Below are 57,416 nucleotides of genomic sequence, written 5' to 3'. Positions count from 1 at the left end.
CAGACCCCAATTTTCCACCTTCAATATGCCTGTTTGATGGCTCTCGAGCAATTGGGAGATACTTCGGCTCGAGAAATTGCCGCGACTGATGAAGACCCGTTAATTCGCGCTAAGGCGGGTGCTCTTTAGCTCTTGCACTGTCGGCTCCGGGACGGGCGGGAACATCAGGTATCCATCCACCTCGAAGAATCGTCACATTTTGATGTCAATTCTCCAGATTAAATAAACCTCTGAATCACCTCTAAAGTCGCCTGCCCCGATTTACTCCAACTAAACTCACCAGCGCGGGCTAAACTGGCATGGTGAAGCTGCGATCGCGCCCCATTATCTTTGAGTACGCTCTCCATCGCTGCCGCAATTTCAGTGGTTTTGTAGGGATCGACAAGTAGGGCCGCATCCCCAGCCACTTCCGGCAGCGAGGCAAGATTGGAAGTGACCACGGGAGTCCCGCAAGCCATGGCTTCGAGGACGGGTAGCCCAAACCCTTCCCACAACGACGGCATCACTAGGGCGATCGCTTGATTGAGTAGAACCGGCAGTTTCTCTTCATCCACGTATCCGAGAAATTTCACCCGATTTCCCACCCCCAATTCTCGCGCCTGGACTTCGAGTTGGGGCGTGTAGCGTCGATCGGGCGGCCCGGCGATCCATAATTCCACATCGCGATCGTCAATTTGAGCAAATGCAGCAATTAAACGCTCTAAATTTTTATAGGGATGGTGTCGTCCGATATAGAAAAAATAGTTTCCTTGGGGTATTTCTAAATTCTGGAAGCGATCGGCATCGTAAGCGAGTAAAACTGGCGTAATTTTCTCTGCCGGAACGCTCATTAAATTAGTCAAATCATCAGCCGTTGCGGTGGAATCGCACAGAATATGTAACGCCCGTTTGAGGACGCGAGGAACGTAGTAGCGATGGTAGTTTGTCAGGGGAGAAAAACGATCGCCAAATCGCAACGGAATCAGATCGTGGACGGTAATAATCGATCGACATCGATCGACTAATGGGGCTTCGGGTAGGGGGGAAAATAGGAGATTAGCGCCTAAATTTCGATACACCTGGGGCAAGCGAAACTGCGTCCACTGCAAGCGGCGCAAATGACCCCGTATTCCTTGGTCTGGGGTGAGTCCGACGGGAATGGGGTGGCAGTGGTAGCCTGGAAGTGTTTCGGAGACGAGGAGAGTGGGATCGAGGGGTTTGAGGTGTGGCAGAATATTGAGCGCGTAGGTGCTGATGCCGGTGGGTTGGGGAATGAGGAAAGAGAGGTTGATTAACACAAGTAATAAGTAATAAGTAATAGGTAATAAGTTTTATATTTCGCGTCAAAAATAAAGTTTTAAGTTGCGATCGTCTTTAAATTTAGAGTAACCTTTTAAAAGGTTCATTTGAATAAATTAATATTTGAATTGAGATAGAAATGCGATCGATTGGTATCTTCAATCGGGAAAAGCCGCTATAATTTGCAAATTCCCAAACCCGAAAAACTCGTTACTCTTCACCTATCGATCGCCATGCTACCGGTTCAAGACGCAGAAGCTATTCTTTTCGATCTCGTTCGACCCTTCGATCGCCCGCAAGATACGGATACAGTCAACCTATTAGACGCGACGGGACGGATTTTGGCAACCCCTGTCACCAGCGGGTTGGATTTCCCCCACTGGGATAACTCGGCGATGGATGGGTATGCGGTACGCTACGAGGATGTGGGCGAGTGCAGCGACGATCGCCCTGCCAACTTAACAGTCGTTGAAGAAATTCCGGCGGGGAAACCGCCCCAAATCCCCCTCCAACCGGGACAAGCTGCTCGCATTCTCACCGGTTCGATGATGCCAGTGGGGGCGGATACCGTGGTGATGCAAGAAAATACCCGACGGGAGGGCGATCGAGTTTCAATTCTGATTCCCCCGGAAGCATCTGGGGCGTTTGTTCGCCACCGAGGAGCATTTTATCAAGCCGGGGCAGTGTTGATGGAAGCGGGAGTGCGGTTGCAAGCCCCAGATATTGCGGTGTTGGCGGCGGCACAATGTACCCAAGTTCAAGTCTATCGCCGTCCCCGCGTCGCCATTTTATCCACTGGTAGCGAGTTGGTAGAACCCGATCGCCCTTTGGAACCGGGACAGATTGTCGACTCGAATCAGTACGCCCTGGCATCGTTTCTGATGGGGTTGGGAGTGGAACCTCTACGGCTGGGAATTGTGGCGGATAGCAAGGAAGCCCTGAAAATGGCGATGTCAGAGGCGATCGCCCAAGCTGATGCGGTACTCTCCACTGGGGGCGTTTCCGTGGGGGATTACGACTACGTGGAAGAACTGCTGGCGGAGTTGGGCGGCGAAATCCACATTCGATCGGTGGCGATTAAACCGGGCAAACCCCTAACCGTCGCAACATTCGATCGTGATGGGCGATCGGTTCTCTACTTCGGCTTACCGGGTAATCCCGTCTCTGCGTTAGTGAGTTGCTGGCGGTTCGTTCAACCGGCGTTAGAGAAAATGGCGGGATTGTCGCAGGGTTGGCAACCTGCTTTTGTGGAGGCAACGACGCGAGCGCAATTACGGGCGGGGGGCATCCGGGAAACCTACCTCTGGGGACAACTGCACCCCACTGCCAACGGGTACGAATTCGACTTGGCTTCTGGCAGCCACAGTTCCGGCAATTTAATTAATCTCGCCCAAACTAATAGTTTGGCGATCGTTCCGGTGGGAGAAAAGGTAATTTCAGCGGGCGATCGGGTTCGAGTTTTGTCGGTGGTTCGTTGAATTAAAATGTTTGAGAAAATTCAAATCGATCGTTCATCTCGACAAATCCTCGTAGACAATCCGTAAAAACGCTTCCGACCAGAGAAATCCATTCCCCCAAATCTCATCTAAATCGGCGGTCGGATTCGAGGCGACCAACTCATCCGCCGACATTCCCGTATCGATCGCCTCACTCACTCGATCCCGCACGGTGACGAGCATATCCCGGTAGGCCATCAATTCTGCACGATTGGAAAGCGGGCCGTGTCCGGGAATAAGTTGGGTGCGATCTCCCACCATTGGCAAGATAGACTCCACGGCATTAATCATGCCATCAATAATACTTACCAATTTAAGTAGAAGAATCAATTCTAACTTTTGAATATTCATAAAAGTCTAAAAAATAGACCTCTGAATCTCCCCTTGTTTGCAGTCAGTTATTAGTGTCTCCATCAAGTGCCCCATCCACCTGCTCCTCAACTTCTTCTTCAATCCCTTCCTCCATTCCTTCCTCAATCTGCTGCTCCTCACTCGATCGCTTCCCCGATTCATCATCCTCTAAATTAGGTCTGGCACCGGAATTAATTTCAATTTCACATTGGGGAAGGCTCATACTAAAGTTACACGTGTACGTCGCGATCGGCATATCGGGTTCTTGACGGTTAAAAATTCTCACATTGTAACCATCCGATCGCGCTACGGTTCCCATCTGATTCACAAATGCATACCGTTGTAGGTAGTCGAGCAATGTCCATCGCTGTCGGTTGACCACCAAATCCACTCGTCTTTCTTCGGGATAAGCCAGCCAATTCTCTAATAATTTGCCGCCAAATTGTTCGCTAGCCCACCAAAGACTGGGAACGGTTAAATCTATTTGGGAAATCGTATCTTTTGTGATAATGAGACTGCTAGAAGTACAATCAGAATTTTCTTCAATCCAACAGACATCTAAAGGTTCGATCGATACAGAGATAGGAGCTTCTTCTGCACTCGACATGTCTACATCTGTTTCGTCTAATTCAAGAGATTCTTCCGGTTCTTCTCGGATTTCTGGTAATGTCTGAGCCAGAACCCTAACTCCCGCAATAAATTCTAGAAATAGAAAACACAAACTCCACAATAAATAATTCATATATATCTCACCGAGCGCTTATCACATATTGCTTATCACTTATCACTTATTACTTACGACTTACCCCCACAACCGCCGCCGAGGGGAACCTTGCAGGCGCTGGTGGGTATCCTGGAGGAGGGCCGGAATATCGAGTTGTTCGGGACAGCGCGGCAGGCACTCACCACAGTCAGTACAGCGATTACCTTTGTTTCCCGGAAACCAGTGTCCGGCATTTTCAAACATTCCGTAGCGATACCGACCGAAATCGGTCATGTCGTAGGCTACCGCCAAGTTTCGCAAGCGCAGCACTTCGGGAATATTAATCTCTTCGGGACAGGGCAAACACCCATAACATTGAGCACATCGATCGCCCTTTAGGGTCTTAGCTTGATGGGTTTCAAGGCGATCGAGAACCTGGGTTTCCTGGGGAGTTAGGGGCGCGTCGCCATCAGCCAAACCGAGCGCTGGCAAGAGTTCCTCCGGGTTGGCCGCCCCCAGGCTGAGGGTGGTGATGCGAGGGTCTGCCAGCAAGAAACGGTAGTTGAGTTCGAGGGGAGAAAACGGAGAACACAAGCTTTGCAGGGTTGCCGGAGGGGTATGGAGTTGTCCGCCTTTATCGACGGGGGAAATGATAAAAATCCCCAGATCTTTTTCACGGGCGAGTTCGAGGGCGGGGGCATTACGCTGAAAAAATAAGTAGTAATGCAGATTGACAAATTCAAATAATTCCGTGCCAATCGCATTGAGAATTAGCTCGATCGCACCGTGAGTGGAAAAGCCCAAATGCCGCACTCGGCCGTCATCTAGCGCCCGATCGATACCTTGAATATCTCCCCCTGGGGCGATCGCTCGTTCTAAATGCTCTGGAGTGTTAATACCGTGCAGTGCCAAGCCATCGAGATAGTCAATTCCGAGGCGTTCGAGGGATTCATCGATGTAGCGTTCCGTCGTCGCGCCATCAGCAGTGGGTGTAATTTTGGTGGTAATGTAGAGGCGATCGCGGTCTAGCCCCGACTGGAGAGCCATACCCAAATAGCGCTCGCTGTCGCCGTATCCCCTTGCCGTTTCCAGATGGTTCACTCCGGCAGCCACCGCCGCGCGTACCGTTTCGATGGCATTTTCAGCCGATGCGAGGTAGCGCATCGTTCCCAACGAAAAAACAGATAAATACAGATTAGTTTTCCCAAAACGACGATAGCGCATGGGGTTTACAATTTTAGATTTTAGATTTCAGATTTTAGGTTCTGCTGACATTTCAGACTGGAGGTCGAGACTTGTCGTGTTTACGGTGAATTTCGCTGGTGAATCTGTTCTTTCTTGCGTAAGAATCAGAGCCGTTCGCTGAGATTGAGGCAAGAGCTTTAGCTGTTAAAGCTTATTTGAAGCGGATGACTGGCAGCGGTTTCACTTTGCGACATGAAACCAAACGCGCGCAATTCCTTTATAGTATCGCTGAATGCTTACAATCGACCTATCGATCTTGTTTGGGTTTTTGCCGTCCTTTGCCAGCCCGTTCGATGAGTTCTTCGGGAGTCAGCTCGTCTACAAATTGGCGAAAGGCTTGTCGTTCGGCTTCGTCAGCTTCTCGATCGACGGGAATCGAGGCTTCGGCGACCACTTCTTCCATCACCCAAATAGAGCTATCGGTTCGCAAGGCGACGGCGATCGCATCGCTCGGACGCGCGTCAATTTCTTTAAACCGGTTGCCTTGCCGGACTTTCAAAATCGCATAAAACGTATTATCTTGCAAAGCATGGATGACGATTCGATCTAAAACCATCTCCCAAGCTTCCAGGAGGTTAACAATCAGATCGTGGGTCAGAGGACGAGGCGGATGCTGGTTTTCCAGAGCGCTGATAATCGAGCGAGCTTGGTCTTGACCGATATAAATCGGCAAAGCACGCCGTTCGCGAGCATCTCGCAATAATACAATTGGATTTCTGTTGGCTGCATCTAGGGCAATTCCAGCGACTTTCATCTCAATCATTGACTCAGCCTCATTGAATACTCGTGGTAAGGGGCGAACGATCTAGTTGTAGACGACTCTAGATCCCTAAATTCCAGTATGCCTCGATCTTTACGCCGATCTACAATAAATGCTTTAAGGATTTGCTAAGAAACCTGACACTGGGTTGGAGATTGCCGTTCCCAAGGAGCAGCTCTTTCGACCCCTTCGGCGATCGCGTTGGCTGCGATCGCACTCCGAATAACGATTGAGTCGCTCTTGAGGGAAAAACCGTGTTTACCGGACTAATTCAAGCACTAGGAACTTTTGAATCCTCAACAGAGGGGATATGTCACATTCGATGTCTTTCAGGATGCCCCGATATAATTTTACAGGACTTGGCGATCGGCGACAGCGTTGCGGTGGATGGAGTTTGCCTCACCGTGGTCGAATTTATCGCCAATGGCTTTGCCGCAGCGGTCTCGCCGGAAACGTTATCGCGCACCACCCTGGGGCAACAAGAACCCGGTAGCGGTCAAACCTACGTCAACCTCGAAACATCCCTGCGAGTGGGCAGCAAGCTGGGGGGCCATTTTGTCACCGGTCACGTGGATGGCATTGGATGTTTGCAAGGGTCTGAAATCGTTGGTAATTCTTGGGAGATGTGTTTCGGCGCCCCTTCAAATCTCGACGAGCGGTGGGAGCGTCAGATCGCGCCTTACATCGTGCCGAAAGGGAGTATCGCCGTCAACGGCATTAGCCTGACGATTTCCGAGTGCGATCGCCTCAGTCGTTGGTTTAAGGTGGCGGTCATTCCCCATACCTATGAGGAAACGAATCTCAAACACCTGCGTCCGGGCAGTTGGGTCAATTTGGAAGGGGATATTTTGGGCAAATACGTCGAGAAGTTTTTCCAGAATCGATTAGGGGGAGTCGAGCGTACATCCGAGGCGGAGTCGGTCACCTCGGATTTTCTGGCAGAACATGGATATTTGTAATGGATGCTTGGTGAAAAAGAGGCTAGTCCGAAAGGATGGGAAGGATGAACGGAACGAAGATTTACCCATTGTCAATTGTCAATTTTCCATTGTCCATTCACTTTCCCCCCTCCCATTAATATAGAGTCAGCAGTTTATCAACGTGAATATCGAGCTTGGAAAAGAGAAAACGTGCCAGGGACCCGGCGGTGGCAGATGTATTGGCACTGTTAAGTTACTATCGCTTCGAGTTTGGAGAGAGCACTCCCGCACGAACGATCTCCGACTGGCTGGAAACTTATCCAGCCAATTGGGTGCGTTTGGCGATTGTCGAAGCCCTCTACCAAGGTCGATATAAAGCCGTTTCCGTAACGCAGATTTTAGCGGCTTGGCAGCGGCGAGACCAACCCTATCCTCATTTCAACTATGAATTTGAGTCTTTAGTCTGCCGCCACGTCCAGATGCCCGTTAGGGCAACGGAGGTCGATCGAGATTCAGAACCCGATCGCCCGGACCCCCCTCACCCAGAGCCAATAGAAGTGGATGTCCGAGCGCAAAGCGAGGAACATCTCATCGATGAAGGCGAACTCGCCGAAGAACAACCGCCATCGGATTCTCCTGGGGCGAACGGTCACTCAGAAAACGAGACCCAACCAGCTAAAATCCCGATCGAGATCGATCGATTTTCGCCAACTGTCGATGGCTCGGGATTCTATATTCGACTCAAAACGATCGCCGAGAAAAGTCAGCCTGAAGGCGATGGCTCTGAAGAGGAAACGGATTAACCCCTCTATAATTAATGGGAGATACCAGGTAGCAGAAGAGGCAGGGGATGACAACTTCCGAGAACAAAAACAAAGCAGCGGGCAAATTTTCTGCATCTCAAGCTGCGATCGGTTTGATGTTGCTTCTGGTGGGTGCAGGTAGTGCAATTGTCGCTCAGCGAGTTCTACTGTCGAGAACGACCGACCCGGTTGCCGAACCGCTAAATTCCCCCATCTCTACGGAAGTTCTACCGTTACCGGTTGAGGTGGAAGAACCGGACGTACTGGTATCGGAAGAAGACCCAGCCAATACCAACTTTATCGTTACCGCAGTCAATCGCGTCGAACCGGCGGTGGTGCGGATCGATGCAGCCCGCACCGTCACCGATTTTGGTGGCTCTTTTCCCCCTCGATTTTTCGTGCCTCCTGGATTTGGTTCGTCTCCCCAAGAACGAGTCGAACGGGGAACGGGTTCTGGTTTTCTCATCGACCCCAACGGACAAATTCTCACCAACGCACACGTGGTCGATGGTACGGAAACGGTGGAAGTGACTCTCAAAGATGGTCGTAGTTTCGAGGGTCGAGTCCTGGGAACCGATCCCCTGACGGATGTGGCGGTGGTAAAAATTGAGGCGACGAGCCTGCCGACGGTCTCCATCGGCAATTCCAACCTGCTGCAACCGGGAGAATGGGCGATCGCCATCGGCAATCCCCTCGGTCTCGATAGTACGGTCACCGTGGGGATTATCAGTGCTACGGGGCGATCGAGTACGGATGTGGGGGTTCCCGATAAGCGGGTCGGGTTTATTCAAACTGATGCGGCCATCAACCCTGGAAACTCAGGGGGTCCGTTGCTCAATGCAACGGGAGAGGTGATCGGCATGAATACGGCAATTATTAGCGGCGCTCAGGGTTTGGGGTTTTCTATTCCCATCGAAACGGCTCAGCGCATCGCCCAACAACTGATTACCACGGGTAAGGTCGAGCATCCCTATCTGGGAATTCAAATGGTCGATCTGACTCCGGAAAATCTCGAACAAATTAATGGTAACTCCGATCTCCCGTTTAAAATTCAGGTCGATCGAGGGGTGGTTATCCTGCGGGTTATCCCCGGTTCTCCAGCGGAAGCTTCGGGTTTTCAAGCCGGAGATGTGATTCAGAGAATGGAGAACCAACCCATTTCTCGCTCTGAATCCGTTCAGCAGATCGTGCAAGCCAGTCGTATCGGTACGCCTTTGGAAGTGGAAGTGGCTCGTAACGGACAAACCGTTACTCTCATCGTCGCCCCCGGAGAGTTACCAGTCCAGTAAATCGCGGCTACCCGAAAACCACTAGCCAGACAGGAATCATCAACAACAAGCCAATGGTCGTCAGGATGATGCTGCTGGTGACTAAATCTCGATCGAGATCGTATTCTTCAGCGAAAATAAATCCCCCAAAGGCGGTTGGCATACCCGACATCAGCACCACAGCCAATCGCGCGTCTCCCGACCAACCGACCAGGGTTAAAATCTAGGGGAACGCCAACCCAATATAAACTTCGACCCAGTAACCTGGGAAAGTCATCGGGGAGAAAGCGAAATGAAAATAACCCCAATCCCATCCAGAGGACTAGGAGAGTGTAAGCATGAAAAAGGGTTTCACTCATCTACTGCAGTGGTGGGAAATACGTAAATCGCTCCGGAGATTAATGTCAGGATGACGCAAATCCAAAATGCAATTAGAGTCGGAAGATACCAAATTTCCGAGAGCGGCGCGATTAGTAAAGAAATCGCCACAATTTGACTGACCGTTTTCAGCTTACCCCAAGTATTGGCGCCTGTAATTTTCGGTTGATTGACTCGCCAACCGGAAATCGTCAACTCTCGCGCCAAAATTAAAAAGACACCCCAGGCTGGAATAAGATCGATTTCAACCAGGGCGAGCATCGTTCCTAAAATCAGCAATTTATCGACGAGGGGATCGAGAAATTTGCCCAAGTCGGTCACCATATCGAAGCGTCGGGCAACATAACCATCCAAAAAATCCGTACCGGCGACGACGAGAAAAATCACCAGACTACTCCATCGACGAACGGGAGTGGGATCGTACAAGCAGTAGAGTAAGAAAGGGATACCCACGAGTCGAGAGAGCGTAATCCAAGTTGCCAGAGTCATGAAATTGGGAAGATTTGGGGATCGAGCCTATATATTGTACTCCGACTCCTCGCTGCCCCTATCGCGAAAAAACCTGCCCAAAGGGCAGGCTGTTCGTAAACTCTCAATTTGATTTCGCGGTACAACGTCCATTTGGATTGGCCTTAGCAGGCTCCGGAGCGATCGAACACGAGGACGTGAATTGTTTTGAAGATCAGCTGGAAGTCGTAGACGATGGACCATTTCTGCTGGTAAGCAACATCCATGCTCACAATGTCTTCAAAGTCTTTGATGGTGGAACGACCGTTGGCTTGCCACTCACCAGTCAAACCGGGCTTAACTTCCAAACGCTCCCAGTGGTGGGGGGCGTAGTTTTCAACTTCGTCTTGAGTGGGGGGGCGAGTACCAACCAAGCTCATGTCTCCCATTAAGACGTTCCAGAACTGGGGTAGTTCGTCTAAGCTGGTGCGACGCAGGATACGTCCGACTCGGGTAATGCGAGGGTCGTTCTTGGCTTTGAAGATGTGACCGCTGGCTTCGTTCTCGACCAAGTGCTTCATTTTGTCGGCGTTCATCACCATCGAACGAAACTTCCAGATACGGAAGGTTTTTCCTTTGTGACCGCAGCGAACTTGGCTGTAAAGCAGCGGACCGGGATCGTCTAAGTAGGTTGCGATGGCAACTGGGATAGCAACGGCCACAGCGATAGCCAATCCAACGATGGCTCCTAAGATATCGACCAGACGCTTGACTTTGCTGTTAACGGAAGGGTGTACCCAAAATGCTTCGGGACTGATCTTGGCTACGGCTGTTGAAGAAATAATTACTGTATTCACGGTTGGGGCGTTGCTGCTTGACTATTTATCCTTACACTTCTCATCGTAGATGATATCTCGAAGACCAAACAACCTGGAGACACTAAGGTTTGCGATATTTTTACTTATCTGGAGTATTTTTAAAGTTATTGTAAAGCTGACATAAAAATCCCTTGGAGTGGCTGCCAACAAACTCCCAGAAATAGAAAATTCTGAAGAAACCGCGACTTGTCTTTCAAAGCCGGAGTCACGACTTCTATCCCTGAGTAAAAACTCAGAGTTTTTGGGAGACACCTTGCCACCTCAAATCTCAATAACTCTCTATCTAGAAAATTGTTTGTGGATGCTCTATTGGAAAAGCTAAATTAACTTGAGGATAGCTGAAGCTATTATACAGCAAAGCTTTGAGTATTTATTTTGAGTGGGATCGCCAACGAACTTTCTCCGATATTGGCGTTCGTTCGTCGAATTTTTTAACAGATCCAAAAATAATCTCTAAACTTAAGGTAGATTACCAAAAGTTTTTAGAGATATTGAAAAGACAGTCTCATTGGAGTGGACTTACTTTATCGAACACATATCAATTAAAACAGCCTTAAAAGTTAGCCCTTCTTTTTCGTTAAAGAATCCTCCTTTTTTTTCAGCTTGAACTAAGAGCAGAAGCCATGGACGATTTCTTTCGAGTTTAGCGAAAATATACGAGTAACTTTGGATTTACGTTCTCGTTTTCTCGACCTAACGATTAATTCGATAGAAACGATACCACCGATCTTTCAAATAAGCCTAGAACGACTCACTGAGGAGAGAATGTGGAACTATAATCCTGTAGGGTATCTTGCCCGTTCTCGAATGACGATTAATTTCTAGAATGAAACCCACCGTTCGTCAAACTATCTGACATGAGAACTCAAGCAATACCTCGGTTAACTTCAATAAGACTTTGACGCTAACCCAGACTCTGTATAACTTTTAGCCGCTTAGTTTCGATCGAGTGCTTTGGAATTTCTAAGCACAAATAACCAGCTTTTGAAGCTGTTCGATCTCGATAAATTCGACAAAAATTTAAAGGTGGATATATAATACCATTTTTCTGAATACTAGATACAAATAAGTTAAATATTCTCACAAAGAAGTCAAGAAATAGCAATATAGCAACAAAACATCTGTGCTTGGCTGCGGGATCTCGACAAAACCCTGACGTTTTCTAGCTCGTCATTTGTCCGGTTGTCTTCAGTGGCAAGCCCTGAGCGATCGACCTCCGAGGGTTAAGGCAACACTAAGGCTCACCAGTTTCAAACTCAAAACACAAGACGAGCGAGACCCTCTATTTTGTTATGGGATAGTACGTTCCCCCGATTCACCGTCATGGGTATCTCAACTAAAGATGGGGATGGCGATCGATGTTCGGAACGCTCAAACGGATTGCGAGGGGTTCTTGCCAGGTTTGTTCGCAATTCTGTGCGACCTTGTGGAAATACTGATGCAAACGCTCGAACTGCTCTCGGTTCGGGCGGTAAGTCTTGGCACTTTCTCGCTCGAATAAAGGAGCCGAGCGTAAAGCCCGATAAACCGGGTGTTGCTGGGACGAAACACTCAACCCTGCCTCGGGAGATGAGGGGACCAGACCCTGGGGAAGCTGACCGGTCACGATGGCAATAACGCGATCTCGACAGGCTCGGGCATTGAGACCTCGACCCTCGAGCCGGGCAAGAATTTCTCGCTCCGACAGCGTCTCGTCGGGACACACTTCGAGCAGTTCGCGGACTAAAAAATAGTCGCTATATTGCTGGGGTAACTCATCTAACACCTGAGGGTACAGGGGCAAGGTTGCCAAACCGTAAGCAACGCGACTGCATCCTGGAAGTCGATCGCTCGGATAAACATCCTGCATGACGATCGCGTTGGGCAGTTTTTGCCGCAGCCACAGAGCCAGGGCTTCCCAAGATGCCGTTCCCCCGGTGCATAGGGCCCGATCGATTCCTTCGACGACAACCCCAGTTTGGCTCAGCAGCCGGTTTAATTCTCGATTCACTTGTTGAACGTAGGGGAGTAGCACCCGCGCTTCCAAGTCCCGTCGCATCACCGTCAACTCCACCGTTCCAACATGGACGGTATGCTGCTCCTGCTCTTGCAGGCGAAATTTGAGAGATGTCGCAGCTTCCAAAAGAGAACGTCTTGGGGAGGTGCTTTGCAACCATCGCTCGAACCCAACCCGCGTTTCTCGGTCTGGTTCTCCAGGCTGGGGTAGCGGCACGCTGGCATCGAACCCAACCGCTGCGGCGATTTCTTCTCGATCGAGCAAGAGCTGACAAATGATATCTCGATCGATCGCATCTCCGCCATAGGAATAACTGTGGCGCGCGAAGCAATCGCGGTGCAAATCCTGCAAACGATCGGGGAAGTTCACCAGCACCAACTCCGTGGAATTCGCGCCGGCATTAATCGCCAAGGTCGTTCCTTGCCAGTCCGGCGACAACTCCCATCCTTTCTGAGTCCCGGCGGCCATGGGATCTCCGGGCAGGGCTGAGAGTACGGTGGCGATCGCATCTTCAACAAACATAATTTGTTCCGGACGCTGTACTAAGTTCGCCCGAATTATGGCTTCGCGAATGTTAAATCGATAGGCTTCCGAAGCTGCAACCGGTGCATTGACGATTACCCCGGCTAACTGCTCGATCGCTTGGGAAATAGAAGGATGGGGAAATGGAGAAATCGGTAGGTGGGGCGAAGCCGGAATCGGAATCGCATCGGGCCAACCACTTTCGGCGTTTCCGAACCGATTATCGGCTAAGGTGCCCCGCTCGATGGCAGCAAATAACGCCTGACATGCCCGTTGCATCGCCCCTAGGGCAATCCGTCGATCGTCCGAGAGCTGGATCTGGGGTTGCTCTCGACCCTCATCATCGTACCAAGGCAGTCCGAGATTCAACCAAGACTTAAAATGTTGGAGCAGCAATCCCGATGGGTCAGACTCGTTCCTTCGATCGAATTCAAAGGCTTGGGGACCCACGGCCGCAATTTGTTCGGACCCATGACTGTCGGCGTTGTCTTCCCCCATGAAGTAAACCGCAGCCGGCAAACGAAAAAAGCGGGTTTTCGATCGATGACCATCCAGTTGCACCCAATAGATCGGATAGAGCGCGCCGGTGAGGCGATTGAGGAGCACGGCACAAAGACCCGTGGTTCCGAAGTCGATGCCCAGATACCAAGTTTTTGGGGGTAGCTCGTCTTCCGATGGCGATTCGGGTGGAGGTTCGACGGTTACTGTGTCGCCCTCAGTATTGTCGTTGTTGGTTTGGACGTCTTCGGCTGCTTCTTCAGGGGATTCACCAAGAAGAAAAGCCGGGAAAATGGCATCGAGATCTTCATCGGACAGTTCTCCCGGACGGAGGGCAATTTCCGGTTCGACCTCACCATCGGCCTCTTCGACATCTTCCGAGGCAATGTTGGCTCGAACATCTTCCAACCGATGTAAATCCGATTCTAACTGCTCCATCATTGTGGAGTCGAGTTGAAGATTTTGTTCTTGTTCGAGTAGGGGTTCGTTGCTGTCGCCAGAGAGTAAGTTTTCTTCGGGAGAGGCAAGTAGGTAATCATCTTCTGTCAGAGGCGGTTCGGGATTGGCTTGTAGGGCTTCCCAAGTCTCGAGGTTAGTATTTTCTTCCGTACTGCGCGTTTCTAAGGCAATCTCGGGAATTAAATCCGTGAGGGCGCGAATCGTTTCTACCCCATCAGAGGTCTTGGGTTCTTGGGGAAAGACTTCGGGTAAGGTGGGTGCGATATCCGTTGATGACGGCTCCTCCTCGGACAGATTTGAGATTGAAATCTCTGAAATCTCTGACTCCTTGACTTCCGATGGGGTCGTTGGTGGGTGACCCTCGAGTATTTCTAAGACCGGGGGAGCGGGCGCATCGGACGAATCTGGGCTCGCCAAAACCCTGAGTGGCTCTGGATTGCCGGCATCGAGTTCTTCTTTCGGTTCGATTTCTCCAGAGGCGCTTTCATCCCCGAAGGAGAAATTCGATGGGAATGGGGAATCTTCGGTTTCTTCTTCTTCTGGGAGTAAACTCGCGTACAAGTTGCCGATGGGGTTGTCCTGGCTTCGAGGATTCTGCCCGAATGCCGATTGTTTCACCGCTTCATCTAATTCTAAATCGATGGCGACAGCCGCTTCCGAAGCTTCAGATATGGGTTGGGATTCGGTGGGTTCCAAATCCAAAAAGCTGACATCGGAGTCGGTGGGGGGATCGGTGGGAGTGTCGGCGTTGGTACCTAGAACATCTGGGGAGTTCGTCGATTCGGGTTCGGGATGCATGGGGGTATCGATCGCGTCGGGATGAGAGAATCGGAAATTGAAGCCGTTCGGATATGCCTGGAATGGGAGCATTTGGCGAAGACTGGTGCCGGAGGCGGTGGTTTGTTGCGGGTTGCATCGCCATTGACTTCGGCTACACTGGAGTCGAGCGCGGTTCGTATCGCCACGTCGGCGATCGCATCGCCACAGATTATCTCTAAAGTCCCAAGAGTCTCGAACCGTTGGCTTCTCTGAAGTTGAAAGTCTCTAGAACAGATGGGTTCGATTGGGCGCTCGATTTTAGCAATGAGAGATTGAATTCGATTTGAACGATCGCTCACGGGAAGCACCTCCGAGTCATAACGCTCAATCTTTTTGGCCAGACCGATGGGTCTTAGCCTCACGATTAGCATCGTACAAGGCGCGGTGTTTTATTTCAATTGGAGATGTCTCCGGAGGTCTCGCGTCGGAGATCGGAATTGATGAAATACTGTACTAAGTTAAAATTCATCGTAAAATGTATCTACCGATCGAGCCAACGAAAAACGTTAATAAACATTAAGCCAAGAGAAATAATGGCACCTCGACTCCTCAGATCGTAGAATAGAGAGTCAAAATCGACTCTTGCGTTCGCTTGACTTTGAGACTTTATGGCATGATGGCTTCATGGAAGACCGATATAACCCCCGCGATTCTTACACTAGCCCCGAAGTTGAAGCATTAATTCGCTCAACTCCTTTTTTTACGGGTTTGCCAGAACCTGTAGTTGATAATGCGATTTCTCATGTAGTAACTCGTACTCATCCGGCAAACCAAGTCATCTTGTTGGAAAACGATTGGGGTTCCTCGGTCTACTTTATCTTGGAAGGTTGGGCCAAAATTCGCACGTACAACCTTGATGGAAAAGAAGTCACGCTGAATATTCTCGGAAGTGGTGAATTATTTGGAGAAATGGCAGCCCTCGATGAAGTGCCGCGCTCGACCGATGTGATTACTCTGGCGAAGACGACCATCGGCAATATGCCCGCCCAAGATTTCGTACAACTGATCAATACCGAACCCCTCGCGGGAATTCGTCTGGCTCAGCTGATGGGACGGCGATTGCGACAAGTCAACCGTCGGCTGCGCTTGCGCGAATCGGACAGTACCTCTCGGGTCGCCGATATCCTACTCTTCTTAGCTGAAGGTCAAGGAAAAGAAACCACCGCTGGAGGGATGGAAATTCCCAACTTACCCCACCGAGAATTGAGTAGTTTGAGCGGTTTAGCACGGGAAACGGTAACCCGAGTTCTCAGCAAGCTGGAAAAGAAGGGACTCATCGAGCGCGATCGCGATATCGTTCGCATCCCCGATCCCTACGCCATGGAAAAATTGTTGATGCAGTAAGGAACGTGCGGGAAAATCGCCAACCGGCTGTAGGGGTAACACATGTAGCCATACCGTTCCCGTAGCATCTGGTTGAGGAAGGTACCTGCGGTCGTTGACCCCTAACTTCATAAATCTCTCCTCCGCACAGGGGAGAGCGAACGGGTAATTGACAGTGGATAAGTGGTTGCCATCATAAACAAGCGCACCTTGCGGTTAGAACAACGCCGGATAATGATGTTGTAATTAACCTGCGGTCTTCGCCCCCCTGCCTCCCCTGCGCTCGTTGCCCCCCGAAGCCCCCGCTCACTTGTATCCGCGCCTATAGTGGCGACTGCTATATCTCCCTGATTCTCCTTGTGTCCTCCTCCCCCCATCCCCCATTTCGAATTCGATCTAAGCTGCTTGTGGACGCGATTGCATGAGTCAAATTCCTTCCCAGACCCCAGACCCCAACCCTTCGCCACCCCCGAAAAAATCTCCCCCACCGCTGATGATGGTGGAGACAGCGTTTCTTGCGAGTACGGCGAGTTTGATTTGGCTGATCAACGTCTACTTTCGCCTGACATCGTTGCTGCGGATGTTTTTCCCAATTCCCATTGCCCTAACCTATTTGCGGTGGGGCAAACGAGCGGCTTGGATGAGTGCAGCGGTGTCGGGATTGCTCTTGTCGGTGCTCATGGGACCGACCCGAAGCATTCTATTTATCATGCCCTACGGCTTGCTGGGTATTCTTTTGGGCTTTCTCTGGCGACGGCGCGCCAATTGGTGGGTGTCGGTTTCTATGGGAATGCTCTTGGGTTCGTTGGGAACGTTTTTCCAAATTTGGTTGCTGTCGATGCTGGTGGGTGAAGACCTTTGGCTGTACATCACCCTACAAATTACCCGATTTGCCGATTGGGGCTTTGAAAAGTTGGGCTTGCTCGCTCAACCAGGTCTTCATTTGATTCAAACCCTGGCGGTGTTTGCGGTATTGCTCAATAATGCGGTGTATCTGTTTGTGGTTCATCTAGTCGCCCTGCTGCTCCTCAATCGCCTCGGTAATCCGATTCCACCGCCGCCGCAATGGGTACAAGTGTTGCTCGATTACGAAGAAGATTGAACCCGTGTCCCGACAAACTACCAATCGCGAATCGATTCGAGCGTATACCGAACTGGAACGGGGACGGCAGTGGTTGGAACGATATCGGGGGAAACCGCCGGTATTTGCCTGTATCTTGGGGTTTACGGAGACGGGTCTGATTCCAGGGATTTCTGCTGCCGGACGCACCCCTGACGATCGCCGCTATACCGCGATCGCCGATGCGGAATTTCTAATCGACGGACCTCAAACCCATCCCCGTTATCCCCTGCCACCACTGGATGCTGGAGCTTCCCCAGTTTTAATTTCCCGAGCGGCGATCGAAGCTCACAACATTCCCGTCTATCTGTTCGATGCGGGTTTGCCCCAACCCCCGTCCGTCGAGGCGATCGATTTGGAGGGAACTCCCGCCCGTTGTCTGAGTACGGGAAAGGCCATGGAGCGCCAAACCGTTGAAGGATTACTCGATCGAGGCTTGAGATGGGGTGAGAAGTTGAGCGAGTCAGGGAGCTATCTGATTCTGGGGGAGTGCGTGGTGGGGGGAACGACGACGGCTCTAGCGGTGTTGACAGGATTGGGATTTGCCGCCACGGGCAAAGTCAATAGCAGCCACCCCACCTGCAATCATGCTCAAAAATGGGATGTGGTGTGTCAGGGACTGCAACAGACGGGTTGGGAACCCCAGAAAGGACGCGATTGTTCTGCCATCGATCTGGTGGCGGCTGTGGGCGATCCGATGCAAGTGGTTGTAGCGGGAATGGCGCTCGCCGCGAGCCGGACTGGCGGGGTGTTGCTTGCTGGCGGCACCCAAATGTTGGCGGTGTACGCTCTGATGCGAGAAATTGCCCGAGAAGGGGCTCTGGAGTGGCAGCCTGAGGAAATTGCCGTGGGGACGACTCGTTGGGTGGCTGAAGATCCAACGGGAGATACCTGTGGTTTGGCTCGCGAGATTGGAATGGTTCCCCTCTTAGGGACTCAGCTCAATTTTCAAATGTCGCATTACCCTCAATTACGGGCATACGAGCGAGGTTACGTGAAGGAAGGAGTGGGAGCCGGGGGTTGTGCAATTGCCGCTCATTTGTATGGGGGTTGGACGGGCGATCGACTGCGACGGGCTATCGATGCTTTAGCCCTGCGCAAGACGCGGATGGAGCGTAACGAGTTCTAAACAGACGGGCTGCAGTAGCGCACAGGAGCACGGGAGTTGTTGAGTGGGTTTGTGACATCAAAAACCCCGTTGGAGTTGGACGAGTCATTGGGCGAGTCAAACTAGTCCTTTTCCGTTCGAGGATGAAGTTTTGCCAAATTGTCGATCGCTCGAAGAATTTATTTAACTCTGCGAGCGAGTAGCTGTTCTTCTAAGGCGGCAATCCGGTTATAAGCCGCAGTGAGTTGGGCGGTTAACCTTTGAATTTGAACTTCTGGCGAGAGTAGTTTTTCACCATTTCGATCGCCAATTTCTAGACTATTTCCATCGACGAGTACGTCTTTATGTTCCATGAGGGAACCCAGCAAACTCATCTCATTACGACCGGAACGATCGCCATAGTTTCCAAAGCCAGAAGATTCGCTTTCCGATCTCGTGTCAATCTCTCGCTGGGCGAGCAATCCGGAAATTTGTAAGCTCAAACGCTCGATTGCTTCGTATAAACCATCTATTTTGTGGTTTAATTCCCGAACTTGGGCATCTTGCAGTGAATCCACCATGGGGTGAGTTCTCCAAAAACTTGTTCAATTTCATTGTAGAAACCGATTTGGACGATCGCGATTTCTTTCTCTATTATTTAACTTTTGCAAAATAATATCTGGGAAACGACAAGTTCTCAGATACTTTGTAACAAATGTATCTTTTTGCAATGGATTGCATTACGGTGAGATGTGAAGCGCGACGCAAGATGAAGGAATATTCCAGAGCGTAACGTTCAATAACAGTTATTGTCTTTACAGTAAAAAATTATCTCGATTTCAATCAAAAATTTCATCAAAAAGTCATCGGATATCTCTGAGTACTTAATGCGATGTGCAACCTTTTTGCGCTATATGGTGAGCGAGTCGGGGTAATCCCCTCAATTCCGCTCCCCCTTCCCCTTTGACCCCGCGTTGTCAGGTTTTGGCTCGTTCAGTTGCACATGGCGTTACTTTGGATTTCCAAAAGGATGCAATGACTGGAGGTTCTCCGGGAGACGATCGCACTCATCTCGATACAGGTGATACAGGTATCGTCTCCAGGAGGCGGAAATTGGGATAAACTCTATTGAATGTCCCTCCATAACCCGCACATGGCTAGTTCTTCGAGATCGATGCCGATCGAATCTCCCCTGTCGCGTCGTGTCGATCGCCGCTCGTTTCTGACCGGGACGGCCGCTTTGGCACTGAGTCAGTTCTTGGGAGGATGCAATAACACCCGGGAAATCTTAAGCATTGAGTTACTCAAAAATACCGTTCCGGTGCAATTATTAGGCAAATTTCGCGCCTCACTCGATCGACCGGTCATCCTTGAGTTTTCGCCAGAGTCCCAGTTGGCAAATTTATTTGCCTTGTTGCAAAACTTGCATCAGAAACAGCAAAACCCGGAAGAGAAGTCCTCAGAAGGTGGATTCTCGTCATTTTGGCAAAATCTCCCGTTCGCGCGATCGAACAAAACTGCCGTTCCCGATTTGGTGATGTTGGGGGATTATTGGCTTTCAAAGGCGATCGAGTGGGGGTTCGTGCAGCCGATGTCAACGGACAAACTGGCGATGTGGGAAAAACTCACGGACGAACCGATTCCTTGGAAAACCCTGGTCACTCGCGACAATCGAGGACAGCTTGCCGGGGTGGGTTCGGAAAGTCACGTCTGGGGTGCGCCGTATCGGTGGGGAAGTACGGTGATGGCCTACCGTCGAGATAAGTTTGAAGAACTCGGATGGACGCCGACGGATTGGTCGGATTTGTGGAAACCCGAATTGCGCCATCGGATTTCGTTACCGGAGAGTCCCAGAACGGTTATTGGTTTGACCCTCAAAAAGCTGGGTCGTTCCTACAATACTGAAAACTTGAGTGAAGTTTCGCAGCTAGAACCCGAACTGAGCGCACTCCACCAACAGGTGAAGCTCTACAGTTCCAATGCGTACTTACAACCGTTGCTTTTGGAAGATACCTGGCTGGCGGTGGCCCCCTCGACGGATATTTTATCGCTGCCTCAATACGAGCGAGAAATTCTAGCGGTGGTTCCTCAATCGGGAACGTCGTTGTGGGCCGATTTGTGGGTGCGTCCGGCGGGGATAGAGAATCGTGGAGAAAATTCGCAGGACATTGCACTGTGGCAAAAATGGATCGATTTTTGCTGGGAGGATTACATTGTCAGTCAGCTTTCGTTGTTAACGAAGGCAGCTTCTCCAATATTGACGGGGATGCAGCGAGGGTTGTTACCGGAAAATATTCAGAAAAATCTTGTGTTATTTCCCCCAGCGCAAACACTCAGCAATAGCGAGTTTTTGAACCCGTTGCCGGATGAGGCGCTCGAACAATACCGGCAATTGTGGGTGAAGGTGCGATCGAGTTAGCGATTGATGCCATGTATAGCCGTTGCCATATCGCTTAGGTCACAATTGACTGTGGGCAAAGGGGGCTTCGGGGGGCAACGAGCGCAGCGGTCGGACCCCGCGTCGGACGGGGCGTATAAACTCCTGGGGACACCCCAGGAGACAGCCCCTCCGCAAGACGCACGGGAACGCCGAACTAGCAAGGGAACGCCGACCGTTGGGGGAAGACCTCGACAAAATTACGCAATTGTCCGGTGTTGTCTGCACCTACAGTGGCCACTGCTATATCAAGTAGCACGTGGCATTATTGCACTATAAAGATAGGTTAGAACATCTTGCAAAGCGACAAGCTCATCGCAAGCTTTTGACCGATCGCTGAGTGCTGATTGCTCTATTGCCAATTGAGTATGACCGGTCAACCCAAAATTAGTATTATCCTCCCCGTTTTTAATCCTCCAGAGTTATTTCTGCGAGAATGCTTGGATTCGGTTCTCGCTCAAACTTACCCTGATTGGGAGTTATGTATTGCCGATGATGCTTCCACAGAGTCTTACGTTGGCAAAATACTCGCAGAATATCGGGAACGCGATCTCAGAATTCAGGTCGTTTTTCGCTCTCAAAACGGTCATATTTGCCAAGCGTCTAATTCAGCCTTAGAAATGGCGACGGGGGAATTCATCACCCTGCTCGATCATGACGATGTTTTCTCCACCAATGCATTAGCAGAAGTCGCGCAATCGATCGCCGAACATACCGATGCGGATTTTATTTATTCTGATGAAGATAAAATCGACGAATGCGGAAATTTTAAGTTTCCATTTCACAAGCCAGATTGGTGCCCCGATACATTTTTGTCGCGAATGTACACCTGTCATTTAGGGGTGTATCGACGATCGCTCGTCAACCAAATTGGTGGCTTTCGGGTGGGATACGAAGGCAGTCAAGATTACGATTTAGTTTTGCGACTGACGGAGAAAACCGATCGCATTTTTCACATTCCTAAAATTCTCTATCACTGGCGACTTCACTCGCGATCGACTTCCTCTGGAGCGGTGACCAAGCCTTATGCGTCCCAAGCAGCTCAGCAAGCTTTAGAAGAGGCATTACAAAGGCGGGGCGAGGTGGGTATTGTCCAGGAAATTCCAGGAGTAGCAAGTCATTTTTTGATTCGCTACCCAGTTCGGAAAAAATATTTAGTTAGTCTCATAATAATTATACCCAATTATGGAGAGAAATTACAGCATTGTTTGGATTCTATTTTTACCAAAACTCAGTACTTCAACTATGAAGTTATTCTCATGGGAAATCGCGAGCGCCAAGTTGAAGCAACCCCCATTTTAATCGATTGGCAAATTCGCGAACCTCAACGACTTCGATACTATTTTACGTCAACGCATTTGAACGATTCTCAACTGCAAAATGAGGCAGTCTGCAAGGCAAAAGGGAAGTACTTACTTTTTTTGAGTAGCAAATTGGAAGTTGAAACCTCAGATTGGCTTGAAGCTATGCTGGAACAGGCACAGCGGCAGTCTATCGCGGCTGTGGGTGCTTCGATCGTCGATTCCAAACGCCGAGTTGTTGATGCGGGAATTATTTTAGATTCGCATCACATCGAACATTATAGCCATCGCGGTTTACCCGAGAGAGCTGCGGGATATTTTGGCTACTTAAAAACGATAAATAACGTTTCGGCAGTTACCGAAAAATGCTTGATGTGTCGGCGCGATGTGTTTGAAGAAGTCGGTGGCTTTGACGCAGAATTAGCGGTGGCATATGGAGATATCGATTTATGCCTTAAATTTCAAGAGAGAGGTTACTATAATCTCTACTTGCCTCACGTGCGATTGGTTTACTCTCCGTCAGAAAGTCGGGATGCGCGTAAGGAGATTGAATGGCAACCATTACGCGATCGTGCAGCAACGATAATCCGCCAAAGATGGCATGCAGAACTCGATCGCGATCCGTGCAGCAATCCGAATTTAACCCACTCCCCTAACCCAATCATTCCCAAAACTCAACCTGATACCTTTATTATTACCGGAATGCATCGATCGGGAACCTCTTTCATGGCTTCCGTATTCGAGAAATTAGGCGTAACTTTAGGCAACCGACTTCTGAAAGCCGATCGATTTAATGCGGCGGGATACTTTGAAGATTTAGACTTTCTCAATTTGCAGCGATCGATTTTACAAGCATCCGGTTCGGTTTGCGAGGTGGGATGGATGGATTGGGGGTGGAATGGGGGGGAAGCGTTAGATGAAACTCAATGGAAAAATTATCTCGAATCTGCGCTAACGTTAACTCAGTCTCGCCAACGCCAACATCAAACTTGGGGATGGAAAGATCCCAGAACCTCTCTACTGCTCGATTTTTGGCATAGATTGCTACCCGACGCGAGATATGTGTTTGTTTATCGCGTTCCCTGGGAAGTGGCTGACTCGGTATCTCGCCTCAATCATCCCTTTTTTCAGGAACATCCCCACTGTGCGATCGAGATTTGGCATGTTTACAATCGCTGCATTCTCGAATTTTATAAGCAGCATCCCGATCGCTGTATTTTAGTCGGTATTGATGCGTTTTCCCAATCTCCAACCCAATTCTTGGATATTCTGCAAGGGAAGTTCGGGATGGAAATCAGCGAAGAGATGCGATCGCAAATTGGAGAGATATTTCAACCCCATCTCTTTCACCCGTCTGAGGATATTTCCTCAAAGATACGGAAACTCCAGCACACAGTACCGGAATCTTTGAAACTTTTGGCGCAACTCGATAAGTGTGCCGAGATTCCCAGCCAGGTATCTTGGGAAAACGAACTTGAAAATGTCACGATTCAAGTCAATAAACCCTCTCCCGTTATTTCGATTGTTATTCCCTGTTTTAACCACGGAGAGTTTCTTAGAGAAGCCATTAACAGTATCGACGAATATCCAGAACCGATTTACGAAATTATTATCGTCAACGATGGTTCGACGGATGAAGCGACACGAAATGCGATCGCCGATTTAAAGCAACGTGGATATATAATTATCGAACAAGCCAATCAAGGATTGGCAACGGCGCGTAACGTGGGAATCGATCGCGCCAGGGGAGAATATATTTTACCCCTCGATGCCGATAACAAAATTAGATCGAACTATATCGAGAAGGGTATCTCAATTCTCCAAAAATATCCCAAAGTGGGTGTCGTATATGGAAATGCATACTTATTTGGAGAAGATAGCGGTATCTTCCAAATTCCCGATTTTAATTTATATCAACTATTACGTGGTAATTATATTGATGCTTGCGCGATATTTCGCAAACAAGTATGGCGAGATGGCGGCGGATACGATGCCAATCTTCCCGATAAGTTAGGATATGAAGATTGGGATTTTTGGTTGAGTGTTGTTGAAGCGGGTTGGAAATTTTACCACCTTCGAGAGGTGACATTCGAGTATCGAGTGCGTCATGATTCTATGGTAGCAGCGTGCAACCTTCCCGAAAATCGCCAGAAGTTATTTCGCTATATCTGCAACAAACACCGCAATCTATTTATTCCCTATCTTCCGGAATTACTTGCCCAAAAAGAAGCCACGGCATTAAAAGAAAATCGACGGGGAAATATCCTCGCGTCTCATATCAATACCTTACAATCTCATTTAATCTCTAAAACGACTCAAAAGATAGAATGCAAACCCCAAACAACCCTAAGTATATCTCAATCTCCCCTCGTCAGTATTTGTATTCCGACCTATAACGGAGAGCCATTTCTCAAAGAGGCACTGTCGAGTGCATTTGCTCAAAATTACCCGAACATTGAGGTAATTTTATCAGACGATCGCTCTGACGATCGCACCCTAGAAATTGCAGACGCCTTTCGAGAGTATTCTAATATCGACTATATAATTGCAAGCCGCGAGCGTAGCGGTTTAGCTGAGAACTGGAATCATTGTCTCGAACTCGCGCGCGGCGACTACATTAAATTTTTGTTTCAAGACGATATTTTAGAACCAGACTGTGTTGAGAAAACCCTCAATCTTGCGGAATGCGATAGGGAAATTGGTCTAGTTTTTTCGCCGCGCATTTTTCTCCTCGAATCCGGAGTCGATCGTATTCCCTCATTAATGCAATTTTATCGAAGTAATCGTCAATCCTATTTAAACTGGTCAAATTTAAAACCGATTCAGCCAGGATTGGACTTATTATCCGATCCGGATCTCATGGAAAACCCCATTAATAAAATTGGCGAGCCGAGTACGGTACTCATTCGGAAGTCGGTTTTCGATCGGGTCGGTAAATTTGATTCTGAATTCTCTCAATTTTTGGATTTAGAAATGTGGTGGCGAATTTTGCTATATTACAAAATTGGGTTTGTCGATCGGAGCCTATCCTATTTCCGAATTCATACCCAGCAAAAAACTTATAAAAATATTAAAAGTTTAGATATAGAGTTCGATCGACTTTACTATAAGCTCGCGACCCATAAAAGTTTTTCAAAACTTCCAGATGGGATAAAAATCGAAGCCTTTTGCCGATACTTCCTCTCGACCAAAAATTCAAATCTGGAAGATCGAGATCGACTCAATAATCTGATTCAAAAATTTAGGGAAACATCCCCAACCGCCATCCAGGGAAAATCTCGCAGAGAAAAGATCGAGCAATTACTTCATAAAATGTCACAGAAATTTCCAGGAATTGCCAGTAATTTAAATTGAAATAAGCATTGACGTTGTTTGCGATCGCGACTAAGACAGACGAATTCACCAAGCAGCTCGTTTTTCAGTGGAAGCGATCGCCAAAATTCAAGTTTGCAACAGGCTGATTAGTCGATACGCTACTCCAGCAGACCGATTTTAAACTTGAGGATCCAAAACTCATGACCCCCTTGACTTCTCTAATTCTCACCAGCTACAACCAATCCCACTATCTTCAAGAGGCAATCGCCACGATTCTCGCGCAAACCGAAACGAACTTCGAGCTACTCATATGGGATGATGGATCGACCGACGATTCCGTGCAAGTGGCTCGCAACATGGCCGCTAGCGACAATCGGGTTACAGTGGTTGCTGCCGGACATTTGGGACGAGGACGATCGCTCGAAGCGGCGATCGCACATACCCAAGGGGAATATATCGGCTGGGTAGATGGCGACGACTTACTCGCGGCGACGGCTTTAGAGCAAACGGCGGCCGTCCTCGACGCGCAACCCGACGTGGGAGTCGTCTACACTGACTACGCGGAAATCGACCAAGACGGGAAGTTTTTAGCCATGGGGAAACGCTGCCAAATCCCCTATTCTCCCCAGCGACTGCTGACGGATTTCATGATGTTTCACTTCCGCCTGATGCGGCGTTCCGTTTACGATCGCGTCGGCGGCATCCACCCCAAATTTGAATACATCGAAGACTACGACTTGTGCCTGCGCCTCTCGGAAGTCACCGAAGTTCGTCACCTACCGCAGCCACTCTACTTCTATCGCCTCCATCCCGAAAACACCTCCCGCTACCAGTATCAAACCCAAATCCGACGCTCTCAAAAAGCGATCGAGGAAGCTTTAGAACGGCGCGGACTCGCCGATATCCTCAAAATAGAGGTCAAAAGGGGTAAATTCTACCTGCGCCGCGTCGCACCCCAAAAAACAGCGCCCATGCGCATTGCCTCCCTGCTCGTGCCGTTAAGCTTACCCTTCATCCCCATCGCCGCACTTGCCAAACCCATTCAACCTTTCAACGCCTACGGCATCGCTGACAGCAGCCAGAATATTTCCCCCCGCACGTTACCCGTTTCCGAGACAGGGTCGGGTTTGGCAAACTTGGGATTGGAGAGTGTGGAACTTGAAAATTTGGGATTAGAGAGTTTGAAACTCGAGAAGGGAGAATTGCACCTTCGAGACAACCTAGAACGAGACAACTTAGAAAATGCGATCGCCCCAACCACCGATTCCGCCATTCCCAACAACTTCCTCGACACCGACGATACCGAATATCTCGTCGGTGAAGGCTATGGCGATGGCGAAGGAGATGGCTACGGTACTGGCTACGGCTATGGCGGGGAAGAAGAAGGGTTTGGGGCGCTGATGCGTCCGATGATGGGAACCGCACGGATGGCTGGGTTACCCCAAAGCCGCGAAGTGCGCGTCGTTCGGACTCAAGACGAGATGTCTCGCCAGTTCGAGGAACCCGACATTAGTTAGAAGTAGCGACTGAAAAAAGGGTCAGGTCTCCAGATATCGCACGGGTGAAAACAGCTCGATCCGATGTCAGCATCTTTCTTCCTTGGCCCCAAAGTGGGCGTTAGCGAAGCCATGCCGTAGGCTATAGCATTTGGATTTGTCAGATTTCGCATTACCCATAATCAATCGCCCAAATGCGATCGCCCCGACAACCTCTCCCCATCGATCTGATAACGGCTCGCCATATCGTAAAACAAGCGATAGTAGTCCGCAAACTCTTGGCTTGGAGAGCGGCCCTCAAAATGATAGGTCACTCCCTCATCTCGCAACGTCAGGTGTATCGAAGTCACCTGCGATTCCACCTCCACCGTCAACTTCCCCTTCACCCCACCATCGGTCGTAAAGTTCGCCGAAGTCACCTCCGAACCACCGACATCTCTCTCCAACAAATACCCTCCCCAACCCGTTACCCGTACTTCGGGATTTTTAGGATGGGAAAACGTTCGTCCGTCCAGATTAGAAGGTGACGGACTCGCAACCCAATCCCTCGGATAAGGAAACTCGAAGCCAAACCGAGGATTGTCGTAAGTGCTCCAAGAATTGGGAGGTAGCAAAGGGCGATCGCCGCAACCGGATAGTGCTAAAGCAAAAAGCCCGATCGTCCAACGGTTTAACCCCTTTTTAAGCGTTCGTCGTTTCATTGATATCAACTGCATGCCTCAAAACGATTTGAGAAGTTATAGCGCTTCGCGCTGGTTTATTTACACTCTTGAAAAAATCCTTTTTTTCCATTCCCCATTCCCCATTCCCCGTTCCCCGTTCCCCATTCCCCGTAACTGAAAATCTGTAATGATACCAGCGCGAACTGCTATAGGCAGCAACTCTCCCCAGAGTCAATTGAGACCCAAACAACCCACTGACACCCCTTTCACCCGCTCAAAACCACTATTCCGGAGCTAAACTATTAAGCAATGTTACAATATTGCCGTTAAAATGGTTTAACGTCTTGACATCATCCCAGAGATGCCGATATTGTGTTTTACATACCCGGGTTAACCAACTCAGAGTCGTATGCAAGACAAACAGAAAGTCACCCTATATCTCTCACCCGAGCTGCATCGTAAACTCAAAATTCGATCGGCAGTAGACTCGGAACCTATGTCGGCTATCGCCCAGCGTGCGATCGTGTTTTATCTCGAACATCCCGAACTCGTAGATAGCGTCGAAGAAAACTACGGCACCACGCATCAAGTCTATAACTGTCCCGAATGCGATCATCCGGCAGTTGTCAAAGATGGCGAACTGGTTTCGATCGGGAACCAACCTGGGGTTCTACTCGATGATGAAGTATCCACCGCATCGACGAACGCCCCGCAAGATCGAGAGACTGAATCCCTCGTCACTTGCTAAAGCAAAATTCACTCATATATATATCGATATTTTTATCGGTCCGTTGTATTAATAATTGCCACTGGTGTTATCGCCCAGGGCACATAAGAAGGGTAGTACCGTTCAATTAGGTCGAGGGTCATGAAAGAAGAGCTCAGCGTTCTCATTAAAGCTCAATATCCACTAATATACCTGGTGACCTCTGAAGAGGAGCGGTCCGAGCAAGCCATTGCCACCATTGCTCAAACCTTAAAGCCCCAACGTCGCGTGTTCGTTTGGACGGTCACCAATGGCATCGTCGAGTACGGTCAGCCTCGCACCACCACCCAGCATAATACAGTTTCTCCCGAGGCGGCGATCGAGTGGGTAATTCGCCAGAAAGATCCGGCCCTCTACATATTTAAAGATTTACACCCCTTTGTGGATTCCCCGCCGGTGACGCGCTCGTTGCGAGATGCGATCGCCGCCTTTAAGGACTCCCAAAAGAACATTGTCTTAATGTCTCCCATCCAGCAAGTTCCCATCGAACTTGAAAAAGAAGTGGTGGTGTTGGACTTCCCCCTCCCGGATATGAAGGAGTTAGATCGCGTCCTCAACCACCAGCTTCAGGACGGGAAAAACAAGCGCATTACCACCGATGCCCGCGAAAAACTACTCAAAGCGGCGCTGGGCTTAACCCGCGACGAAGCGCAAAAAGTTTACCGCAAAGCCCAAGTCACGGCCAATCGCCTTACAGAAGAAGAGGTTGAGGTCGTCCTTTCCGAAAAGAAACAGCTCATTCGCCGCAACGGAATATTAGAATATATCGAGGAGGACGAAACCCTCGATTCTGTGGGGGGGTTAGAAGAACTCAAGCGGTGGTTGCACCAACGTTCTAACGCCTTCAGCGAGCGGGCGCGGGCTTACGGCTTACCCCAACCCAAAGGGATGCTAATTCTCGGAGTTCCCGGATGCGGGAAGTCTCTGATTGCCAAAACGACCTCTCGCCTGTGGGGTCTGCCCCTGTTGCGCTTAGATATGGGGCGCGTGTACGATGGCTCTATGGTTGGGCGCTCGGAAGCCAACCTGCGCAACGCCTTGAAAACGGCTGAGTCCATCTCACCCGTCATTCTTTTCATCGACGAGTTAGATAAATCCTTTGCCGGCAGTTCCGGTTCTGCGGACTCCGACGGGGGGACCTCCAGCCGCATCTTCGGTTCCTTCCTCACCTGGATGCAAGAAAAAACATCTCCAGTTTTCGTCATGGCAACGGCGAACCGCGTCGAACGCTTACCGGGAGAATTTTTGAGGAAAGGTCGCTTCGATGAAATCTTCTTCGTTGATTTGCCCAATCAAGAAGAACGCAAAGAAATTTTCCGCATTCACCTCTCCAAACGCCGTTCGGAAATTGATCGCTTCGATTTAGAACAACTGGCTAACGTTTCCGACGGATTCTCTGGAGCAGAAATCGAACAAGCTGCGATCGCCGCAATGTACGAGGCTTTCGCCCAAGATCGAGAGTTCACGCAGCTTGATATTATTGCCGCGATTAAGTCGACTCTGCCACTGTCGAAGACGATGACCGAACAGGTCAGCGCCTTGCGCGACTGGGCCCGACAGCGAGCCAGACCGGCGGCAGCTTCCATGGCTGAGTACCAGCAAATGGAATTCTAAAGGCTTTCTCTTGGCAGACTCTGCCGGGAGCAAAGGCTAGCATCCCAAGTGCTAGCAGCATACCCAACACAAACTTGGGAAGAGCGACCCCTCTAATACAAGCCTCTCGGTGGAGAGAAGTTTGTAATAAGGGTTGCCTCCGAACCAAGAAACCTCGCGACTTACGGTCCGGGGAATGTCAAATCCAACACGTTGTCGTTCACTTCAAATTCCCAATTAGGAGGAAATCCAAATGTCTCATTTTAGCACTCTTCGCACTAAAATTACCGAATCTGAAATTTTGAAGTCGTCTCTGCGCGACTTGGGAATCTCCGTCAAAACCGACGCTGATGTGCGCGGCTACAACGGTCAGCGGGTTCGTGCCGACATCGTTGCCGTCCTCGAAGGCGACTACGATTTGGGCTGGTCTCGCAATGGAGATGGTTCCTTCGACCTGATCGCCGACCTGTGGGGCGTGGCGAAGAAGCACAACCAAACCGAGTTGATCAACTCCATCAACCAAAAGTACGCCGTTAACAAGACCTTGACCGAAATCCGTCGTCCGGGTCTGCAAAATGCCAACGTCAAGCTGGTGGTGCAAAAGTAATTACTTCTGCGCGTTCCCAGGCTTCGGGTTAACTTTCTCAGTGCCAGTTAACCCGTTTTTTTCCCAGAGATGGCGGTGGATACCGCCAAAGATTTTTTCAAATCTAATATCATCAGCGCGATCGTTTCTCTGCAAAGGCGATCGCGCTTCTCCATGAGTAGAGGTAGGCGATCGATGCTTTGATGCTAATCTATGCCTCTGACCAACCTTGTTTCTTATATTCGTTTCAAGCGATCGCTCTGGCTCTACAATCACAACAAACGATTCCTAGAGTTTTATTGATGTTGTCTAAAGTTCGATCGACCCGGTTCAACCCCTTAAACTTTGGGTTCTTGCTGTGTTGCGCAATGTATACTCCCCCCACCCGAAGCAATACCGTCGATCGCGATTTGCTCGATCGTTCGATTGGGGAATGCTGCGGCTAAAATTGCTTTGGCATTGCGATCGGCTGCTCGATCCCCAAATTTTTGCATAATGACTGCATTGTTGCAGACATAATATCCAATATATCCAGCGGCAAAGTCATCAACCCCATATGCTTCGTTAATTGAGTCGGGTGTATCGAGGATGACGACATTCAATTTGTTCCCATCTGCATCCGTTGCATTTTTTAACGCTTCAATATTCTTTCGAGTGACCTCATAGTCATAAGATTCTCGAGAATTGTCACGACTGACGATGACTTCTCCTGGCTGGGAAAAACGGGCATAAAAATCGATATGACCATCCGTAATATCTCGACCTCGAATACCTTCAAGCCAAATAATTTTTTTCAGCCCTAATAAAAATTTAAGTTCTTCTTCGACTTCAACCTGGCTTAGATGCGGGTTTCGGTTATCGTTTAAAACGCAACTTTTGGTCAAAATAGCTGTGCCGCGACCATCGACTTCAAAACATCCACCTTCAAGTACGAGGTCTGTGGTTTGGATTGTTGCGTTAGCCGTATTGGTGACGAAGTTGGCGACTTTTGCATCTTGAGTGTGTTCTTGTTTGTTACCCCAACCGTTGAAATTGAAGTTGATACCATACTTTTGTCCATCACTTCCGAGAACAAAAGTCGGTCCGGTGTCTCTTAACCAGAGGTCGTCCGTGGTAAAGTCTACAAGCTCGATTGGATAATTCTGTGAATTTAATCCTTCAAGTAGAGAAATGACTTCGTCATAGTCATCAGGACTGACCAGCATTGAGACAGGTTCGTATTTGGCAATGATTCTGGCGATCGAAGCCAAATTTCTTTTGACTTCGGGGATCTGACGGTTCGACCAAATGCGATCGTTCGCGACAAAAGACATCCATGTCCTTTCATGAGTTTCGCTTTCTTCTGGCATCATGAATGAATGACGTTCCCAACGGTCTATCCGACCCGAATTACATGCGAATAAAAATCCTCCAGTCATTAAAGATGTTGATTTAATAAACTTACGTCTTGACAACATTCAATACCTTCCTGAAATTTGCCGAAACAGATCGAAGAACGAGACCGCGACTTCCGAGATGCTCCCGGTTACCTTCTGCCGAGTACAACCACTGCCACTGCCGTCACCAAGATGGCTACAACCGCTGGAACCAACGGCAGCCATCCCCCCAAATGTAACGCGATCGCACAGGCTTGGAACAGCAGCCAACTCAACATCGAGATCGCCCCGGCGAGTATCATCGGAGAACGCGATCGCCCCATCCACGCCACCCCTCCCGCGAACAGGGACCACATCCAAATCCACAACCCATCGCCCCATTGCAAGTGACCCCACTGAGGCAATACCCAAATCGAGGGTCGATCGTTAATGACAGCACTCAAAATGTAACTGATGGTGTGGGCGTGAATCCAAACCCCCGGCATTTTGCCCTGGGGAGTCTCGAAGCGATCGCGGGAGACGGGGGCGGTGTAGCCGATGAGAACGATGCGGTTTTTCACCCAATCGGGATTCACCGTTCCCTGCAAAACCTGTTGCAGAGACACGCGCTGTCCCGGAAGTGCCGCCCGATAGTTGAGCATCACTTGATAACTCATACCGTTGAGATTTTGATAGCCGCCAAATCGGGCAGGCAGGGGATGAAAAACCCGCGAACCCAACTGCCATCGATCGGTTTCCGTCACTTGCAGGGGTTGGACGTTGGCTTGCTCGAGGAAGCGGTAGGCTAGCTGAAAACTAAGGCTGTATGGGGTTTGGCAACTCGATGGCGTAGACGCCAAATTTGGATCGTAGGAGAACAACTGGCGGCGAATGGTGCATTCTTCCACGGGAGAGGTAATCTCGGCGATCGCATTTTGCCCGGATGGGGGTTCGGTGGCGTGGTTGAAATCGACAGGGAAGTTACTAAATCCCATTTGGGCGATGCGTTGCTGGGGGGAAAATTCCGGCGGGGGTTCGTAATCGCGATCGCCTCTCCCAAAGGCGCACACGGAAAATAAATTGGAATGCTGCCCAAATCGGGCGATCAAGTCTTGCCGTCCTTCACCTCGAGGCTGGTAGCGATGCATATCGATGCCGATGGCTACGGGTTGGTGGGTTTGCAAGGCATCGATGGTGCGTACCAGCGTCTCGTCGGAGAGGGGATATCCCCCCAAATCATTGACGTCGTTTTCGGTGACTTCCACTACTAAAATGCGGGAATCGATGGCTTCGGGGGGACGCTGGCGCAGGGTGCGATCGTAGGCGCTCAATTCCCACGGTTGCAGCAAGCCGGAGAATCGAAATCCCATCACCATCGCCATGACTGCCAAACTCAGCAAAAAAAGCGATCGAATGCCCAGGTTGGGTTGGGTGAAAAAAGGGGTTGGAGTTGATGGTGAAGTTGAGGGATGGGGTACCTCGGTAACGGATTCTTCCCGAACCGGATATCCCTGAAGCGATCGCCAATTGGGGGGTGCGATGTTGGGATTTTGATAGAGAATCGGCAGCCAACTGGCGCAGGGAAATCGATCTTCAAGTCCTTGCAACCGTTCCCGTGCCTGTCGTTGGGCGAGATACAGAGATTCCCCACTCGAAAAAGCACTCAGGAAGTACTTTAAGAAGACCTCCGCTACCCGATCGGGAACCGGTTCTCCCATGACGATGGTTTGGGGAAGGTGCAGGTTTTGAAGTTGATGGACTAATCCCAAGCCATCGCAGGAGTTGAAAATCGCCAGTTGCAACCCGCGTTCGATCGCTTTTCGCAACCCGTATTTGAGTTCCGTGACGGTCAAACTTTCCGTTTGATTGATATAAATTCGCCCGGTTTCTCCCTCGGTTTGGGAATGTCCGGCAAAGAATAAAATATCCCAAGGTCGATCCCAAAGACGATCGTTCAATTGAGCGCGATCGGGTTCCACGAGAAATTCCACGTCGGCATCGGGTAAATTCTCCAAACTGCGGCGATCGGTTTCCAGATTGATGCCTTGACTGTTGCCGAGAATGGCGAGAAGGTTGACGGTGTTTTTCTCGGTGGGTTGAAGACGGGTTGCCGTCGCTGTATCTTGTCTAAAAGATCTCGATTCCGATTCAAACGCACTCATAGCGATTCCTGCGTTTGGGTAGCGATCGAAAAAGTCCCATTCGTGCCAGGGAAGTTTGGGTAAATGGGGGTCGTCGGTCCGAATGAGAAATCGAATTTGTTCGTCGCGGCTGAGGGTCTCGCGCAGTCGGCGATCGACCGATTGAAAGGATTCGGCGTTCAGCCACTTTTGGAAGTCATTGCACAACGCTTTTGCGGATTTCTGACAATCGACAATTTGCCGATTTTGCAGTCCTTTGCGAATAATTTTTTGGGCTTTAATTCGACCGGGTAATCCGAGATTTCGATAAGACTCTTCCCAGTGTTTTTGCAATCGATCGGCAACTCCGGGAGCGGATGGTAAATATCCTTTCGTTTTTAAGATTTGCACGTCATTTTCAGATCGGATTTCTAGAATGGCTCGAAATCCAGAGGTATAAAAATCTCCCTCTAGCTCTAGAATTACGATTTTTTCCATCAAATCTTTCCCCAGAACCCAAAACTAAGTCGATAGACACCGAACGATACGCTCTAAGATATCTCAATGAGGAGAATAATCGTTGCGTTTAGACAATCCTCTCAAAAAGAAAAGACCTGTACCCCCGATCGAGTCAATTCAAATTTCAAAGACCTCCGTTACATTGATGTCATTTAAACCGATGCGAATGCTAAACCGTTCCCCCGGTTCGCCGCTAAATTGAAATTCTAATCCTTCACTTTGGGAACCGTCCGCCTGTAAGACTGAATTTCCCGCATCATCAAGTACTGCCATTTGCAAAGCTCTCGGTAAATAAGCGTGCGGCTCGAACGGATACAATTCTACGGTAATATTAAACTCAGAAAGCTCCTCAGTCGGCGCAATTCCCACTAAAAATAGCATCCGATTATCGGCATCGTCGCCGAGGGTGACAAATTTCCCTTGTTTCACTCCTTCTGGCATCGGTTCGATCCGATCGAGTGCGGCTTCGGGATTGCGAAAGTTGAAAGCGAGTTCTGGGGTTTGAAATCCTTCGACGATCGCCTCGATGCTTTTCCATCCCGCATCTACGAGATTGTTTAACCAATCGCTGAGTACCCCAGAAACGGTGGGTGAGGTTGAGGTCAATTCATTTAAATAGTCGGGGAATCGATCGAGAGATTGCAAGCGCTCGAAAGATAGAGTTTCTCTCTCAACGTGAGACGTAAATCCAATTAACTCCGCAACCGTTAATTCCGCATCGAATTTGACGAAAATATAGCCAACGCGATCGCTCCAAACTTGAGGAGGAATCGTGCAATTCGACATCTGGGGCAGTACCGGACGACATTCCAAACGCCCGATATTTTCGACCCATAAATCGGCGGTATCGGCTAAAACTTGTAATATCGGGTTCCAGCTTTGAGCGAGATCGAGACTCGTTTCAAATCCCAAGCATTTTAAGTAAAAATCTACCGCAAATACACTTAACGTATTGACGTAAACTTGCTTGGCTTTGCGAGCATCACCGTGCTGCTGGGAAAATTCTCGAGCAATTTGATGGTTGCCGAGGGTGAGGGGAACCTCAAAGGAGAAAGAATCGGTGCGAGTGTCGTTCATGGCAAGTCGTGTCAGAGTTGGAGCTAGTTTGAGAGATCGGCTTGAAATTGAGGGGCAAACTTCGTCAAACACCGCAGGTAAAAAGAGCTGAGGGTGACGACTTTAACATCGAGTTCGGCGGAAATTTCTTTCCAGGAATATCCCCCAAGAAATTGCAAGGCGATATATTGAAAATTGGCTGCTGGTTTTTTGACAATATGGGTGCTTTGAAACACCCCATAGCGATCGTCCCGGATACACTGAATCACCGCTTCCGAAAGAGAGGGGTTCGATCGCGATCGAATATCGGCCGGTGTTTGTTTGTCCAAGACATCGAGCGTCGTTCGTCTCAGTTGCGATCGATCGGCACCTTTGGGAAACGTCGGCATCAAATCGCGGCCCGCTTCAATGAAAAATCGCTTTTTCATCAAGAAATTCGCCCACTGCAATACTGCCAACTCCGGATTGTATCGATCGATATTCTCGCAGAGGTACAAAAATAACCGTTGCTGAGCTTCGGCATAAATCTCTTCGTAGGTTCCCGGAAACTGCCCGGAGAACGGACGTACGAGTTTGCGAGATCGACCGATAGCACTCACCAGTCTGGCTAAAGCCTGCTGGCGTTTTGGGGTTTTGGGAGGATGCTGCTGGGCTTCTACGGCTAATTGTTTGAGCTGTTCGTCTAAATTCATGAGCCAATCGATTGTTCCCAATTCGGAAGTGCGGATTTGTTGCCCATCGCTACATTCAGAGTTGTGAGGACGGGTTCGGGTGCGAGCATTGCTTTTTCTTGGGAGCATCGGAGGCTTCGAGAGAAAGATACTCGTAACGCTCAAACAGTCCGCACAATGGATGAATGCAGGGATAAACTGCGCACTTTAAGTACTCTGCGCCCGTGCACCTTACAACGGAAGGGAAATTAACAGACAAGTCATGTCAAGGGTGGGTGGAATCCTCTCGATCGCGCAGTGCGATCGATGTTGACTTCCTAAAGGAGATTCGCAAATTAAGCAGTCAAATTCTGCAGATTGGGAAGAACTTTACAAAATGTAATAAGCCGCTGCTGGAAAAGGGTGACGGGTTATCGGGATATTCAGAATTGTTAGGACACTTGTTTTGGTGAGCAACGGAAGCAACAGAAGCTTCGGGGACTTCGGGAGAAGTATGCCGGTAACCCTTAGACCTGGAGTTTAGACTGTCCGTGCCTGAATGCAGCTAGAAAGGGAGAAGATTTCAAAATCAACAAAAAACTCGCAAAACAAAACCCTGTACTTATTGTAAGTACAGGGCTTGTATTTGGTGGCGGGAGGCGGATTTGAACCACCGACCTTCGGGTTATGAGCCCGACGAGCTACCAGGCTGCTCTATCCCGCGTCGTCTTGACTTTCACAAGTATAAGACGATGGGCTCGCAAATTGCAACCCCTAAAAAGAATTTTCTCAGGAATTCTCACAGCATCGACATTTCTCCTACCACTTCCAGGCGTTTGAAGTCGCCGAACGTCATATATTTTTCCGCCAGATTCTCAGCGATCGAGGGACCGATCCAGCCCATTTGCCGGAGAACGTGAATGGCTGCTGCTCGTTTTGCCCGGTGCGCGCCGTCGGCAACCTTAATCGCCAGTCCCATGCCTTCTCCCACTCGCCCAACGCACTGAATGCCTTCCGCACCCGCTTTACTCACCAGTTCTCCTTCGCTGAGGCGCATCAGTTCCGTATCGAACTCCCCTTCTCCGGATATCATTCTCGGGTAGTGAGTCATCGCGCGGACGATGCGTTCTAAATCCAAGCTATCCCCCGAAGCCAATCGCGCATAGAGGGATGCAATTTGCGCCAGTTGCATCAAATACGTCGGTGCGCCGCAATCGTCTCGCGCGCCGATAAATTCGGCCGCCGGCATTCCCGAGAGTTCTGCTAATTTACTCAAAATCAGCTTTTGGACGGGATGGTTGGGTTGGAGGTAGTTCTCCAGGGGCCAGTTGCACTGCCCGCAGACGGCGAGCATTCCGGCGTGCTTGCCAGAACAGTTGTGTTCCAGGGCTGATTGCTTGCCAGGGGGGATCGGACACTTGAGCTGAGTGGGATCGATATCGGCGTGCCAGAGAATGCGGAACACCTGCCTGGCTTGGGCGATCGAACCTTTGTGAGAACTACAGACGATCGCCAGGTCGCGATCGGTTAAATTGTAGCGATCGAGGGTTCCGGTGGAAGTCACCGCCAGGGCTTGGAAGGGTTTGAGGGCCGATCTGGCGAAGGTGGTATCTTCGGGATTGCCCGCCACGGAGAGGACTCGCCCTCGAGTGTCGCAGATAACGGCTTGAACGCGATGGGTCGATTCCACGATCCCTTCTCGGAGCAACTGAACTTCTAGAGTTGCGGTTTGTTTTCTTTTTCCCCTAGTCATATTAGCGTGTGGCGATTTGGCGTCATGCATGGGTCTCTGAGTTGAACCGGCTTGGTTGGCGGGTCGATGGCGGGGTTGGGCTGCTTTGGCGACTCCAGTCTCGCTCGATATTACCCCGATCCGATCGCCCTCGAACGTTGCCGACGATTTTTATACATAGCACTCTAGCATTCTTAGACCGCACAAATCGGAGTGACTCCCGAGTGGTTCGTTACAACCCAATTAAGTTGGTATTCGGATAGTAGTGCCCTAGAATTTGTCGGTAGTTGTATCCTTGCTCGGCCATGCCTTTCGCCCCCCACTGACTCAGACCGACCCCGTGACCGAAACCCCGTCCGGAGATATTAAACGAGTCACCTTGGGCGGTAACGGTAAAGAGAGTACTGCGCAGATTGAGGGCGCGGCGCACGTCTTCCCCCTCGATCGAGCGACTTCCCCCACTGCCGATGACGGTCATCGAAATCACCCGACCGTGGGGGGTGGTGCGATCGGGCACCATCTCGTCAACGGTTCCCACCCCAGAGATGCGATCGCTCAGTTCGCCGCTCGAAAAGGTCTCGTTCCATTGATACACTGGCGCATTCCCATCGTAGTCGGGAACCCCCCGCAGGTAGGGTTTGGGTTCTTGCCAAATTTGCTCCACATCTTCGGTATGACCCCCCGAAGAGGCGTGAAAGACCGCTTCGATCACCTCCCCGTTATAGCCGAGGATTTCCCCCCGCGTGGCATTGACGGCTGCGATCGTACTCGGGTCTTCTTTGTCCGTCCCCACGTATACCTGCCAGAACGTATCGTCCCCCACATCGTAGGTGTCAGTGCCGCGATGTTTGCGCTGGTAGAGGGCATAGGAACGGGCTGCCACTGCCTGGGCTTTGAGGGCTTCGCCGGGCCAACTCGGACTCATCTCCGCCCCCACGACGCTGTAGAGGTATTCTTCCAAATCTACGTAGTTAACCGCCGTCAGCTTCCCATCAGCGAGAACCAGCTTCGTGCGACCGCGATACCAGAGATCGCCAATATAAACGAATCCCCCCTCCCCCGGTTCGATCCACATTTGACTGGCTTGCCAGTGACTCAAGGCTATTTGGTTATGACCGGAGACCGCCAGAAAGGCGTTCATGCCATCGAGTTGACCCAACACGCGACCCGTCCCATCTTTGACCGTGGCGGGCGTGGAACTGCCCACTTTAACTTCCGAGATATCCGATTCGATGGCGACTCGCATTTCTAGGGCGGCAGCCGGGGAGAGGGCCAGCAGCCATAACAAGACGGAGAGTCCCCCCACGGAAGTCGAGCGAGCGATCGAGGATTCGATCGAAGAAACCACCGAGGCGATCGTTCGAGCAAATATCATCAGCGCACCATCCTCCACAATTGAAACCGTAACCATTAGGATATGTCAGACCTAAAATATTCGATCGCCCCGGCGCAGAAAATGTTTCCGAGTTGCGTGGATGGCGATCGCTATTTTGGGAGAGCGTCAACGATCGCCTCGATTTTACCTGACTCGACTTTGTGAATCGACAATTTATGTTTGAGGATTACAGTCTGCAAACCCCAATTCAAAACCTCAGAAAAGGTGGCACATCACATGAGTGTCATCCATTCAATCTAAAATTCCGATCCAGAAATGATTTGAGCGCGATCGTCCGAAAGAAAATCTTTTTGAACGCTAGAATCTATGTCTAGTCAAAAGTGTACGGCTAACTGATGACCCTAGCTGAGTGCTGACGCGCTGATTGCTCCCTGAAATAACACACCCAAACCCCAAACCGGCGCGATCGGGCATAATAGAGTGCAGAATCGGCACTAAAAGACGATCGCAAACCCGTGCAAATTACATTTTTAGGAACCAGTTCCGGAGTCCCCACGCGATCGCGCAACGTTTCGAGCGTCGCGATTCGCTTAGTCCAACGGGGAGAAGTATGGCTGTTTGACTGCGGTGAGGGAACCCAACACCAACTCCTGCGCAGTCCGGTGAAAACCAGTCAAATCCGCCGCATCTTCATCACCCACATGCACGGCGATCATATTTTCGGGTTGGCGGGGTTGCTTGCCAGTATGGGAATGGCGGGGGATGTGGACAAACTCGATCTCTACGGTCCTCCCGCCCTTGAAGACTACCTCCAGGCTTCCACCCGCTATTCCCGCACCCACTTGTCCTACCCGATTACGTTTCACAAGCATCACAAGGGAATCATCTACGAAGACGACGAGTATCTCGTCCGTTGCGATCGCCTCGAACACAAGGTTCCCGCCTTCGGATACCGGGTGGAAGAAAAAGATCGCCCCGGTCGATTTGATGTTGCCAAAGCCAAAAAACTCAATATTCCCCCCGGTCCCATCTACGGTCGCCTCAAGCAAGGGGAATCGGTGACGCTACCGGATGGTCGTCTGATTCGCGGGACGGATTTGTGCGGCGAACTCCAACCGGGACGAAAAGTAGTGTACTGTACCGATACGATTTATTGTGAAAACGCCGTGGAACTGGCGCGGGAAGCGGACGTGCTGATTCACGAATCCACCTTTGCCCACCAGGACGCGCAACTGGCCTACCAGCGCCTTCACTCCACATCCACCATGGCCGCCCAAGTTGCTTTGGGTGCGGGAGTGAAACAGTTGCTGCTCACCCATTTTAGTCCCCGCTACGGACCGGGAAATGGAATTACTCTCGAGGATTTACTCCAAGAAGCGCGGGCGATTTTTCCCAATACGGAGATGGCGAGCGATTTTCGGACGTTTGATGTGGCGAGATCGTAAATCAGTTTTAGGGGCAAGGGGTTGTGGAGGCAGAGGAGGAGTCAATGCATAATCTTCCCCCACACCCCATCTCCCCTTTCTCCTAAATCTCGCTCGAGCTTCCTGAGGTTGTTTCCAAATTCCGAGCTTCAAATTTTCCGGCTTGCAATCGCGATCGAATCTCGGCAAGGTGCGATCGGGTATTCACCGGTAAACGCGGTTGGGGCAGTTCCATGTTCGGCCAGGTGGGAATGTCGCTACAGGGACATTCGGGGTTGGGCATACCGCGCTCGCGCAGGGGGACGAGGATGTCGCATCGGGCGCAAGGGGCGAGTTCCCACTCAGAACTGAGGAGTTGCTCGATGGTTTGCGGCATTCCTTCGAGATAACAGTCCCCCGACTCGGGAGAGCAAACTAACTGCCAGCAGGCTTCAAATTCGGGACTGTAGCGATCGCCGCAAACGATCGAGCGAGGGCACATCCATTGCTGGCCGTTGCGAATCCAGAGCTTTTTACCCAACTGAAACCAGTAAGCGAGATACTGTTTGACGCAATCTGTCGAAGCCATAATATCAAATCGGGTTGAATAACCGTAAGTCTGTGTGAGGCGAAGAGAGGATTTTGGACGTTGGAGATGTTGCCGGAAGTCTCCCCTGAGCGGGTGAAATAAATGCAGGTAGCAGGGGAATAAAGGTCTAGTTTTAGATACAACGACAGAGTCTCAATTTTCGATCGAAAACTTACTCGAACTACGTTTATAGTAACGAAGAAAAAGTGTCTGGGAACCCTCAAAAACTTGAAATAGTATTAAATTGAGTGAAGCCAAAGTAACAACTGATATATCTCCTTACGGGGTGATGCAGAAGACAAATTCCCGGTCCCCCCTTCCCGATAAGAGAATGCTGTGCGTAATTGATGCCTTCGCGCGCGCGTCTCATGCAGGAGAATCGAGCATTGGAAGGAAACGAGATTTCAAGACTTGCATCTTCCCAGTCCTCCCCCAGTTTCCCATGCTCAAGACCGAGCGCAACCACCGGAATCTAAACAACTTACCCCGGTCAGTCTTGCCCCTTCCCCTTATCCCCGGCGTCGTCAGGTTTTGGATCGTGAAGTCGTACGTGGCGTTACAGTGCAACTGGGCACCCGGAAATCGAACGTAACCTATCTGAAACTGGGCAACAATATCGCGCTACACTAATCCCAGAACAATCGATCCTCCAACCATCCGCATCGCGAGCAGAAGTAACGTGGCACAGGCTTTATCCGAATGGCAGCAATTTCTCCAGTGGATTCAACGGGAATTGCGAGTGCGCTCGCGCCGGGTATCCTACAAGCGGCCGTCTGCGAGTCAGTTGAAAGTCTATCGAAGTTGGCTCGTGGGAGTCGGCGTCCTCACCCTCGTTCTTTGGCACTGGAAACTTGCCCTTTCCTTGGGAACGGGGGGATTGGCGATGTTTGTGGCCTATTCCAGCCAGAGTTGGAACTGGCAGCGCATTCGTAATTCCCTCGATCGAGTATGGGATCGCCAGAACCGGCAATTTACCCTGACCCTCGCTAGCGGCGGCGTGGCAACCCTGGGAACCTATATGGCATTAGCCCTATGGACGGGGATGGAAAACCACGCTTTGGCGATCGCGATCGTGCTTCAGGGGATGGCGACGTTGGCGGTGTTGGGGTTGCTAGTTCGCGCCGAACTGACGCGACGTTCGTCCCGCCGCTATGTGAGTTTCGATCGCCAACTCGATCGCCTTACCGATACAGATCCCCTCGTTCGGGCGATCGCCGTTCGCCAAATCCTTCGCCTCTGGCAGGAAAACTCTTTAGAACCCACCCACCGAAAAGCCGCTGCCGATGCCTTTCGTTTGATGTTGCGCCGAGAACCCGAATCCCTGGTTCGGAATTCCGTTCTTGAAGGTTTAAAAGCCATGGGAGAGTTAAAAACCCTGACCTCGGGAACACCCCCCATTTCGATTCCCGTTGAAAAAAGTAAAAGTTACCAAAAGAAAGACGGGAAGCTGAAAGCCTCCGTGTTTTAACCGGGGGATGAAAGCGACACGAGTGGCTTTAGCCGCCTAATAACTGGAGTTTAGACTAAACTCCAGTTAATTGACAGACCACTAGAAATTCGATCGCCCTTTGAGAGACAGGCAACTCAATTTTAAAATCCATCGTAACTCATCTCGAATTTGACTATCGTTTGGCAAGAATTACGTAATCGTCAATGGCATAATGAAAATCAAAATTAGATTGAATATACTTACGATGAAGAGCACTCATCGATTTATAGGGCGATAAATTTTCTCGGGCAAATTTGCCAAACTCTTTGCGGTTATAGATTCGTTGACCGGTCGAACTTAGATACTTATACCACTCCAGTTGTAACCCCATCTCTCCGAGAAATATTTCAATTAGATTTTTTTCGTGAAATCCTTTTTCGTGGGGATAGCGGTTGTAAAAGCTATGCAGCTTATATCCTTGAATGACAAGCAATACATAACCCGTGGATTTGAGACATTTTGAGAAAATATGCCGATAGGTGCGATGGGAGCGAATTCGGCGCTCTCGATCGGCAAAAAAACAGTGAGAAATGACAATAAAGTCAAAAAATTTTTTGGGAATTTGATAGGTTCGACGCTCGTATTCAAAAAGGTCTAGGGTATTAAACTGAAAGTAAGCGTTAATGGGAGTGGGTTGAGTTTCAATATAACGCCGCCAAAACTGAAGACCGCGATATTGAAGCGCCGATTGCTTTTCAATAGAAGAATAAGAAATATGTAGGGGAGGTAAAGCCACAAAATCACGACAACTTTGTAAGAGTAAAGCAAGTCCGTAGGTCACCGTTCCCGGTCCTGCCGCAACATCAAGAATATTGAGACTAGAGGGTATTAAATTGTTTTTATAAAGCAGAAACCACGATAAGTAAGAGCAATAAATATTCTCCAAAAAATATCGCATTAAGTAGATGTGAGGCGTGAGTCTTAGATCGTAGTTCGGATCGACACCTTGCTTCAAGCCTTCAATATCATTTAATGCCTCTTGCAAGGCAGATTTGCGAATTTTGGGAGAAACTTTTTCAATTTCTGACTCTAAAAAAATCGCTAGCTCGTCTTCAAGATGATAGAATTCGCGCGCGTGGATGCCAGTACATTGAATTAAGCTTTCATCGAGATACTTAATATTAAATTCTCGTTCGATAAAATCAATAAAGTCTCGATCGAGGGGGAGCATGGACGAACCATAGGAACTTTTCTCGAGCACCGTGAGAAGGGGTTCGGTCTTGATGACTTTTTTTCTGAGTTTGGCAGTTTGTAGCTTTTGCTCTTGTAGGGATTCTTCCAGTTGAATTTTTTCTTGAAATAACTGCTCGCAGCAAGACAAACTTTTTCCCGATTTTTCGATCGACTTCAGGAGTTGTTTGGCTTTGAGATCGTTTCCTTGCCGAATTGCTGTTTTAAACTGATGAGATCGCCACCACCGCTCCAATAAATTAATCATAACCAAACCCCTGAGGCCCTTCTGTAATTTCTAAATTTGGAAGTGCGAGTTCTAGCTTATCTTTAAAATCCTGATAACTTTTCTCTTCGTTTTCGTACCACCAACGATACTTTTGCTTTAACTCGATGGCTTGCTTTCGGGTACTCGCAACTAGAAGCTGACCTCGAGTCTGATGAAATGGCTGGATGATAATCCGATCGACAAAACTCAGGGTTTTAATAAAATCTAATTCCTGTTCGGGAAACGTGGGTAGAAGTGGCGTGATTGTTATCGAAAGTTTGGGGATGTATCCTGTGTTGCGATCGATATTCGCTCGAATCTTCCGAACTGCATTTAATCGTGCTTTGATACTCGGCGATCTGGGTTCAAAATCTTTACGAATGGCTTCGCTTCCCGTGGGAATACTCATATTAATTCGCAAAGCCTGTAATCGCTGTAACAGATCGATATCTCGAACGATAGTGGGACTGCGCGTTTGAATGACAAGAATTGTTCGGTATTCCACCATCACCTCTAACAACTGGCGCGTGAGTTCCACCTTGGATTCGATCGGCTGATAGGGATCGGTGACGGTACTCATATAAATTCGAGGTTCTCGATGGGGGTTTTTTCGATACCAGCTCTCTAACTCTTTCTTTAACAGTTCGGCGGCATTTTCTTTGATAATGACCCAGTTTCCCCAATCTTGACGCATTCGAGTATTAGGACTGAAAGCAGCAGCATAGCAATAGCTACAGCCGTATTGACAGCCTCGGTAGGGGTTGAGGGTAAAGTCGTAGGCACTGATATATCCAGTCGCTTTCGTCAGCAGTGACTGTGCCGATTTGGCATACACTTTTGCCGTGCCAAACTTTTTATCTCGAACGCGGAAAATAGTGGGTGTACCGTCACAATACCCCTCGTAATATTGCTTTGCCATTTGGTTGTGAACAGCGATCGCGCCTGATTGTGCTCCCTTTTTCGGTTCTAACTCAGTTCGATCGCGATCGGCAACACATCCCAAAAGGCACCACAATATTGAGAAACTATAGAAATCTTCGGCTACACCCCGATAGACTTGCGATCGAGCTTTGATTTTAGCGATCGCCAAGGGAAATAGATTCTGTCGGATACGTTAGACTTAAATTAAACTCTGTGAATTAGGCTTTCAATTCCACGCACACATCTGTCGTAACGCATCTTCCTAGAGCATCCTTTAAAAAATAATTTTAACGTCCTTAAAGTTGATAGAAATTCTCATCGTTCAGGTAAGCTAAAAGTGCCAACCGTTGCGGATTTTTGCTCAACTACTTTCGAATACGCTGCACTTATTGGTAGTTTTCTGTTCCGAGTTGTTTCTCGTACATCGCATCGAGATTATTGGATATCTCGTCTTCTCTAATTTTTTCTTGCCATGACTTGGTCAAAATATAATGTACCTCATTATGCAAGTTGCGACTTTTCATAACATTCTATCTTAATCTTTCAAAAAAGACCGATTGGGATTTGTAATAATTTTCAACAGTAAACATGAAAATCATATCCTTGACAAATACGAGCCTATTGACGATGAGTTTTCTCTGGGGGCTTACGGTTTCTCCAGTCGAGTCGATGCAACGCGATATCCGGGCACAAAAAAATTACCCGGTGCAAGAGGCTATGCGCCAAGAAATTGAGAATATTCTTGGTTTAGCAGGATTGAATAAAATTGAAATGCTACCGTTTTACGCCCTAGATTTAAAAGAATATCGTCAATCGCAACAGAATCAACAGATTGCCCCATTTTTAGGATACTGGGTCCGGGAATGGGAAATCTTTCCACCTTATTCCTCCCTGAGTATTTTTTCGTCAGAACTGGAGAATCATCTTTGTATTATCGAAGAAGTCTACGATTACGGAGAATATTATGATTTAGAGCGACAAGTGAGATCGGCTCGATTTGAGTTGGTTTCGATCGAAGGAGAACGGGCGATCGGGTCTACATTTGTACTCGATCGGAATTTAATTTCCCTCGAAACGAATCCCCTGGGGGAAGAAAAAATTGAATTTTTAGGAATTGTCAATTCTCAAACGAATGAATTTGAAGGGCTTTATACCTCTTCAAGTATTTCAGTGTACGAACCGTTCAACTTGGAAATACAACGACAATTTGAAGCGAATGGTTGTCTCGATTCTCGATCGTAACCTTTCCTTTCGACGACCGGCATTACGCTCTTCGAGGTACCCTATTATCCTTCCAACGTCCGCCAAATTACCACTGGCGCACAAGCGAATTCAAGCGTCTTCCATCGAAGTCGAATATTGCATTCTCAATGGAGAGTCCCTGCTGATGGCGGATGATACCTTCGATCGCGTCGTCAGTACCTGGACGCTGTGGAGTATTGCCAAAGTCGATCGGGCGATCGAAGAAATCCGTCGCGTCCTCAAACTGGGAGATCGATTGTTCTTTCTCGAACATCGTGCCAGCAACGCTGTCAGCGTTCGCGTCTGGCCAAATTCCCTCACCCCTATCCAAAAAATGATTGCCGACAGCTGCCATCTGAACCGCAATATTCAATTTCTGGTGGCGGGAACTGTATACTGATTTGAGATTTTTGGCATCGAGACTATGTATAAAACCGCACTCAATCTAAATTTCTTTGAGATTATTTAAGATTTCTGTTATAAAAATTAACAAGGCGAATGCAAGAGGAACGCGATCGAATGCTCAGACTCATTACCGACTTCGACGGTCCAATCATGGACGTCTCCGAACGGTATTATCAGGTATATCAGTTCTGTCTCGAGCAAACTCGCCACCGGAATCGCTCGGTACGTTGCCTATCGAAATCGGAATTTTGGCAGCTCAAACGAGCGCGAGTTCCCGAACGGCAAATCGGAATTTTGTCGGGTTTAGATGCCGATCGCGCGGTCGAATTTGCCAAGTTGCGAGGACGCACGGTACATACTGCCCCCTACCTGCATCACGACACCCCCATTCCTGGGGCCGTTGAAGCCCTCGATCGCATCAAACAAGAAGGGATCGACTTGGTAGTCATGACTCTGCGGCGTACCCGAGAACTCGACGAAGCTCTCGATCGCTGTAATCTCGGATGGTTGTTCGCCGCCAACCGACGATACTGCCTGGGTAACGATTACACCAAAACCGGCGATGTCAGAGATAAGCCGATGTTGATGACTCAAGCACTCAAAGAGTTACCCCCAGTGACGCATACCTGGATGGTTGGCGACACGGAAGCGGATTTGGTGGCCGCAAAAACCCACGGTATCAAGTCTATTGGCGTACTTTCGGGAATTCGCGATCGCGAGCGCCTCGAAGCCTACGCACCCGATCGCATTGTCAAGAACCTTGCCGATGCCGTGGAATCCATTTTTGCTGAAGCCGTTCAACCAGTTCGCTGATTGTTTCTTCGACTCTTTCCACCCAATAGTATCGATAGGACTCACCCACCTGCGAACCGAAAAATACAGATGTAGCGCGTGACCGGCTTCACCTGCTTTCAATCTCCCCTTGGCGCGAGTCCTATTTACAGATCCCTGAGGTCAAATCGCTTTTATTTCAAAAAGCTTGCAGTCAGCCACAGGAGGAAAAACGTAATCCAGGCCGTTAGCGTGTTCACCGCCACTTGAATCCCCAGTTGGGGAGCGATCGCCGTTGCTAAGGCTCCCCCGGCCAGCAAACCGACGACGAGTGTTACGACCGTCAGCAGCAGCGCTCGACCGAAGCGATTTTCCTTGCGGTTGAGAAAATAAAGGCTCGACCCCACGCCTAATGCCAAAGCAACGGGAGCGAAGTTCGCACTAATGCTCAAAGCACTTAAGACGAATAAGATACCGGCCGGCCAGAGAATATCGGCTTGGCTGGGGGTATCGAGGAGACTTTGCAACCAGGCTGGCGTTCGATTAACTGGTGTTGAAGTCTTATTGGGTGGAGCTTCTGGCGTGAGGCGTTCGGGAAATCGAATGCGTTCGGGAACTTTGATTTTTCCTTCCTGACGCATCCGCAAGCGCTCCATCAAAAGCGCATCGTAGGCCATTTCTATTTTTTCTAAAACTTGCCGATCGCCTGCATTCTCTTCAAGTAGACGACTGCGTGCGGCTTGGATTTCATCAAAGGAAGAATCCTCACTGACCCCAAGCTGTTCGTAGGGACTTCGATCGCTCATTATTCGGATACTTAGCCTAGATTTCTTTCTAGCTTAACTCGAACCCTCATATTTTAGTCTTCAAACATCCTTCTCGACACCAAGTCTTTATCCCGGGGATGGCTTCTGTCTGGACGCGAGATTGACGGGGAAGCCGATCCCAAACCCTGACGGGATAAGTATTTCGATTCGACGAACTCTATCCCCCGCACCCCAATCTAGAAAATCCGAGATTCTCCGGCAAAAACGGGCAAAAAGACGAACCATCTGAGTTATAATCTGGTGGTACATCGGAGTCTGCAAGTACAATGTACTAAGTATATCTCAACAAAACTTTATGTTTGGCTCTTGAAAGTCGTAGTACGTTGTTGATACCCATGACCAGAACGAAGCCCCCCTCAAACAAAGTTCTCACCATTCGCCTACCTGCAAGCGAGTTGGAGCGTCTAGAAAGCTACTGCATCGAACGAGGTCGAACGAAAACCGATGTTGTGCGAGAAATGATTCGTCGATTGAGGGTGAGTCGTTAACTCTTCCAATCTGTAGGAAGCGCCTGAAAAGATTGAGGTGACTTTGCTGCGAGTCTTTTCTTGGCGAGATCTACTCGCTCTAAACCTGTTGCCACCCTACGATCGCTCTAAAATTTCCAGCACCGCTTTAGGCTGTAACTTTTCTTTAAACCAGACCGCCGAAGCCGGAATGTCAGCGACGCGCACCCCAGCTTTATCCAGATTTAGCCGTTCGGAAATAGCCAGAATCAGGTTATCGCATCCCGAGCGTCGCACCCGATCGAATTTCTTTTTCAAATAGTCCGGTCGCCAGTAGCCGACAATTTCGAGTAAGAAATCTCTTCCATCCGGGTGAACCAAACGAAAATCGGGAATCATCACCGTACCGGGGAGGGGGATTAAATCCACTTCCCGCTCTAGCACCCATTCAGACTTCAATTTCGCCCATCGCTTGGCAAAAGACTCTTCGAGCATACTATCGTAGGGTTTGCCGGGGGGATAGTGGGTGACCAAACCGCAATCGGAGTTGAGGCTAAAACGACCCTGCTTCCACTTGCCGGTATAGGAGTCGCGGTTTTGCAAGGTGGCTTTGAGACTCCACTTAGTGACGTGAAGTAACGCCGGTAACAGTTTTGCGATCGCCAGTCCGTAGCGCGTACTGGGTTTAAACAAACTCGTGGGACCGTCGATGGTAATCGTAAAGCCAAAATCCGCATCCCCTTCGATATAGGCCATCAACCCAAACAATTTCAGATAGCGAAACAACAGCTTGTACTGTCCCGGAACGTTCCGGTGGGCGTTGATGGTAATATGGCTGGCGCGGTAAAAAATCCCCTGAACCTGGGAAAGATTGTAGAGGTGTAGCAGTGCATCGGGTTCGGGGGGGTCAAACTGGGTGAGGATGCGATTTTCGAGCAAGTCGGCATAGAGTCCGCGACGTACGCTCTCCACAGAGACTTCCCGACTGCTTTGACGACTCAGTTCGTCGGCAACCCGATCTAAGATCGTTGGGGTTTTTTGGGGACTGGGAGTCGAGGCGGCCGCTAGGGAAAAAACTCGCTGGCGCAAGGCTGGGGGGTCGAGAGGACTGACAATTTCGATGGTGCAAAACTTATTTTTGAGAATGTGCGCCAATCCCCGCTTGACGCGATAGTCGGGACTGTCACCTTCAAATTCGAGTAACTTGCCGTCGAGTTCCCCTTGAGGAATGCCAACTGCTTTCTCGAACAATCCGATCGCATCCCCAGCCACGCGACGGTTTCCCAGATCGATTGCCAAACGCTTGGGAATCAATTCTTCCCCGCTATAGCGGTGACTCAATAAATCCGTAGGTAACACGCTTTTGGCTCGTTGGGTGTAGAGTTTGGGGAAATTTGGGGCGATCGCATCATGACTTGAGAGCGATCGTTGTTATTGTAACGTCAGGGGGAAGTTTATACAGCGTTCGGCGAGGGTGGGGTTTGGGTATCGGCGGGTTTACTGACAAAAGTCGCACCGGCGCGATCGCGCAGCAAGTACACCTGCTAAGATATCGGGGCAAACAAAATGACCGATTCCTGGGTTCTGAGCCCCAACAAACCAGCATCGATTGCCATTAAACTCTCGATGTTTTTGGGGCACGGGTCAAAGCGACGGGATTGCCAAACGGTAAAAATGTCTTGCTCTCGAATCCTCAAACAACGGGATTTGATTTTCCCAACCGTTTGCATTCCTTCGATCGCGCTTTGTCGCTAAATATCCCGCTCTCTTGAGACTTACTTTTTTAGACTTATGAACAAAACAGAATTAGTAACAGCGCTTGCGGTGCGAGCTGGTGTCACGAAAAAGGAAGCCGACGTCGTGCTGAGTGCGATTGTAGACGTAATTATGGATACCGTTGCCAATGACGAAAAAGTCGTCCTGATCGGCTTTGGTTCCTTTGAAGCCCGAGAACGCAGCGCGCGAACCGGACGAAATCCAGCAACGGGAGAACCCCTAGAAATTCCAGCGACGAAAGTGCCCGTTTTTAGTCCGGGTAAAGCCTTTAAACAAAAAGTAAGCGAGAGTTAACAGCTTACAGAGCCTGCCAGTCAACTCTTTGAAATCAGATAAGAGTCCCTCGTTAGGGTGGAGAAAGAGAAGCGATCTTTCTCCCCCTGCTCCCAACGGTCGGCGTTCTCTTGCTCGTTCGGCGTTCCCTTGCCTCTGTCGCCGACGCGGGGTCCGACTGCTGCCCACGGTCACTTGTGCCCTAACCACAGTAGCAACTGCTTTATCCCTCCTCGCAGGCCGTCGAAGCCGCATCGCGCGAGCTTGGGAACAGCCACCTCAACGCCCCACATCGATCGTGAACTTACCAATCGACCTCTTTGAGTACGAAACTCTAGCATCTCAATCGCTTTCGCCGATGGCACTCGATTACTATGCCAGTGGTGCCGGGGAAGAACTCACCCTCAGAAGCAATCGCACTGCCTTTGAGGCAACCGAGCTGCGACCTCGGGTTTTAGTCGATGTCAGTCGCCGGGATTTAACGACTCGGGTACTCGATCGAGATTGGGCAATGCCTGTGGCGATCGCGCCGATGGCCTTTCAATGTTTGGCAAATCCCCTCGGAGAACTGGCAACGGCGAAAGCTGCGGCCCGATTCGGCACGGCCATGGTGCTGAGTACCCTCTCAACTCAAAGTCTGGAAGATGTGGCGATCGCCTCCAGAAGCGTTACACCCTCCCCAGAAGCCTCGATACCCAATTTTGGGTCTCCGTTGTGGTTTCAGTTGTACGTCCACCGCGATCGCACTCTCACCGAGCGTTTAGTGGAACGCGCCCAGGAGGCTGGATATGAAGCATTGTGCGTCACCGTCGATGCACCAATACTGGGAACGCGCAAACGCGATCGTCGTTGGGAGTTTTGTTTGCCTGAGGGCATGACTTTAGCCAATCTCGTGACCCTGTCGGATTTATCGATTTCCCACACCGAAGGGGAATCGGGTTTATTTGCTTATTTTGCCGAACAGCTCGATCCGAGCCTGACTTGGTCCGATTTGGAATGGTTGCGATCGCTGACCTCCCTGCCGGTGGTTGTGAAAGGAATTTTACGCGGTGACGATGCCAAACGCGCTCTCGATTGTGGGGTTCGCGGAATCGTCGTGTCCAATCACGGGGGGCGGCAACTTGATGGGGCGATCGCTTCTCTCGATGCGTTGCCTGAAGTGGTGGATGCCGTGGGGGATGAGGTGGATGTCCTCGTTGATGGTGGCATTCGTCAGGGAACCGACGTTCTCAAAGCCCTGGCACTGGGGGCAAAGGCGGTGTTGCTGGGACGACCGATTTTGTGGGGATTGGCAGTGGATGGTGAAGCCGGTGCAGGTCGCGTTTTGGAACTGTTGCGAGCGGAACTGGATGTGGCAATGGCTTTGAGCGGCTGTCCGTCGTTGGCACAGATCGATCGTAGCTTGGTGCGGTAGCAGCGCGATCGGATTGCGAGAACGACAGCCGTTGTCGCGCGTTAGAGACCCCGAGTCAAAATTGGGTGGGATGAATACAGCGATCGACTCCAGTTTCAGGGTTGGTCATCGCTCAAGAGTGAAATTCGAGAATCTATACGCATTTTTTGACATTATTAAAAACTGAGGCAAATCGATTGTCAGGGAACCCTTACTATCATATTCCTCTTCAACGAACAATCGCCTCCAAACCTTTACCCAGATAGGCTTTGGCTTTCATTCAAAAAATTAATCAATACTTTATACTTCAGGGTCAATATATGTAACAATGTATACAGAAATTACTAGGGTGCGGCAAATTTAGTGCAGGCGTACCGAACAGAATGCCTTGACCTGCGACCCTTGCATCGAATTGTTTCCAGCAATGCACAAAATCCAACTCAGTTATCGCGGCGTTCCCTACACTCGAAATCCATCTCGCGTTGCCCCCGCCACTCGCCGTCTCGGAAAATATCGCGGTCGTCAATGGAGCACGCAGCCTCTCGATGAAGAATTTGTCGTCGCATCTACGGCCCCCCTCAAATATCGCGGCGTTGAATATTTTGGTGCCGTCCGACCTTACGCGCTCAGCGGTCTGCTCGATCGTCCTTGGGTTGAAGATGCTGCTGTAGATGACTTGTGGTTGGTGCCATCCACTTCAGGCTAACATCATCCCCAGACCTTTCGTGCAGATGCCATGACCAGAGAACGAACTACCCCCCTAGAAACCCTGCACCGCCAACTTCTCCAACTGGATGGTCGCGGATACAAAGCCTACAAAGACATTCAAGGACGTTACGATTGTTCGGAGTTTACCCTCATTATCGACTACGTCCAAGGCGATCCCTTTGCTTCGCCGAGTAAATTTCGGATTCTCTTACCCCAATCCGTGGCAGGTTTTCCTAGCGCGCTCTATCGCAGTCGCAGTCGCGAAATCGCCCTGCGCGACTATCTCACCCGTCAGTTCTCGCAATGGTGCAACCGCATCAGCGAGCGTCGTGGCACCGGCAAAAGCGGGTTAATCTCCACCTGTCGGATGGGACAAGAGGTCTTAGAGCGCACTTCGGCATTTGTGGGGGACGATCGTGTCGAAATGCGATTTGTTATCGGTCTTCCCGCTCAGGGACGGCGGATTTTGGGACGGCAGGCGGCACAGATGCTGTGCGAGGATATTCCCCAAATTGTCGAAGGCGCGCTCTACTATAACAACTTGGATGCTGAGGAGATCGAGCGTCACGTCGAAACCGTCGAAGATGCCGATTGGCTGCGCGATCGACTCTCCGAGCGAGGTTTGGTGGCATTTGTCGCCGATGGATCGATTTTACCCCGCCAGAGTGGGGTCGATCCCCGTCCCCTCCAAGATCGCGCCGTCCCCTTTGAATCTCCTCCATCGTTGCGTGTCGAATTTGACTGTCCCAACCGAGGCAAAATTACCGGCATGGGAATTCCCACCGGCGTGACGCCGATTGTCGGGGGAGGTTACCACGGCAAGTCCACCTTGCTCGGTGCGATCGAACTGGGGATTTACAATCGGATTCCCGGAGATGGTCGGGAGTTTGTGGTGACACAGCCGGATGCGGTGAAAATTCGCGCTGAAGACGGTCGGCAGATTGCCGGGGTCGATATTTCCTTATTCATCAATAACTTGCCCCAAGGTCGTTCGACGCAGCAGTTTTCGACGGCGAATGCCAGCGGTAGTACCTCCCAAGCCGCGAATATTATCGAAGCTTTGGAGATGGGGGCGAAAGTGTTGCTGGTGGATGAAGATACGGCCGCAACCAATTTTATGATTCGCGATCGCCGGATGCAAGCCTTGATTGCCAAAGAAAAAGAGCCGATTACGCCGTTTATCGATCGCGTCCGGCAACTGGCAAGCGATCGCGGTGTCTCCACCATCCTCGTTATGGGGGGGAGTGGAGATTACTTCGATGTCGCCGACACCGTCATCGGTCTGGAAGATTTTCGACCGCGAGAACTGACCCAAGAAGCCAAAGCCATTGCCCAACAATACGCCACGGGACGTACGGAGGAAGGCAGCAAGGACTTAGGAGAAATTACTCCTCGCGTTCCCCTCCCCGACAGTTTAGACCCCCGTCGGGGCAAGCGTTCGGTGAAGTGGCAAGTTCGAGATGTGGATGCGATCGCCTTCGGAACCGAAGACATCGATTTATCTGCGGTGGAACAATTGGTGGATGTGGCTCAACTGCGGGGGATTGCCGAAGCGATGGTCTACGCCAAACACCACTATATGGACGGACGGCGATCGCTGCGGGAGATTATCGATGGGGTAATGGCCGATATTGAGGCGGGGGGTCTCGGAGCGATCGCCCCCTTCCCCAGCGGAGATTTGGCAATGTTCCGTCCCTTTGAACTCGCCGCCGCCATCGATCGCCTCCGAACTCTCCAAATCGCCTCCCATTGAGCTGGAGATATTGCGGTGCGCTTTTTGTCATCATAGGAGTCGCCATTCGCTGTTATGACACATCAGCAACCCAGAACATCAACACGGCAAGGTCTTTACTGATGGCCGATCGCGCCAGTGCTCTGTGCTATGTATCCCTCTTCTGTCATATCGAGTTCGGTTGAATACTTACAATGACCGTTGTGGTGAGAATCGGGGGCATCGGGAGCAACGAGAGCATGGGGAGAGACTGAAAGAAGAGATGGATCGGGTTTCGCTATAATTGTCACGAATTATTAGAACTTGATATCACTTCCATGAGGAGGCTTGTCTAACCGACTCTTTCCCCCCTGTTCCCCAAGTCTCCCAAAGCCCCCCACAGTTCCCCAAAGCTCCTTTTCCCTGGATACCGAACGCTCGATCGAAGCCGTCGGTGTTAAGTTGGTGTTGGGAATATCTTTCGATCGACCCGAGAGACAAATTAAATTTCAGTGTTTGGTGGTTCGTGTAGCAGAGAAAAAGACTCAATCCGATACTAGTTGTTGTTCGATGCGATCGCTTGCAATACTCCGTGAGGGGTCTTGGGGTTTCTACCGATCGAGAAACTCTTGCCAGTCTCTAATCGAGTTGAAGAAGGTTTTCCTTTGTAAATGAGCCAGAGAGAAGCCCTTCATCGTCGCGTATATCGGGCCGACTTTCTCTGAGCCTCTATGAAACAATAGGGGAATTTGAAGCAGGGAGCATTACCATTTCTACCCAGTGCTTTATAGGACTACCCCGATGTCAATTCGATTTTTAAATCGTATTCTATCGAGAATACTTGGGCAAGCCTCCCTGCGGGCGGTTCTCGCGATCGCGATGGCATTACCAGTGTTGGCAGTGGTGGTTTTGAGTCGATCTCTAACCACCATCGGTCTAGGGATGACGCTCGTCTTGGGTGTTGTCGGATTGGGATTGGCTGCGATGGTAGCCAAGGCGATCGAATCTTGGATTCTCGAGCCGGTACGATACTTACATTGGGGGACGCAAAGTCTGGCGGCACTGGGAAATGGGAATTTCTCAGAAGGAGTTCGATCGCCTCGCGCAAGCAACACGGAGGAAAAACCTCTCTCTGAGTGTGACGATCTCCTCAGAACTTTGGCGCAGTTGCGCGGTCGAGATCGAGCCGCATACCCGCGGGTTTGGGAACGTTCTGACGAACTGGGTCAACTCGTCAGCAGCTTCCATCAAGTCCTGAAGCGGATGGAGGCCGCTTTAGTTGCTTCGGAAACACAACGAGAAGAACTGCAACGTTTGGATCGGCTCAAAGACTTATTTTTGAGTAGTACCGCTCACGAACTGCGCACCTACTTTAACGGTACCATCGGCATGGCCGAATCGATCCTTGAAGAGAGCGATGATTCTCCCTCAACTTGGCAAACTCAAAGTTTGTTGGCGATCGCCAGTAGCGGACGCAGAGCCTATCATTTTATTAACGATATTCTCGACATCGCCCACCTGAAGAAGGGAACCATCGAGTTACAAATTCAGTATCTCGATTTGCGCACGATTGTCGAAGATGTGTTGCAAACCCTTCATCCTCTTTGGGGGGAAACTGATGCAGTGCAGGTTGAAGGGATTCCCGATAATTTACCCCTGGTGCGGGCCGATGAAAATCGCCTCAAGCAAATTTTCTACAACCTGATTGGCAACGCGATTAAATTAACCAGTCGAGGAACCATCGACATTTGCGCCCAACAGATTTTCGATCCCGATCGTCCCAGCATCGAGATTGCGATTTCCGATACCGGTATGGGAGTTCCCGAAGAGCAACTGGCGCGGATGCTGTCTTTTTTCGATCGGGCCCAAAGCGAGATCGTCTACGAGTACGGGGGGATGGGCGTCGGACTGGCGATCGTCAGTAAACTCGTTGAGGCCCATGGCGGCAAACTTCAAGTTCGATCGACTCTGGGTAAGGGTTCCCAGGTGAAGTTTACTCTCCCCATTTTGACAGATCGAGATCGGAGTGTGGACGAAAACGTTCTCCAACTCCCAACTCGTCCCATGGTGGTTCGGAGAAATTCGGAATCGATTTTCAACCCCGTTGCCCCCACTTACTCCAACGGACAACCTCCGGTAAAAGTGTTGGTTGTTGATGACGATCCGATTCACGTCCGGGCGATCGTTAACTATTTAGTGTCAGAAAATTACGAAGTCTATCGTGCGTCCAATGGACTAGAAGCACTCGATGCGCTCAATAATAACTTTCGTCCCGATATCATTCTACTCGATCTGGTCATGCCCGGAATGACGGGATTTGAAGTGTGTCAAAACATTCGCCAAACCTTTCATTCTCACGATTTACCCATCGTCATGCTCACGGTCAAAAATCAAGTCAATGAAGTGATGGCGGGCTTAGATGCGGGGGCCAATGACTATTTAACTAAACCCATCTCCAAACACGAACTCATTGCTCGAATTAAAACCCATTTGCGATTATCTAATCTCAATGCAGCCTACAGTCGATTCGTCCCCAGCCAGTTTTTAAAACTCCTCAAAAAAGATAGCATCGTCGATGTTAAATTAGGAGATCATATTCTTCATAGAGAAATGTCGATATTATTTTCTGATATTCGTTCTTTCACAACGCTATCGGAAAAAATGACACCGGAGGAAAATTTTAAATTTATTAATTCTTATTTGTCTCGTATGGAGCCGGAAATTATGAAAAATCATGGCTTCATCGATA

At 49.8% G+C, this 57,416-nt stretch carries 48 protein-coding genes and 1 tRNA gene (1 of these 49 only partly in view); 26 read left to right on the top strand and 23 right to left on the bottom strand.

All coding sequences use genetic code 11. The features are described from left to right. Positions 1 to 218: 218 nt before the first annotated feature. On the bottom strand, positions 219 to 1,277 hold the full coding sequence (locus AC2215_RS11010) for a glycosyltransferase family 4 protein (RefSeq protein ID WP_486810040.1): 1,059 nt from the start codon (positions 1,275 to 1,277) through the stop codon (positions 219 to 221). A gap of 234 nt (positions 1,278 to 1,511) precedes the next feature. Here AC2215_RS11010 and AC2215_RS11005 point away from each other — a divergent pair, with 234 nt between their 5' ends. Next, positions 1,512 to 2,756, top strand: a complete 1,245-nt coding sequence (locus AC2215_RS11005) for a molybdopterin molybdotransferase MoeA (RefSeq protein ID WP_486810042.1) — start codon at positions 1,512 to 1,514, stop codon at positions 2,754 to 2,756. A 33-nt stretch (positions 2,757 to 2,789) separates the two neighbouring features. Here the strand turns inward: AC2215_RS11005 and AC2215_RS11000 are convergent, their stop codons facing one another. The 4 genes from AC2215_RS11000 to AC2215_RS10985 form a co-directional block, all read right to left on the bottom strand. After that, a complete protein-coding gene (locus AC2215_RS11000; RefSeq protein ID WP_486810039.1) occupies positions 2,790 to 3,125 on the bottom strand; it encodes a hypothetical protein in 336 nt (111 codons plus the stop codon). A 43-nt stretch (positions 3,126 to 3,168) separates the two neighbouring features. Next, a complete protein-coding gene (locus tag AC2215_RS10995) occupies positions 3,169 to 3,867 on the bottom strand; it encodes a hypothetical protein (RefSeq protein WP_486810038.1) in 699 nt (232 codons plus the stop codon). A 60-nt stretch (positions 3,868 to 3,927) separates the two neighbouring features. Beyond that, entirely contained in the window at positions 3,928 to 5,052 is a 1,125-nt protein-coding gene (locus AC2215_RS10990; protein ID WP_486810037.1) for an aldo/keto reductase, read from the bottom strand. Positions 5,053 to 5,320: 268 nt separating this feature from the next. Next, positions 5,321 to 5,836 carry a bifunctional nuclease family protein gene (locus AC2215_RS10985; RefSeq protein WP_486810036.1) on the bottom strand — a complete coding sequence of 172 codons (516 nt, stop codon included), beginning with the start codon at positions 5,834 to 5,836 and terminating at the stop codon, positions 5,321 to 5,323. A 251-nt stretch (positions 5,837 to 6,087) separates the two neighbouring features. Here AC2215_RS10985 and ribE point away from each other — a divergent pair, with 251 nt between their 5' ends. The 3 genes from ribE to AC2215_RS10970 all read left to right on the top strand — a co-directional run bounded on the left by ribE (position 6,088) and on the right by AC2215_RS10970 (position 8,845). Then, complete coding sequence (gene ribE, locus AC2215_RS10980) at positions 6,088 to 6,792, top strand: riboflavin synthase (RefSeq protein WP_486810035.1); 705 nt, start codon at positions 6,088 to 6,090, stop codon at positions 6,790 to 6,792. A gap of 155 nt (positions 6,793 to 6,947) precedes the next feature. Beyond that, positions 6,948 to 7,556, top strand: coding sequence for a hypothetical protein (locus AC2215_RS10975; protein ID WP_486810034.1), 609 nt, complete (start codon positions 6,948 to 6,950; stop codon positions 7,554 to 7,556). A 47-nt stretch (positions 7,557 to 7,603) separates the two neighbouring features. Beyond that, positions 7,604 to 8,845 (top strand): HhoA/HhoB/HtrA family serine endopeptidase, encoded by a 1,242-nt coding sequence (locus AC2215_RS10970; protein WP_486810033.1) that lies wholly within the window; start codon positions 7,604 to 7,606, stop codon positions 8,843 to 8,845. A gap of 7 nt (positions 8,846 to 8,852) precedes the next feature. Here the strand turns inward: AC2215_RS10970 and AC2215_RS10965 are convergent, their stop codons facing one another. The 4 genes from AC2215_RS10965 to AC2215_RS10950 form a co-directional block, all read right to left on the bottom strand. After that, positions 8,853 to 9,038 (bottom strand): AEC family transporter, encoded by a 186-nt coding sequence (locus tag AC2215_RS10965; RefSeq protein ID WP_486810041.1) that lies wholly within the window; start codon positions 9,036 to 9,038, stop codon positions 8,853 to 8,855. Between the two features lie 137 nt (positions 9,039 to 9,175). Further along, positions 9,176 to 9,691, bottom strand: coding sequence for a CDP-diacylglycerol--glycerol-3-phosphate 3-phosphatidyltransferase (pgsA, locus tag AC2215_RS10960; RefSeq protein ID WP_486810032.1), 516 nt, complete (start codon positions 9,689 to 9,691; stop codon positions 9,176 to 9,178). A 143-nt stretch (positions 9,692 to 9,834) separates the two neighbouring features. Continuing rightward, positions 9,835 to 10,506, bottom strand: a complete 672-nt coding sequence (locus tag AC2215_RS10955) for a sugar transferase (protein WP_486810031.1) — start codon at positions 10,504 to 10,506, stop codon at positions 9,835 to 9,837. 1,357 nt (positions 10,507 to 11,863) lie between these two features. Next, a complete protein-coding gene (locus tag AC2215_RS10950; protein WP_486810030.1) occupies positions 11,864 to 14,872 on the bottom strand; it encodes a hypothetical protein in 3,009 nt (1,002 codons plus the stop codon). On the opposite strand from AC2215_RS10950, the gene AC2215_RS10945 reads away from it, so the two are divergent. The 4 genes from AC2215_RS10945 to cobT all read left to right on the top strand — a co-directional run bounded on the left by AC2215_RS10945 (position 14,863) and on the right by cobT (position 18,393). Continuing rightward, positions 14,863 to 15,000, top strand: coding sequence for a hypothetical protein (locus tag AC2215_RS10945; RefSeq protein ID WP_486810029.1), 138 nt, complete (start codon positions 14,863 to 14,865; stop codon positions 14,998 to 15,000). The genes AC2215_RS10950 and AC2215_RS10945 overlap by 10 nt on opposite strands. A gap of 445 nt (positions 15,001 to 15,445) precedes the next feature. After that, entirely contained in the window at positions 15,446 to 16,165 is a 720-nt protein-coding gene (locus AC2215_RS10940) for a Crp/Fnr family transcriptional regulator (RefSeq protein WP_486810028.1), read from the top strand. Positions 16,166 to 16,565: 400 nt separating this feature from the next. Next, positions 16,566 to 17,246 carry a DUF2232 domain-containing protein gene (locus tag AC2215_RS10935; protein WP_486810027.1) on the top strand — a complete coding sequence of 227 codons (681 nt, stop codon included), beginning with the start codon at positions 16,566 to 16,568 and terminating at the stop codon, positions 17,244 to 17,246. 4 nt (positions 17,247 to 17,250) lie between these two features. Then, positions 17,251 to 18,393: a nicotinate mononucleotide-dependent phosphoribosyltransferase CobT gene (gene cobT / locus AC2215_RS10930; protein ID WP_486810026.1), complete on the top strand. Its 1,143-nt coding sequence runs from the start codon at positions 17,251 to 17,253 to the stop codon at positions 18,391 to 18,393. Positions 18,394 to 18,551: 158 nt separating this feature from the next. On the opposite strand, the gene AC2215_RS10925 is transcribed toward cobT, so the two are convergent. After that, a complete protein-coding gene (locus AC2215_RS10925; protein WP_486810025.1) occupies positions 18,552 to 18,932 on the bottom strand; it encodes a hypothetical protein in 381 nt (126 codons plus the stop codon). Between the two features lie 593 nt (positions 18,933 to 19,525). On the opposite strand from AC2215_RS10925, the gene AC2215_RS10920 reads away from it, so the two are divergent. The 3 genes from AC2215_RS10920 (at position 19,526) to AC2215_RS10910 (ending at position 26,921) form a co-directional block, all read left to right on the top strand. Continuing rightward, a complete protein-coding gene (locus AC2215_RS10920; protein WP_486810024.1) occupies positions 19,526 to 20,770 on the top strand; it encodes an extracellular solute-binding protein in 1,245 nt (414 codons plus the stop codon). Positions 20,771 to 21,156: 386 nt separating this feature from the next. After that, positions 21,157 to 25,443: a glycosyltransferase gene (locus AC2215_RS10915; protein ID WP_486810023.1), complete on the top strand. Its 4,287-nt coding sequence runs from the start codon at positions 21,157 to 21,159 to the stop codon at positions 25,441 to 25,443. 161 nt (positions 25,444 to 25,604) lie between these two features. After that, a complete protein-coding gene (locus AC2215_RS10910; RefSeq protein WP_486810022.1) occupies positions 25,605 to 26,921 on the top strand; it encodes a glycosyltransferase in 1,317 nt (438 codons plus the stop codon). 161 nt (positions 26,922 to 27,082) lie between these two features. Here the strand turns inward: AC2215_RS10910 and AC2215_RS10905 are convergent, their stop codons facing one another. After that, positions 27,083 to 27,601 (bottom strand): hypothetical protein, encoded by a 519-nt coding sequence (locus tag AC2215_RS10905; protein WP_486810021.1) that lies wholly within the window; start codon positions 27,599 to 27,601, stop codon positions 27,083 to 27,085. A 370-nt stretch (positions 27,602 to 27,971) separates the two neighbouring features. On the opposite strand from AC2215_RS10905, the gene AC2215_RS10900 reads away from it, so the two are divergent. From AC2215_RS10900 to AC2215_RS10890, 3 genes are all read left to right on the top strand, one after another. Continuing rightward, positions 27,972 to 28,310, top strand: coding sequence for a slr0373 family blue light stress response protein (locus AC2215_RS10900; RefSeq protein WP_486810020.1), 339 nt, complete (start codon positions 27,972 to 27,974; stop codon positions 28,308 to 28,310). Between the two features lie 120 nt (positions 28,311 to 28,430). Beyond that, the gene (gene ycf46, locus AC2215_RS10895) at positions 28,431 to 29,942 is read left to right on the top strand and encodes a stress-responsive protein Ycf46 (RefSeq protein WP_486810019.1); all 1,512 of its coding nucleotides are present in this window, start codon (positions 28,431 to 28,433) and stop codon (positions 29,940 to 29,942) included. A gap of 232 nt (positions 29,943 to 30,174) precedes the next feature. Continuing rightward, positions 30,175 to 30,528, top strand: coding sequence for a DUF1257 domain-containing protein (locus AC2215_RS10890; RefSeq protein WP_486810018.1), 354 nt, complete (start codon positions 30,175 to 30,177; stop codon positions 30,526 to 30,528). Between the two features lie 317 nt (positions 30,529 to 30,845). On the opposite strand, the gene AC2215_RS10885 is transcribed toward AC2215_RS10890, so the two are convergent. From AC2215_RS10885 to AC2215_RS10855, 7 genes are all read right to left on the bottom strand, one after another. After that, entirely contained in the window at positions 30,846 to 31,859 is a 1,014-nt protein-coding gene (locus tag AC2215_RS10885; protein ID WP_486810017.1) for an agmatine deiminase family protein, read from the bottom strand. A 173-nt stretch (positions 31,860 to 32,032) separates the two neighbouring features. Further along, the gene (locus tag AC2215_RS10880) at positions 32,033 to 34,480 is read right to left on the bottom strand and encodes a CHASE2 domain-containing protein (protein ID WP_486810016.1); all 2,448 of its coding nucleotides are present in this window, start codon (positions 34,478 to 34,480) and stop codon (positions 32,033 to 32,035) included. Positions 34,481 to 34,618: 138 nt separating this feature from the next. Further along, positions 34,619 to 35,578, bottom strand: a complete 960-nt coding sequence (locus tag AC2215_RS10875; RefSeq protein WP_486810015.1) for a DUF1822 family protein — start codon at positions 35,576 to 35,578, stop codon at positions 34,619 to 34,621. A gap of 23 nt (positions 35,579 to 35,601) precedes the next feature. Further along, a complete protein-coding gene (locus tag AC2215_RS10870) occupies positions 35,602 to 36,357 on the bottom strand; it encodes a hypothetical protein (protein ID WP_486810014.1) in 756 nt (251 codons plus the stop codon). A gap of 497 nt (positions 36,358 to 36,854) precedes the next feature. Continuing rightward, positions 36,855 to 36,931: transfer RNA gene (locus AC2215_RS10865), tRNA-Met, on the bottom strand. Positions 36,932 to 37,006: 75 nt separating this feature from the next. Beyond that, positions 37,007 to 37,960: an asparaginase gene (locus AC2215_RS10860; RefSeq protein ID WP_486810013.1), complete on the bottom strand. Its 954-nt coding sequence runs from the start codon at positions 37,958 to 37,960 to the stop codon at positions 37,007 to 37,009. A 211-nt stretch (positions 37,961 to 38,171) separates the two neighbouring features. Beyond that, positions 38,172 to 39,314, bottom strand: coding sequence for a SpoIID/LytB domain-containing protein (locus AC2215_RS10855; RefSeq protein WP_486810012.1), 1,143 nt, complete (start codon positions 39,312 to 39,314; stop codon positions 38,172 to 38,174). A gap of 42 nt (positions 39,315 to 39,356) precedes the next feature. Between AC2215_RS10855 and AC2215_RS10850 the strand changes: the two genes are divergently transcribed. Both AC2215_RS10850 and rnz read left to right on the top strand, forming a co-directional pair. Further along, on the top strand, positions 39,357 to 39,479 hold the full coding sequence (locus AC2215_RS10850; protein ID WP_486810011.1) for a hypothetical protein: 123 nt from the start codon (positions 39,357 to 39,359) through the stop codon (positions 39,477 to 39,479). 311 nt (positions 39,480 to 39,790) lie between these two features. Then, complete coding sequence (gene rnz, locus AC2215_RS10845; protein WP_486810010.1) at positions 39,791 to 40,720, top strand: ribonuclease Z; 930 nt, start codon at positions 39,791 to 39,793, stop codon at positions 40,718 to 40,720. Between the two features lie 82 nt (positions 40,721 to 40,802). Here the strand turns inward: rnz and AC2215_RS10840 are convergent, their stop codons facing one another. Continuing rightward, on the bottom strand, positions 40,803 to 41,267 hold the full coding sequence (locus AC2215_RS10840) for a hypothetical protein (protein WP_486810009.1): 465 nt from the start codon (positions 41,265 to 41,267) through the stop codon (positions 40,803 to 40,805). A 679-nt stretch (positions 41,268 to 41,946) separates the two neighbouring features. On the opposite strand from AC2215_RS10840, the gene AC2215_RS10835 reads away from it, so the two are divergent. Next, positions 41,947 to 42,735, top strand: coding sequence for a hypothetical protein (locus tag AC2215_RS10835; protein ID WP_486810008.1), 789 nt, complete (start codon positions 41,947 to 41,949; stop codon positions 42,733 to 42,735). A gap of 154 nt (positions 42,736 to 42,889) precedes the next feature. Here the strand turns inward: AC2215_RS10835 and AC2215_RS10830 are convergent, their stop codons facing one another. Both AC2215_RS10830 and AC2215_RS10825 read right to left on the bottom strand, forming a co-directional pair. Further along, entirely contained in the window at positions 42,890 to 44,194 is a 1,305-nt protein-coding gene (locus tag AC2215_RS10830) for a photosystem II assembly protein (protein WP_486810007.1), read from the bottom strand. Beyond that, positions 44,187 to 45,284 carry an SPL family radical SAM protein gene (locus AC2215_RS10825; protein ID WP_486810006.1) on the bottom strand — a complete coding sequence of 366 codons (1,098 nt, stop codon included), beginning with the start codon at positions 45,282 to 45,284 and terminating at the stop codon, positions 44,187 to 44,189. The genes AC2215_RS10830 and AC2215_RS10825 overlap by 8 nt, the downstream gene beginning before the upstream one ends. A gap of 500 nt (positions 45,285 to 45,784) precedes the next feature. On the opposite strand from AC2215_RS10825, the gene AC2215_RS10820 reads away from it, so the two are divergent. The 3 genes from AC2215_RS10820 to AC2215_RS10810 all read left to right on the top strand — a co-directional run bounded on the left by AC2215_RS10820 (position 45,785) and on the right by AC2215_RS10810 (position 47,575). Then, the gene (locus AC2215_RS10820) at positions 45,785 to 46,357 is read left to right on the top strand and encodes a hypothetical protein (RefSeq protein WP_486810005.1); all 573 of its coding nucleotides are present in this window, start codon (positions 45,785 to 45,787) and stop codon (positions 46,355 to 46,357) included. Further along, positions 46,332 to 46,757 carry a class I SAM-dependent methyltransferase gene (locus AC2215_RS10815; RefSeq protein ID WP_486810004.1) on the top strand — a complete coding sequence of 142 codons (426 nt, stop codon included), beginning with the start codon at positions 46,332 to 46,334 and terminating at the stop codon, positions 46,755 to 46,757. The genes AC2215_RS10820 and AC2215_RS10815 overlap by 26 nt, the downstream gene beginning before the upstream one ends. A gap of 119 nt (positions 46,758 to 46,876) precedes the next feature. Then, a complete protein-coding gene (locus AC2215_RS10810) occupies positions 46,877 to 47,575 on the top strand; it encodes an HAD family hydrolase (RefSeq protein WP_486810003.1) in 699 nt (232 codons plus the stop codon). A 152-nt stretch (positions 47,576 to 47,727) separates the two neighbouring features. Here the strand turns inward: AC2215_RS10810 and AC2215_RS10805 are convergent, their stop codons facing one another. Next, positions 47,728 to 48,339, bottom strand: a complete 612-nt coding sequence (locus AC2215_RS10805; protein WP_486810002.1) for a CPP1-like family protein — start codon at positions 48,337 to 48,339, stop codon at positions 47,728 to 47,730. A 356-nt stretch (positions 48,340 to 48,695) separates the two neighbouring features. On the opposite strand from AC2215_RS10805, the gene AC2215_RS10800 reads away from it, so the two are divergent. Next, complete coding sequence (locus tag AC2215_RS10800; protein WP_486810001.1) at positions 48,696 to 48,848, top strand: ribbon-helix-helix protein, CopG family; 153 nt, start codon at positions 48,696 to 48,698, stop codon at positions 48,846 to 48,848. 96 nt (positions 48,849 to 48,944) lie between these two features. Here AC2215_RS10800 and AC2215_RS10795 read toward each other — a convergent pair whose 3' ends face one another. Further along, entirely contained in the window at positions 48,945 to 50,165 is a 1,221-nt protein-coding gene (locus AC2215_RS10795) for a DUF790 family protein (RefSeq protein WP_486810000.1), read from the bottom strand. Between the two features lie 432 nt (positions 50,166 to 50,597). On the opposite strand from AC2215_RS10795, the gene AC2215_RS10790 reads away from it, so the two are divergent. The 5 genes from AC2215_RS10790 to AC2215_RS10770 all read left to right on the top strand — a co-directional run. Next, entirely contained in the window at positions 50,598 to 50,876 is a 279-nt protein-coding gene (locus AC2215_RS10790) for an HU family DNA-binding protein (RefSeq protein ID WP_486809999.1), read from the top strand. Positions 50,877 to 51,153: 277 nt separating this feature from the next. After that, positions 51,154 to 52,269, top strand: coding sequence for an alpha-hydroxy acid oxidase (locus tag AC2215_RS10785; RefSeq protein WP_486809998.1), 1,116 nt, complete (start codon positions 51,154 to 51,156; stop codon positions 52,267 to 52,269). Between the two features lie 403 nt (positions 52,270 to 52,672). After that, positions 52,673 to 52,954, top strand: coding sequence for a DUF4278 domain-containing protein (locus AC2215_RS10780; protein WP_486809997.1), 282 nt, complete (start codon positions 52,673 to 52,675; stop codon positions 52,952 to 52,954). A 30-nt stretch (positions 52,955 to 52,984) separates the two neighbouring features. Beyond that, on the top strand, positions 52,985 to 54,709 hold the full coding sequence (locus AC2215_RS10775) for an ABC-ATPase domain-containing protein (protein ID WP_486809996.1): 1,725 nt from the start codon (positions 52,985 to 52,987) through the stop codon (positions 54,707 to 54,709). 759 nt (positions 54,710 to 55,468) lie between these two features. After that, positions 55,469 to 57,416 carry the 5' portion of a response regulator gene (locus AC2215_RS10770; protein ID WP_486809995.1) on the top strand. 584 nt of this gene lie beyond the right edge of the window, so only the first 1,948 of its 2,532 coding nucleotides appear in the window; the start codon lies at positions 55,469 to 55,471; its stop codon lies beyond the right edge, outside the window.

Source organism: Zarconia sp., from assembly GCF_057467645.1.
The sequence above is the reverse complement of the archived record's forward strand: the minus strand, read 5'-3'. Positions and strand labels throughout refer to the sequence as shown.

What these genes read in the sequence shown, in the direction of transcription:
- AC2215_RS10850 (WP_486810011.1), top strand. Translation starts at nt 39,357, where the DNA reads ATGTCAGACCTAAAATATTCGATCGCCCCGGCGCAGAAAATGTTTCCG.
- AC2215_RS10970 (WP_486810033.1), top strand. Translation starts at nt 7,604, where the DNA reads ATGACAACTTCCGAGAACAAAAACAAAGCAGCGGGCAAATTTTCTGCA.
- AC2215_RS10800 (WP_486810001.1), top strand. Translation starts at nt 48,696, where the DNA reads ATGACCAGAACGAAGCCCCCCTCAAACAAAGTTCTCACCATTCGCCTA.
- AC2215_RS10935 (WP_486810027.1), top strand. Translation starts at nt 16,566, where the DNA reads ATGAGTCAAATTCCTTCCCAGACCCCAGACCCCAACCCTTCGCCACCC.
- AC2215_RS10870 (WP_486810014.1), bottom strand. Translation starts at nt 36,357, where the DNA reads ATGCTCCCAAGAAAAAGCAATGCTCGCACCCGAACCCGTCCTCACAAC.
- AC2215_RS10940 (WP_486810028.1), top strand. Translation starts at nt 15,446, where the DNA reads ATGGAAGACCGATATAACCCCCGCGATTCTTACACTAGCCCCGAAGTT.
- AC2215_RS10910 (WP_486810022.1), top strand. Translation starts at nt 25,605, where the DNA reads ATGACCCCCTTGACTTCTCTAATTCTCACCAGCTACAACCAATCCCAC.
- AC2215_RS10780 (WP_486809997.1), top strand. Translation starts at nt 52,673, where the DNA reads ATGCACAAAATCCAACTCAGTTATCGCGGCGTTCCCTACACTCGAAAT.
- ycf46 (WP_486810019.1), top strand. Translation starts at nt 28,431, where the DNA reads ATGAAAGAAGAGCTCAGCGTTCTCATTAAAGCTCAATATCCACTAATA.
- AC2215_RS10990 (WP_486810037.1), bottom strand. Translation starts at nt 5,052, where the DNA reads ATGCGCTATCGTCGTTTTGGGAAAACTAATCTGTATTTATCTGTTTTT.
- AC2215_RS10905 (WP_486810021.1), bottom strand. Translation starts at nt 27,601, where the DNA reads ATGAAACGACGAACGCTTAAAAAGGGGTTAAACCGTTGGACGATCGGG.
- AC2215_RS10805 (WP_486810002.1), bottom strand. Translation starts at nt 48,339, where the DNA reads ATGAGCGATCGAAGTCCCTACGAACAGCTTGGGGTCAGTGAGGATTCT.
- AC2215_RS10840 (WP_486810009.1), bottom strand. Translation starts at nt 41,267, where the DNA reads ATGGCTTCGACAGATTGCGTCAAACAGTATCTCGCTTACTGGTTTCAG.
- AC2215_RS10860 (WP_486810013.1), bottom strand. Translation starts at nt 37,960, where the DNA reads ATGACTAGGGGAAAAAGAAAACAAACCGCAACTCTAGAAGTTCAGTTG.
- AC2215_RS10830 (WP_486810007.1), bottom strand. Translation starts at nt 44,194, where the DNA reads ATGATTAATTTATTGGAGCGGTGGTGGCGATCTCATCAGTTTAAAACA.
- AC2215_RS10950 (WP_486810030.1), bottom strand. Translation starts at nt 14,872, where the DNA reads ATGCTCCCATTCCAGGCATATCCGAACGGCTTCAATTTCCGATTCTCT.
- AC2215_RS10915 (WP_486810023.1), top strand. Translation starts at nt 21,157, where the DNA reads ATGACCGGTCAACCCAAAATTAGTATTATCCTCCCCGTTTTTAATCCT.
- AC2215_RS10855 (WP_486810012.1), bottom strand. Translation starts at nt 39,314, where the DNA reads ATGATATTTGCTCGAACGATCGCCTCGGTGGTTTCTTCGATCGAATCC.
- AC2215_RS10920 (WP_486810024.1), top strand. Translation starts at nt 19,526, where the DNA reads ATGCCGATCGAATCTCCCCTGTCGCGTCGTGTCGATCGCCGCTCGTTT.
- AC2215_RS10985 (WP_486810036.1), bottom strand. Translation starts at nt 5,836, where the DNA reads ATGATTGAGATGAAAGTCGCTGGAATTGCCCTAGATGCAGCCAACAGA.
- AC2215_RS10890 (WP_486810018.1), top strand. Translation starts at nt 30,175, where the DNA reads ATGTCTCATTTTAGCACTCTTCGCACTAAAATTACCGAATCTGAAATT.
- AC2215_RS10880 (WP_486810016.1), bottom strand. Translation starts at nt 34,480, where the DNA reads ATGGAAAAAATCGTAATTCTAGAGCTAGAGGGAGATTTTTATACCTCT.
- AC2215_RS10790 (WP_486809999.1), top strand. Translation starts at nt 50,598, where the DNA reads ATGAACAAAACAGAATTAGTAACAGCGCTTGCGGTGCGAGCTGGTGTC.
- AC2215_RS10945 (WP_486810029.1), top strand. Translation starts at nt 14,863, where the DNA reads ATGGGAGCATTTGGCGAAGACTGGTGCCGGAGGCGGTGGTTTGTTGCG.
- AC2215_RS10875 (WP_486810015.1), bottom strand. Translation starts at nt 35,578, where the DNA reads ATGAACGACACTCGCACCGATTCTTTCTCCTTTGAGGTTCCCCTCACC.
- AC2215_RS11000 (WP_486810039.1), bottom strand. Translation starts at nt 3,125, where the DNA reads ATGAATATTCAAAAGTTAGAATTGATTCTTCTACTTAAATTGGTAAGT.
- AC2215_RS10815 (WP_486810004.1), top strand. Translation starts at nt 46,332, where the DNA reads ATGGTTGTCTCGATTCTCGATCGTAACCTTTCCTTTCGACGACCGGCA.
- AC2215_RS10925 (WP_486810025.1), bottom strand. Translation starts at nt 18,932, where the DNA reads ATGGTGGATTCACTGCAAGATGCCCAAGTTCGGGAATTAAACCACAAA.
- AC2215_RS10900 (WP_486810020.1), top strand. Translation starts at nt 27,972, where the DNA reads ATGCAAGACAAACAGAAAGTCACCCTATATCTCTCACCCGAGCTGCAT.
- pgsA (WP_486810032.1), bottom strand. Translation starts at nt 9,691, where the DNA reads ATGACTCTGGCAACTTGGATTACGCTCTCTCGACTCGTGGGTATCCCT.
- AC2215_RS10810 (WP_486810003.1), top strand. Translation starts at nt 46,877, where the DNA reads ATGCTCAGACTCATTACCGACTTCGACGGTCCAATCATGGACGTCTCC.
- AC2215_RS10885 (WP_486810017.1), bottom strand. Translation starts at nt 31,859, where the DNA reads ATGATGCCAGAAGAAAGCGAAACTCATGAAAGGACATGGATGTCTTTT.
- AC2215_RS10820 (WP_486810005.1), top strand. Translation starts at nt 45,785, where the DNA reads ATGCAACGCGATATCCGGGCACAAAAAAATTACCCGGTGCAAGAGGCT.
- AC2215_RS10995 (WP_486810038.1), bottom strand. Translation starts at nt 3,867, where the DNA reads ATGAATTATTTATTGTGGAGTTTGTGTTTTCTATTTCTAGAATTTATT.
- AC2215_RS10775 (WP_486809996.1), top strand. Translation starts at nt 52,985, where the DNA reads ATGACCAGAGAACGAACTACCCCCCTAGAAACCCTGCACCGCCAACTT.
- AC2215_RS11005 (WP_486810042.1), top strand. Translation starts at nt 1,512, where the DNA reads ATGCTACCGGTTCAAGACGCAGAAGCTATTCTTTTCGATCTCGTTCGA.